The sequence below is a fragment of the Candidatus Nanosynbacter sp. HMT-352 genome, assembly GCF_021222645.1.
Lineage (GTDB): Bacteria > Patescibacteriota > Saccharimonadia > Saccharimonadales > Saccharimonadaceae > Nanosynbacter.
Genome location: NZ_CP089520.1, coordinates 346,029 through 403,699, shown reverse-complemented (window position 1 = coordinate 403,699; position 57,671 = coordinate 346,029). Strand labels below are relative to the sequence as shown.

Annotated in this window: 57 protein-coding genes and 3 tRNA genes (2 of these 60 cut by a window edge); 47 read left to right on the top strand and 13 right to left on the bottom strand. The window is 44.6% G+C overall.

Translation table 11 applies throughout. The annotated features are described in order from the left end of the window. A protein-coding gene (locus LR957_RS02140) for an inorganic diphosphatase (protein ID WP_232272719.1) crosses the window boundary here: on the top strand, positions 1-155 show its end. The gene continues 376 nt to the left of window position 1, outside the view; 155 of the gene's 531 nt are visible here — the last part of the coding sequence; its start codon lies off the left edge, out of view; it ends in the stop codon at positions 153-155. A gap of 42 nt (positions 156-197) precedes the next feature. Here LR957_RS02140 and LR957_RS02135 read toward each other — a convergent pair whose 3' ends face one another. Continuing rightward, entirely contained in the window at positions 198-1,715 is a 1,518-nt protein-coding gene (locus LR957_RS02135) for a RelA/SpoT family protein (protein WP_232272718.1), read from the bottom strand. A 70-nt stretch (positions 1,716-1,785) separates the two neighbouring features. On the opposite strand from LR957_RS02135, the gene gap reads away from it, so the two are divergent. The 8 genes from gap to LR957_RS02095 all read left to right on the top strand — a co-directional run bounded on the left by gap (position 1,786) and on the right by LR957_RS02095 (position 8,500). Continuing rightward, a complete protein-coding gene (gap, locus tag LR957_RS02130; protein WP_232272717.1) occupies positions 1,786-2,808 on the top strand; it encodes a type I glyceraldehyde-3-phosphate dehydrogenase in 1,023 nt (340 codons plus the stop codon). A 17-nt stretch (positions 2,809-2,825) separates the two neighbouring features. Then, complete coding sequence (locus tag LR957_RS02125; protein WP_232272716.1) at positions 2,826-3,278, top strand: RpiB/LacA/LacB family sugar-phosphate isomerase; 453 nt, start codon at positions 2,826-2,828, stop codon at positions 3,276-3,278. After that, positions 3,275-3,925, top strand: coding sequence for a ribulose-phosphate 3-epimerase (locus LR957_RS02120; RefSeq protein ID WP_232272715.1), 651 nt, complete (start codon positions 3,275-3,277; stop codon positions 3,923-3,925). The genes LR957_RS02125 and LR957_RS02120 overlap by 4 nt, the downstream gene beginning before the upstream one ends. Next, the gene (locus LR957_RS02115) at positions 3,925-4,761 is read left to right on the top strand and encodes a transketolase (RefSeq protein WP_232272714.1); all 837 of its coding nucleotides are present in this window, start codon (positions 3,925-3,927) and stop codon (positions 4,759-4,761) included. The genes LR957_RS02120 and LR957_RS02115 overlap by 1 nt, the downstream gene beginning before the upstream one ends. Next, entirely contained in the window at positions 4,758-5,720 is a 963-nt protein-coding gene (locus LR957_RS02110; RefSeq protein ID WP_232272713.1) for a transketolase family protein, read from the top strand. The genes LR957_RS02115 and LR957_RS02110 overlap by 4 nt, the downstream gene beginning before the upstream one ends. A gap of 427 nt (positions 5,721-6,147) precedes the next feature. Continuing rightward, positions 6,148-7,059: a class II fructose-bisphosphate aldolase gene (locus LR957_RS02105; RefSeq protein ID WP_232272712.1), complete on the top strand. Its 912-nt coding sequence runs from the start codon at positions 6,148-6,150 to the stop codon at positions 7,057-7,059. Further along, positions 7,059-8,021 (top strand): carbohydrate kinase family protein, encoded by a 963-nt coding sequence (locus LR957_RS02100; protein ID WP_232272711.1) that lies wholly within the window; start codon positions 7,059-7,061, stop codon positions 8,019-8,021. Before LR957_RS02105 ends, LR957_RS02100 begins: the two co-directional genes overlap by 1 nt. Next, positions 8,021-8,500, top strand: coding sequence for a hypothetical protein (locus LR957_RS02095; RefSeq protein ID WP_232272710.1), 480 nt, complete (start codon positions 8,021-8,023; stop codon positions 8,498-8,500). The genes LR957_RS02100 and LR957_RS02095 overlap by 1 nt, the downstream gene beginning before the upstream one ends. Here LR957_RS02095 and LR957_RS02090 read toward each other — a convergent pair whose 3' ends face one another. Next, positions 8,501-9,169 carry an LOG family protein gene (locus tag LR957_RS02090; protein ID WP_232272709.1) on the bottom strand — a complete coding sequence of 223 codons (669 nt, stop codon included), beginning with the start codon at positions 9,167-9,169 and terminating at the stop codon, positions 8,501-8,503. Positions 9,170-9,292: 123 nt separating this feature from the next. Here LR957_RS02090 and LR957_RS02085 point away from each other — a divergent pair, with 123 nt between their 5' ends. From LR957_RS02085 to dnaE, 11 genes are all read left to right on the top strand, one after another. Then, entirely contained in the window at positions 9,293-9,778 is a 486-nt protein-coding gene (locus tag LR957_RS02085) for a hypothetical protein (RefSeq protein ID WP_232272708.1), read from the top strand. 27 nt (positions 9,779-9,805) lie between these two features. After that, positions 9,806-11,776 (top strand): excinuclease ABC subunit UvrB, encoded by a 1,971-nt coding sequence (uvrB, locus tag LR957_RS02080; protein WP_232272707.1) that lies wholly within the window; start codon positions 9,806-9,808, stop codon positions 11,774-11,776. Positions 11,777-11,807: 31 nt separating this feature from the next. Continuing rightward, entirely contained in the window at positions 11,808-12,593 is a 786-nt protein-coding gene (locus LR957_RS02075) for a hypothetical protein (protein WP_232272706.1), read from the top strand. A 67-nt stretch (positions 12,594-12,660) separates the two neighbouring features. Next, positions 12,661-12,948, top strand: coding sequence for an Asp-tRNA(Asn)/Glu-tRNA(Gln) amidotransferase subunit GatC (gene gatC, locus LR957_RS02070; RefSeq protein ID WP_232272705.1), 288 nt, complete (start codon positions 12,661-12,663; stop codon positions 12,946-12,948). Next, positions 12,948-14,318: an Asp-tRNA(Asn)/Glu-tRNA(Gln) amidotransferase subunit GatA gene (gene gatA / locus LR957_RS02065; protein ID WP_232272704.1), complete on the top strand. Its 1,371-nt coding sequence runs from the start codon at positions 12,948-12,950 to the stop codon at positions 14,316-14,318. Before gatC ends, gatA begins: the two co-directional genes overlap by 1 nt. Further along, on the top strand, positions 14,318-14,737 hold the full coding sequence (locus LR957_RS02060) for a hypothetical protein (protein WP_178142983.1): 420 nt from the start codon (positions 14,318-14,320) through the stop codon (positions 14,735-14,737). The genes gatA and LR957_RS02060 overlap by 1 nt, the downstream gene beginning before the upstream one ends. After that, positions 14,737-16,185, top strand: a complete 1,449-nt coding sequence (gene gatB, locus LR957_RS02055) for an Asp-tRNA(Asn)/Glu-tRNA(Gln) amidotransferase subunit GatB (RefSeq protein ID WP_232272703.1) — start codon at positions 14,737-14,739, stop codon at positions 16,183-16,185. Before LR957_RS02060 ends, gatB begins: the two co-directional genes overlap by 1 nt. A gap of 34 nt (positions 16,186-16,219) precedes the next feature. Beyond that, positions 16,220-17,113, top strand: coding sequence for a UTP--glucose-1-phosphate uridylyltransferase (locus LR957_RS02050; RefSeq protein ID WP_232272702.1), 894 nt, complete (start codon positions 16,220-16,222; stop codon positions 17,111-17,113). Positions 17,114-17,128: 15 nt separating this feature from the next. After that, the gene (locus LR957_RS02045; protein WP_232272701.1) at positions 17,129-17,416 is read left to right on the top strand and encodes a hypothetical protein; all 288 of its coding nucleotides are present in this window, start codon (positions 17,129-17,131) and stop codon (positions 17,414-17,416) included. Next, positions 17,385-17,681 (top strand): DUF5665 domain-containing protein, encoded by a 297-nt coding sequence (locus LR957_RS02040; RefSeq protein WP_232272700.1) that lies wholly within the window; start codon positions 17,385-17,387, stop codon positions 17,679-17,681. The genes LR957_RS02045 and LR957_RS02040 overlap by 32 nt, the downstream gene beginning before the upstream one ends. Positions 17,682-17,700: 19 nt before the next feature. Then, positions 17,701-21,441, top strand: coding sequence for a DNA polymerase III subunit alpha (gene dnaE / locus LR957_RS02035; RefSeq protein ID WP_232272699.1), 3,741 nt, complete (start codon positions 17,701-17,703; stop codon positions 21,439-21,441). Positions 21,442-21,917: 476 nt separating this feature from the next. Here the strand turns inward: dnaE and LR957_RS02030 are convergent, their stop codons facing one another. Beyond that, entirely contained in the window at positions 21,918-22,478 is a 561-nt protein-coding gene (locus LR957_RS02030; RefSeq protein WP_232272698.1) for a TrmH family RNA methyltransferase, read from the bottom strand. A gap of 51 nt (positions 22,479-22,529) precedes the next feature. On the opposite strand from LR957_RS02030, the gene LR957_RS02025 reads away from it, so the two are divergent. After that, complete coding sequence (locus LR957_RS02025) at positions 22,530-24,152, top strand: GspE/PulE family protein (protein WP_232272697.1); 1,623 nt, start codon at positions 22,530-22,532, stop codon at positions 24,150-24,152. 37 nt (positions 24,153-24,189) lie between these two features. Continuing rightward, positions 24,190-25,728, top strand: a complete 1,539-nt coding sequence (locus tag LR957_RS02020; protein ID WP_232272696.1) for a hypothetical protein — start codon at positions 24,190-24,192, stop codon at positions 25,726-25,728. Positions 25,729-25,730: 2 nt separating this feature from the next. Here LR957_RS02020 and LR957_RS02015 read toward each other — a convergent pair whose 3' ends face one another. Next, a complete protein-coding gene (locus LR957_RS02015; protein ID WP_232272695.1) occupies positions 25,731-26,864 on the bottom strand; it encodes an NAD(P)-dependent malic enzyme in 1,134 nt (377 codons plus the stop codon). A 163-nt stretch (positions 26,865-27,027) separates the two neighbouring features. Here LR957_RS02015 and rplS point away from each other — a divergent pair, with 163 nt between their 5' ends. The 3 genes from rplS (at position 27,028) to rnhB (ending at position 29,087) form a co-directional block, all read left to right on the top strand. Then, the gene (gene rplS, locus LR957_RS03665) at positions 27,028-27,549 is read left to right on the top strand and encodes a 50S ribosomal protein L19 (protein WP_445082931.1); all 522 of its coding nucleotides are present in this window, start codon (positions 27,028-27,030) and stop codon (positions 27,547-27,549) included. A 67-nt stretch (positions 27,550-27,616) separates the two neighbouring features. Continuing rightward, on the top strand, positions 27,617-28,114 hold the full coding sequence (locus tag LR957_RS02005; RefSeq protein WP_232272694.1) for a hypothetical protein: 498 nt from the start codon (positions 27,617-27,619) through the stop codon (positions 28,112-28,114). Then, positions 28,098-29,087 carry a ribonuclease HII gene (gene rnhB, locus LR957_RS02000; RefSeq protein ID WP_232272693.1) on the top strand — a complete coding sequence of 330 codons (990 nt, stop codon included), beginning with the start codon at positions 28,098-28,100 and terminating at the stop codon, positions 29,085-29,087. Before LR957_RS02005 ends, rnhB begins: the two co-directional genes overlap by 17 nt. A gap of 115 nt (positions 29,088-29,202) precedes the next feature. On the opposite strand, the gene LR957_RS01995 is transcribed toward rnhB, so the two are convergent. Further along, on the bottom strand, positions 29,203-29,571 hold the full coding sequence (locus LR957_RS01995) for a hypothetical protein (RefSeq protein ID WP_232272692.1): 369 nt from the start codon (positions 29,569-29,571) through the stop codon (positions 29,203-29,205). 258 nt (positions 29,572-29,829) lie between these two features. After that, a complete protein-coding gene (locus LR957_RS01990; RefSeq protein WP_232272691.1) occupies positions 29,830-32,343 on the bottom strand; it encodes a M1 family metallopeptidase in 2,514 nt (837 codons plus the stop codon). 20 nt (positions 32,344-32,363) lie between these two features. Here LR957_RS01990 and LR957_RS01985 point away from each other — a divergent pair, with 20 nt between their 5' ends. The 7 genes from LR957_RS01985 (at position 32,364) to LR957_RS01955 (ending at position 40,405) form a co-directional block, all read left to right on the top strand. After that, on the top strand, positions 32,364-33,056 hold the full coding sequence (locus LR957_RS01985) for an HNH endonuclease family protein (protein WP_232272690.1): 693 nt from the start codon (positions 32,364-32,366) through the stop codon (positions 33,054-33,056). A 31-nt stretch (positions 33,057-33,087) separates the two neighbouring features. Continuing rightward, positions 33,088-33,540 carry a GNAT family N-acetyltransferase gene (locus tag LR957_RS01980; RefSeq protein WP_232272689.1) on the top strand — a complete coding sequence of 151 codons (453 nt, stop codon included), beginning with the start codon at positions 33,088-33,090 and terminating at the stop codon, positions 33,538-33,540. 116 nt (positions 33,541-33,656) lie between these two features. Next, positions 33,657-34,778, top strand: a complete 1,122-nt coding sequence (nusA, locus tag LR957_RS01975) for a transcription termination factor NusA (RefSeq protein WP_232272688.1) — start codon at positions 33,657-33,659, stop codon at positions 34,776-34,778. Between the two features lie 40 nt (positions 34,779-34,818). Continuing rightward, positions 34,819-37,275 (top strand): ATP-dependent Clp protease ATP-binding subunit, encoded by a 2,457-nt coding sequence (locus LR957_RS01970; RefSeq protein WP_232272687.1) that lies wholly within the window; start codon positions 34,819-34,821, stop codon positions 37,273-37,275. Then, the gene (locus LR957_RS01965; RefSeq protein ID WP_232272686.1) at positions 37,259-38,239 is read left to right on the top strand and encodes a GumC domain-containing protein; all 981 of its coding nucleotides are present in this window, start codon (positions 37,259-37,261) and stop codon (positions 38,237-38,239) included. Before LR957_RS01970 ends, LR957_RS01965 begins: the two co-directional genes overlap by 17 nt. After that, a complete protein-coding gene (gene radA / locus LR957_RS01960; RefSeq protein WP_232272685.1) occupies positions 38,239-39,588 on the top strand; it encodes a DNA repair protein RadA in 1,350 nt (449 codons plus the stop codon). Before LR957_RS01965 ends, radA begins: the two co-directional genes overlap by 1 nt. Positions 39,589-39,598: 10 nt before the next feature. Next, positions 39,599-40,405 carry a PIN/TRAM domain-containing protein gene (locus LR957_RS01955; protein WP_232272684.1) on the top strand — a complete coding sequence of 269 codons (807 nt, stop codon included), beginning with the start codon at positions 39,599-39,601 and terminating at the stop codon, positions 40,403-40,405. A 2-nt stretch (positions 40,406-40,407) separates the two neighbouring features. Here the strand turns inward: LR957_RS01955 and LR957_RS01950 are convergent, their stop codons facing one another. After that, positions 40,408-43,068 (bottom strand): transglycosylase domain-containing protein, encoded by a 2,661-nt coding sequence (locus LR957_RS01950; RefSeq protein ID WP_232272683.1) that lies wholly within the window; start codon positions 43,066-43,068, stop codon positions 40,408-40,410. A 73-nt stretch (positions 43,069-43,141) separates the two neighbouring features. Here LR957_RS01950 and tyrS point away from each other — a divergent pair, with 73 nt between their 5' ends. From tyrS to LR957_RS01915, 7 genes are all read left to right on the top strand, one after another. Next, positions 43,142-44,362 carry a tyrosine--tRNA ligase gene (gene tyrS, locus LR957_RS01945; RefSeq protein ID WP_232272682.1) on the top strand — a complete coding sequence of 407 codons (1,221 nt, stop codon included), beginning with the start codon at positions 43,142-43,144 and terminating at the stop codon, positions 44,360-44,362. Beyond that, complete coding sequence (locus LR957_RS01940; RefSeq protein ID WP_232272681.1) at positions 44,362-45,117, top strand: HAD-IIB family hydrolase; 756 nt, start codon at positions 44,362-44,364, stop codon at positions 45,115-45,117. Before tyrS ends, LR957_RS01940 begins: the two co-directional genes overlap by 1 nt. Then, positions 45,118-47,160, top strand: a complete 2,043-nt coding sequence (gene recG, locus LR957_RS01935; RefSeq protein WP_232272680.1) for an ATP-dependent DNA helicase RecG — start codon at positions 45,118-45,120, stop codon at positions 47,158-47,160. It begins immediately after the preceding gene. Between the two features lies 1 nt (position 47,161). Continuing rightward, positions 47,162-47,986, top strand: coding sequence for a phospholipase C/P1 nuclease family protein (locus LR957_RS01930; RefSeq protein WP_232272679.1), 825 nt, complete (start codon positions 47,162-47,164; stop codon positions 47,984-47,986). Beyond that, positions 47,976-48,521, top strand: a complete 546-nt coding sequence (rsmD, locus tag LR957_RS01925; protein WP_232272678.1) for a 16S rRNA (guanine(966)-N(2))-methyltransferase RsmD — start codon at positions 47,976-47,978, stop codon at positions 48,519-48,521. The genes LR957_RS01930 and rsmD overlap by 11 nt, the downstream gene beginning before the upstream one ends. 59 nt (positions 48,522-48,580) lie before the next feature. After that, the gene (locus LR957_RS01920) at positions 48,581-49,213 is read left to right on the top strand and encodes a DUF421 domain-containing protein (RefSeq protein WP_232272677.1); all 633 of its coding nucleotides are present in this window, start codon (positions 48,581-48,583) and stop codon (positions 49,211-49,213) included. 128 nt (positions 49,214-49,341) lie between these two features. Beyond that, positions 49,342-49,638, top strand: a complete 297-nt coding sequence (locus tag LR957_RS01915; protein WP_232272676.1) for a hypothetical protein — start codon at positions 49,342-49,344, stop codon at positions 49,636-49,638. Between the two features lie 13 nt (positions 49,639-49,651). Here LR957_RS01915 and LR957_RS01910 read toward each other — a convergent pair whose 3' ends face one another. Next, positions 49,652-51,238 (bottom strand): alpha-amylase family glycosyl hydrolase, encoded by a 1,587-nt coding sequence (locus tag LR957_RS01910; RefSeq protein ID WP_232272675.1) that lies wholly within the window; start codon positions 51,236-51,238, stop codon positions 49,652-49,654. A 580-nt stretch (positions 51,239-51,818) separates the two neighbouring features. On the opposite strand from LR957_RS01910, the gene LR957_RS01905 reads away from it, so the two are divergent. Genes LR957_RS01905 through LR957_RS01880 form a run of 6 tightly spaced genes read left to right on the top strand, consistent with a single transcriptional unit; the run spans position 51,819 to position 54,076 of the window. Beyond that, positions 51,819-52,112, top strand: a complete 294-nt coding sequence (locus tag LR957_RS01905) for a sigma-70 family RNA polymerase sigma factor (RefSeq protein WP_232272674.1) — start codon at positions 51,819-51,821, stop codon at positions 52,110-52,112. Continuing rightward, positions 52,112-52,333: a sigma-70 region 4 domain-containing protein gene (locus tag LR957_RS01900; RefSeq protein ID WP_232272673.1), complete on the top strand. Its 222-nt coding sequence runs from the start codon at positions 52,112-52,114 to the stop codon at positions 52,331-52,333. The genes LR957_RS01905 and LR957_RS01900 overlap by 1 nt, the downstream gene beginning before the upstream one ends. Further along, entirely contained in the window at positions 52,330-52,593 is a 264-nt protein-coding gene (locus LR957_RS01895; RefSeq protein WP_232272672.1) for a hypothetical protein, read from the top strand. Before LR957_RS01900 ends, LR957_RS01895 begins: the two co-directional genes overlap by 4 nt. Beyond that, complete coding sequence (locus LR957_RS01890; RefSeq protein ID WP_232272671.1) at positions 52,574-52,864, top strand: hypothetical protein; 291 nt, start codon at positions 52,574-52,576, stop codon at positions 52,862-52,864. Before LR957_RS01895 ends, LR957_RS01890 begins: the two co-directional genes overlap by 20 nt. Positions 52,865-52,866: 2 nt before the next feature. Continuing rightward, positions 52,867-53,259, top strand: coding sequence for a hypothetical protein (locus tag LR957_RS01885; RefSeq protein WP_232272670.1), 393 nt, complete (start codon positions 52,867-52,869; stop codon positions 53,257-53,259). Beyond that, the gene (locus LR957_RS01880; protein ID WP_232272669.1) at positions 53,246-54,076 is read left to right on the top strand and encodes a CHAT domain-containing protein; all 831 of its coding nucleotides are present in this window, start codon (positions 53,246-53,248) and stop codon (positions 54,074-54,076) included. The genes LR957_RS01885 and LR957_RS01880 overlap by 14 nt, the downstream gene beginning before the upstream one ends. 2 nt (positions 54,077-54,078) lie before the next feature. Here the strand turns inward: LR957_RS01880 and LR957_RS01875 are convergent, their stop codons facing one another. From LR957_RS01875 to LR957_RS01860, 4 genes are all read right to left on the bottom strand, one after another. After that, entirely contained in the window at positions 54,079-54,996 is a 918-nt protein-coding gene (locus tag LR957_RS01875) for an HpyAIV family type II restriction enzyme (RefSeq protein ID WP_232272668.1), read from the bottom strand. Continuing rightward, positions 54,956-56,023, bottom strand: coding sequence for a site-specific DNA-methyltransferase (locus LR957_RS01870; protein ID WP_232272667.1), 1,068 nt, complete (start codon positions 56,021-56,023; stop codon positions 54,956-54,958). Before LR957_RS01870 ends, LR957_RS01875 begins: the two co-directional genes overlap by 41 nt. A 264-nt stretch (positions 56,024-56,287) precedes the next feature. After that, positions 56,288-56,363 (bottom strand) — tRNA-Gly (locus LR957_RS01865). A 49-nt stretch (positions 56,364-56,412) separates the two neighbouring features. After that, positions 56,413-56,488 (bottom strand) — tRNA-Phe (locus tag LR957_RS01860). A gap of 67 nt (positions 56,489-56,555) precedes the next feature. Between LR957_RS01860 and LR957_RS01855 the strand changes: the two genes are divergently transcribed. After that, a tRNA-Gly gene (locus LR957_RS01855) sits at positions 56,556-56,630 on the top strand. A gap of 55 nt (positions 56,631-56,685) precedes the next feature. Here the strand turns inward: LR957_RS01855 and LR957_RS01850 are convergent. Then, positions 56,686-57,432 carry a slipin family protein gene (locus LR957_RS01850; protein ID WP_232272666.1) on the bottom strand — a complete coding sequence of 249 codons (747 nt, stop codon included), beginning with the start codon at positions 57,430-57,432 and terminating at the stop codon, positions 56,686-56,688. A 101-nt stretch (positions 57,433-57,533) separates the two neighbouring features. Here LR957_RS01850 and LR957_RS01845 point away from each other — a divergent pair, with 101 nt between their 5' ends. Further along, positions 57,534-57,671 carry the beginning of a replication-associated recombination protein A gene (locus LR957_RS01845; protein WP_232272665.1) on the top strand. The gene runs 1,035 nt beyond the window's last position, so only the first 138 of its 1,173 coding nucleotides appear in the window; its start codon is at positions 57,534-57,536; its stop codon lies beyond the right edge, outside the window.

Below are 57,671 nucleotides of genomic sequence, written 5' to 3'. Positions count from 1 at the left end.
ACCTACCTTCACAATTGTTGAAACAAATTGAACATCATTTCAACCACTACAAGGATTTGAAGAAGCCTGGTTCAACAATAGTTAAGGGCTTTGGTGATGTAGAACGAGCAAAGCAAATTATCCGCGAGTCAATTACTCGTTGGAATGAAAAATAAATCGCGTTTGATTATCGATTAAAACGGAGAGACTGGCGAGCGTTACTTGTATCGGAAGAACGAGGAGACGCCGCCAGTTAATTGTTGTAAGATGCTGTTTGAGCGGGATAATTGTAAGCGTAGTTTATCTTTGGCGTGTGGCGTAATTATGACGTCTCGCCAATCTGGTTTTGGATGAGCGGACTTACTTGTTAAAACTTCAATTGTGTCGCCGTGCTGTAATTTGTAATTGAACGGCTTCATCACGCCATTGATCTTAAATCCGCTTGCGCGCGCCGCGATATCGGAATGAATTCGGTAGGCGTAATCCAAGGGAAATGCTCCGCGAGGTAAATCGTAAATATCGCCCTTTGGTGAATATACGAAAATCCTGTCGGAAAATAGCTTCATTCGGAATTTGTTGGAGTCGAATCGCTTTCCTTCGCTAATTAAAGCGGCGGCTTCTTGAAGTTCGCGAATCCATGACAAATCGGCTGGCATAGTTCCGATTTTTCCTTTTTTATAGGCGTCGGTCAATTTTTGCTCATTGTAATGGAAACTAGCCGCTAATCCACGCTCGGCGTATTCGTGCATTTCTTTGGTTCGGATCTGGAACTCGACAATTTGTCCGCTCGGAGTTTGCACGGTTGTATGCAAGCTTTGATAGCCATTTGGTTTTGGATTGGCAACATAATCTTTAATCCTCTCGTACATCGGCTGATACATGTCATGCAGAATTCCCAGAACCAAATATCCAGTTGATAAATCATCGACAATTATTCTTAGGGCAATCAAATCATAAATCTTATCAATATCACCAACTTTGTCCAATTTCTTAAACAGACTATAAACGCTCTTAACGCGTCCGTCCATCTGGAAAACCAGCTTTTCCGCTTTTAGTCGCGCTTCAACTTCACGACGAACGTGATCCAATTTTCGTTGTGACTTTTTCAGTCGACTGTCCATCAAATTTTTGGTTTCCTGGAAAGCTTTCGGCATCAAATATCTAAAACTCAGCTCTTCCAATTGAACGCGAACTCGCCCCATATTTAAGCGGTCGGCCAGCGGCGCAAAAACTTCAATTGTTTCTCTGGCAATTTTTTTCTGCTTTTCTGGCGTCATAAATTGCAAGGTTCGCATGTTGTGCAGGCGGTCGGCTAGCTTGATAATTATCACGCGCACATCTTCGCCCACGGCAATCATTAACTTGGTTAAATTGTCCTTCGTGTGTGGTAAATAACTATCCAAATTTCGCATCCCGGCCCGGGCTTGTGAAACTTTGGTTACTCCGTCAACTAAGAAAGCTACGTCACGGCCAAATAAACTTTCTAGTTCATCCAGAGTTGCGTCGGTATCTTCAACGGTGTCGTGCAGAACTCCCGCCACAACCGTATCAATATCCATACCCCATTCAATTAGAATTCCCGCCACCGCCAATGGGTGATTAATGTATGGCTCGCCACTTTTGCGCTTTTGTCTAATGTGCTTTTCCGTGGCGTAATCGATTGCGCTTGCTAAAACCAATACTGGTACTTCGTCGTATTTTTGCTCAGCGATTGACAATAACTCTTCGCGCGTCATGTTTATATTATACAACTTTGTAGTATAATTAAGAAAAGCTAAAGCGAAAATATCTAACAGGGAGGGCGATATGGCTGTAACAAGAATAGCAATTAACGGCTTCGGGCGAATCGGACGCAATGCGTTTAAGATTGCTAACGAGCGAAGTGACTTAGAAATTGTCGCGATCAATGATTTAACTGACACGAAAACTTTGGCGTATTTGTTGAAGCATGATAGCAATTACGGTGAGTACGGACGTCAAGTTGATTTTACGGAAAACGAGCTGATTATTGAAGGTAAGTCGGTTAAGGTGCTGGCTGAGAAAGATCCAGAAAATCTGCCGTGGCGAGATTTGAATATTGATGTGGTGATTGAATCGACAGGATTTTTCACCGATAAAGATGGCGCGGGCAAGCACTTAACGGCTGGTGCAAAGCGTGTGGTTATCAGTGGTCCGACGAAGTCTGAGGGAGTCGATACAATTGTTTTAGGAACTAACGATGACAAGGTAAAAAACGCGACACCAATCGTGTCTAATGCTAGTTGTACGACCAATTCTCTGGGCGCGGTTATGGCGATTTTGGATGCGGAGTTTGGCGTTGAAAAGTCAATGTTAACGACGGTGCATAGCTATACGGCTAGCCAAAAGCTTCAAGATGCGCCATCCAAGGATCTTAGAGAAGGTCGCAACGCTGCCGAAAACATTGTCCCGACTACGACTGGCGCCGCAATTGCTGTAACTAAAACCTTACCGCAATTAACTGGAAAATTTGACGGGCTTAGCGTGCGTGTACCGACTCCAGTGGTGTCGCTTAGCGACGTGACGGCGCTTCTTAGGAAAGATGTAACTGTCGAGCAGGTAAATGACGCGTTCAAAAAAGCCGCCCAGAGTAATTTCTATCAAGGCATTTTGGGTGTTTCTGAGGAACCTTTGGTGAGCCGTGATTTTATCGGTAATTCATATTCGGGGATTGTCGATCTTCCGTTGACGAAGGTAGTTGGTGGTAATCTGATCAAGGTTATGGTTTGGTATGACAATGAGTGGGGCTATTCTAACCGCTTGGTCGAGTTGGTAGCTGACGTCGGATATTATTTGCAGAATCAAGCATAACCATTATAATAAGAAGTATGAAGATTTATCTAGGTTCCGATCACCGCGGTTTTATGCTGAAAGAAAAAGTTTTTGCCTATTTGGTTAAGAATGGCTATGACGTGCAAGACGTTGGCGGTGTAGAATTAAATCCTGATGACGATTTTCCGCAATTTGCGCAGGCGGCGGCGTTGAAGGTTATTGGCGATGATAGCGAAGATCCGCGTGCGATATTAATTTGCGGCGGTGGACAGGGAATGTGTATGGCGGCGAACCGCTTTAAGGGAATCCGAGCTAGCGTGATTTGGGATGCGTTTGAGGCAAAAATGACGCGCCAAGATAACGATTCGAATGTTTTATGTTTGCCTGCGCGAGTTTTGGAAGATAACGAATCAGCATGGAAGGGAATTGTGGAAACATGGCTGAACACCCCCTATGCGAATGCCCCGCGATTTAATAGGCGTAATGCGCAATTGGATGAATTGTCATGAGTAATTCTGTAATCGCACCGGCAATTTTGGCAGAAAATGCCGAACAATATAAAGAGCAGGTTGATAAGATAACTGGGCTTGTTGAGCGTGTGCATATTGATATTTCTGATGGCGAATTTGCTCCAACTTTGACTGTTGGAATTCCTGAATTGTGGGCGCCGGAGGGTTGGATGATTGATATTCACGCAATGGTTAATGATGTTGCTGAGTATGTTCCGAAGTTGATTGCCTTAAGGCCGCATATGATTATTATTCACGCAGAGGCGACGGGGGATGTGAAGACTGCGCTTATGCAGATTCGTCAAGCTGGAATTATGGCGGGATTAGCGCTACTAAAGCCGACGGTTCCGCGAACGGTTGAGGAATTGATAAAGTTAGCAGATCATGTGATGATTTTTAGCGGTGAGTTAGGGCGATTTGGCGGAACTGCTAGTCTTATGCAACTAGAAAAAATACGACTTATTAAAGCTATTAATCCCAATGTAGAAATCGGTTGGGATGGTGGAGTGGCTGTAGATAATGCGTACAGTTTGGTTCAGGGCGGTGTCAACGTTCTGAACGTTGGCGGCGTTATTCAGAAATCATCAGATCCTCGTGCTATTTTCTCCAGATTGCAGCAGGAGATTAATAAAACGAGTGTGCTTTAATGAATGTCGACCAAATAGTGAAATTGAAGAAAATATCACAGAAATTACGTCGATCTGTTATTCGCGAATTATCGGCGGCTAGTTCGGGTCATTCTGCTGGGTGTTTGGGTTTTGCTGACGTTATGGCGGTTTTATATTTTCACGCCATGCAACTAGATCCTGAGAATCCTAATTGGGAAGATCGGGATATTTTCGTGATGAGCAACGGTCATTATGCGCCACTTTTATATGCCACGCTGGCGGAGCGGGGATTTTTCGATAAAAAAGAGTTGGCTAATTTGCGAAAATTTGGTTCCAAGCTTCAAGGTCATCCAGAACGCGGCAGTTTACCGGGAATTGAAACGACTAGCGGTCCTTTGGGGTGCGGTCTAAGTCAGGCGGCCGGCATGGCGTATTCACTACAATATTTGGGCGGCAATTCTGAGCGATTCGTTTACTGCAGCTTGGGTGATGGCGAGCTTGACGAGGGGAATATTTGGGAAGCGGCGATGTTTGCAAAAAAATATAATTTGTCGAATTTGATTACGATTATTGATCGAAATAATATTCAGATTGGTGGCGATACGGAAAAGGTGATGCCGTTAGGTGATTTGGCGGACAAATGGCGAAGTTTTGGCTGGGATGTGCAGGAGATTGACGGGCATAATCATTCGTCGATAATTCAGGCGATTGATAAGGCTAAGATCTCTCGTCAGCCTAGTGTGATAATTGCACATACAGTTCCTGGTCGTGGTGTTGATTTTATGGAATATGACTACCATTGGCATGGAAAATCTCCTAACGCCGATCAGGCAAATCAGGCGCTTTCTCAATTAAGTGAAGGGAGTGGTGAATGAGTTTCTTAATGGAAAATTGGCAGAATTCAGAACTTGCGGCAATTCGCGTTGGTTTTGGCGAAGGCTTGGTTGATATTGCGAAGAAGAATAATTTGGTGGTGGCGCTGAGTGCGGATTTAATGGAAAGTGTTGGCTTTGGTCAATTTGATAAAGAAATTGGACATCCGCGGGCAATTGAAGTTGGCGTGGCGGAGCAAAATTTGGTAACCGTGGCGTCTGGACTGGCGGCTATGGGTAATATTCCTTTTGCAGCCAGTTATGCGGCGTTTAGCCCGGGTCGCAACTGGGAGCAGATTCGCACGACGATTTGCTTAAATAATCAGCCGGTCAAGCTGGTCGGTTCTCATGCGGGGCTTAATGTCGGTCCGGACGGTGCGACACATCAAATGCTGGAAGATATTGCGCTGATGAGAAGTTTGCCTAATATGGTGGTTTTGGCGCCCGGTGATGCTAATGAGGCCAAGCTAATGGCGGCGGCAATGGCTGGAGATAAACGCCCAAACTACGTAAGATTGCCAAGAGAAAAAACGGCGTTATTCCTAAATCAATCTACTTTTGAGATTGGAAAAAGCTATACGTTGAGGCGCGGCAAAGATGTTGCCTTGTTTGGAACTGGCGTGATGACTTATCAATTGTTGTTGGCAGCGGAAAAACTGGCGAATGAATATGACATTCAGGCGGAGGTGATTCATTTTCCGACGATTAAGCCGCTGGACGAGGGTGCTGTGCTTGATGCGGCTCAAAAATGCCAAGCTGTCATTACGGCGGAAGAGGGGCAGATTACTGGTGGATTTGGCTCAAGTGTGGCAGAAGTTCTTAGTGAGAATTTGCCGGTGAAGATGAAGCGAATTGGTGTTAATGATACATTTGGCGAGTCGGGCAAAATGTCTGAATTATGGAAAAAGCATGGCCTGGACGTTGATTCAATTACTCACAGTGTTGTTGATTTTCTCCAGTGAAAAACCCGCCAGGAGCTACTGCCAAGATCTAATAGACCTCAAAGCGGTAGTCCTGACGGGGGTGCGTCATTCGCGGTCATGATATACCATACTGCAGATGAGCGCAAAGAACGCGAGGCTCACTAACATAAACGTTAGTGCCTCCGGCAGCCCGTAGGCTACGCGAAAGTAGTCGAGTGTTGCCAACCATGCTATGCATAGTAGGACGATGGCAAACAAGAATAATTTGCCTGCGAAGGCTGTTATCTTGACTACAGGGTTCACCTTAGCTCTCCTTTTTTGAGCTCAAAGCTAAAGGGCTCTTTTGCCCCTCGACGAACTTTGAGCAAAAGCCATTTTATATTACCACCAAAACAACATGATGTCAATTCTCTTGGCATATCGGGCAGTAATTGATATAATTACCATAAGTATTTTAGGGGGCAGTATGGGATTATCGATTTCAGAGATTCGGAAAAACACGACGCGGGCGCGTCATTTAATGCAGCGAACACGGGCGCAGCGTTTTGCGGTTGGGGCATTTAATATTGACAATCAAGAGACGCTAATTGCGGTGGCGCGGGCGGCACAAAAGCTCCAATCGCCAGTGTTGGTTGAGGTTTCTGACGCCGAAGTGAAGGCTATGGGTCTAGAGAACGTTCGTGATTTGGTGGACAATTATAAAGCTGAGTACGGAATTGAAATGTACTTGAATTTGGACCACGGTCCGACAGTTGAAGGCTGTAAGCGAGCGATTGATGCTGGATACGAGTTTATACATATTGACATTTCTCAGGCGAATCACGATGCTTCGGATGAGGAGATTATTGCGAAGACTCGTGAAGTTGTTGAATATGCCAAGTTTACTGGCGCACTAGTGGAATCTGAGCCGCATTATTTTGGCGGAAGTTCAAATGTTCATACGGAAGATATAAATTACGAGGAGATAAAAAAGACTTTCTCTACACCAGAGGGTGCGCGTGCGTTTGTCGAGGCGACTGGAATTGACACTTTTGCGGCGGCGATTGGCAATTTGCATGGCAAATATCCAGTTCCGAAAGTGTTGGATTTGGATTTATTGGCTGACATTCGTGAGGCGATTTATTGCCAGATTTCGTTGCACGGTGGGTCTGGCACGCCGCTACATTATTTTGAGGACGCTGCGAAAATTGGCGTTTCTAAGATTAATATTAATTCTGATATGCGCTATGCTTTCCGAACGACTTTGGAGAAAACCTTACGAGAAAATCCAAATGAGTACGCTATTGTTAAATTAATGCCGCCAGTTTATGCCGCTGTACAGGAAGTAGTGGAATCAAAGATTAAGGCATTTAATTCCGTGCGAAAGGCGGTGGTTTGATGGCAAAAATTATCACCGTTGGTGCGGCGATTCAAGACGTATTTTTAAGTCAATCGGATGCACTGACGCCAGTTTGTGAAAGTCCAGAACACTGTTTTGCGCGACTAGATTTGGGGGCGAAAGCCGACGTAAACCAGATTCATTTCTCGACTGGTGGTGGAGCTACAAACGCCGCGGTAACGTTTTCCAGGCAAGGACATTACGCTAGCTTTATGGGAGCAATTGGTCACGACCCGGCGGGGCAAGCGGTAATTGCAGATTTGGATAAGGAAAATATCGACACGCATTTGGTGCGATATTCGCCAAAATACAGTACGGGATATTCGGTGTTATTATTGGCTTCAAATGGCGAGCGGACAATTTTAACATACCGTGGTGCTTCAACGCATTATCATGAGGCGGATTTTGATTTATCTGAAGAGGACGCGGATTGGCTATACGTTTCAACTTTGGCGGGAAATATGCCGATGCTTCACAAATTATTCCAACAAGCCAAGCGTCGCGATATGAAGATCTGTTTTAATCCTGGAAAGAAAGAGCTGGCGCAAAAAGATAAATTGCTGGGACTTTTGTCTGATGTTGACGTTTTAACTCTGAACAAAGAAGAAATGCAGCAATTGGTGTCTGGTGAGGATTTGGAAACCTTGGTTAGAAGAGGTTTGAGATTAGTTCCGGTCGTTTTGGTGACGGATGGAGTAAATGGCTCAATTGCAAGCGACGGAAAAACGATCGTACGAGCGCTGATGTACGACGACAGGCCGTCAATTGACAGAACTGGCGCTGGAGATGCGTTTGCGTCGGGATTTTTGAGTGAATGGGCGCGAAGCGGCAATTTGAAAAACTCTGTGATTATGGGCAGTGCGAATGCTAGTTCGGTGGTTATGAAAATTGGAGCAAAGGCTGGAATTTTATATGCTGGCACAGTGCTTCATGCTATGCCAATTCAAGAAAGGGAATTATAATGGCGCAAAATTTGGGAAAATTGTTGGGCGGTGACGTGAAAAAGCGTCGAGCATTAACCGAGCTCAGGCAGATGACTAGGGACGATAGCGATGTGCGATTGATTGCGGAGATATTGGCTAGAGCACATTCGATTATTCGCTCTTTAGGCCTCGATCCGTCAAATGCCACGGCAGAGGAGATTTATCAATCTTTGATGGTTATCGCACCAAAGGTAAATGAGTGGGCGCCGTTCAAAGCTTCAGAATGGGTGCTTTTGGATGTTGATGGTCAGGTGATTTCGTTTAATCCAATTGACATTATAAATAATTATCATTGCCAGTTGCCTCTTGGAAAGCAGCAAACAACGTATGGCAAGCGAGGTCTGGGATTTGAGATTACGCGCCGATATAAAAACCACCCGCGCACATATAATCCAGCTGTAGAGCGAGTGGTTTGTCAGGGTGGAATTTGTTGGATTGAGCCGAAACCTAAGAAATAATTATCGGTCGCAACAAGTTCGCTGATTCTTAATTAGCCCAACTACTTCCGTAATATCTTCGGTGATTGTGTAGGTTTTTTCATCGCCGTCAGATATTAGCTTGTTTGGTAGCATGTTGTCGCGAACAAAATCATCCCATTTACCCCAGAATTTTTTATCAAACAGGATAATTGGTACTGGCGCCATCTTCTTAGTTTGTGTCAATGTGATAATCTCGCAAATTTCGTCCATTGTGCCGAATCCGCCAGGGAAACAAACATACGCATCAGCCAGAAGTGTCATAACTATTTTTCGTGGTGCGAAGTGGGTGAAGGCGAATGAGTCTGTCGTATAGCTGTTTAGAGATTGTTCGTGTGGCAAGCGAATGTTGAATCCGACTGATTTTCCGCCAGCTTCCATAGCGCCGCGGTTTGCTGCTTCCATAATTCCGCCACCGCCGCCAGTGATGATTGTGTAGCCTTCTTTAGCTAATTGAAATGCTAAGTCTTTGGCTTTTTGGTAATATTCGTTATCTTCAGTTATCCTGGCTGATCCAAAAAAAGTCACGGTTTTATGATATTTTTGGAGAATTTCATAGCCAGCATGAATTTCATCATCGACTTTTCCTAATCTGAACATAGCAGCCTGAAGCTGTAATTCGCGCGGAATACAAACATTTTTCGGTGTCATTATTGTCCTTTTTATTTTATGATTTTAACTTTATTACTATATCATAAAATGCCTATGGTTACAATACGTTGATGGCAGATAATTGGTTATATAAAATCAAAGCACAATCTAAATGGAGGTTTTATGGAAAATAAATCAACGGCTAATAAGTGGCTGATCGTGGCGGTGATTGTTATGAGTATAATCATTGTCGTTATGGCTACTTGGATAATTGCTGGCGCTATGTACAAAGATAAAGATTTCCAAACCAAAGGCGACGGCACGGGCGTTCGCTTAACTTCAGTAAGTGATGTTGATAAATTGGATATTGACAGTTCTTTGAAGAAGCTCTTGAAGTCTAAGGTCGGTCAGTCAATCCCAGAACGTGAAGGTTCTGTGTATGAGCCAATCATCGATCGTGCATACGGAAAATATGCGGCAGTATATGGCTTGACGAACGCTTATACTATTATCGGACCAAAGAACGGCACTAGTGAAATTGCAATTGTTGCGAGCATGCAGCAAGGTGACATGCCGTGCTCAGACTTGAAGTTGGCATTGGTTCCGAGTCGCTTGGTTGACGGCAAATGTGAAGTTTCTGGCTCGTCTCAAACTTATAATCAAGACTAGTTTTCATAAATATAGTAAAATAGAGAGGTGAATAAATTTCGCCTCTCTTCTTCATATCAGCCCACGGGTGATCAGCCGCGAGCAATTGCTCAATTAGTCGATGGTTTGGAAAAAGGTCAGCGCGAGCAAACTTTGCTGGGCGTAACTGGTTCAGGCAAGACGTTTACGATGGCGAATATTATTGCCAAGCGCAATGTGCCGACGCTGGTTTTGGCTCACAATAAGACTTTGGCGGCACAACTTTTTTCTGAGTTTAAGGAATTTTTTCCGGACAATGAAGTCCATTATTTTGTTAGCTATTTTGACTACTACCAGCCAGAAGCGTACATCGCTTCAAGCGACACTTATATAGAGAAAGATTCGAAAATCAACGACGAGATTGATCGGCTTAGGCACGCGGCAACTTCCGCGCTGCTTACGCGCCGCGATGTAATTATTGTGGCGAGTGTGAGCTGTATTTACGGCATTGGTTCGCCAGAAACTTACGCCGATATGGCTATTAAATTAACCGTTGGCGAGCGCCGAGTTCAGGACAAGTTTATCCGCTTATTGACCGACATTCAGTATAAGCGCAACGACATCGATTTTGCGCGAGGAACTTTTCGGGTGCGCGGCGATGTTGTGGATATTTTTCCGGCGGGTCAAGATATTGCGGTTCGCGTGGAATTCTTTGGTGATGAAATTGAGCGGCTGACGAAGATCGACCCTTTGACTGGCGAGATTTTGGATCGTCCAGATCAATTGACAATTTTCCCATCCAGCCACTATTCGACGCCGCGTGAGCGAATTGAAAAAGCGATTGTTGGAATTGAGAATGAGTTTAATCAACGGCTGAAATGGTTTGAGGACAATGACAAGTTTTTAGAAGCGCAAAGGCTAAGTCAGCGTACCAAATATGACTTGGAGATGTTGAAGGAAACTGGTTTTGTGAAGGGAATCGAGAACTATTCGCGCTATTTGACCGACCGAGAGCCGGGTGAACAGCCTGCGACTTTGATTGATTATTTTCCGGACGATTGGCTACTTTTGGTTGACGAATCGCATATGACATTGCCGCAAGTTCGAGGAATGTATAACGGTGATCGAGCTCGTAAGGAAGTTTTGGTTGAGCATGGTTTTCGTCTTCCGAGCGCGCTGGACAATCGCCCACTTCGATTTGATGAGTTCAATCAGCATATTCATCAGGCAATTTATGTTTCTGCTACGCCAGGAGATTATGAACTTTCTCACTCGCCAAAGCCAGCTGAGCAGCTTATTCGACCGACTGGGTTGCTTGATCCGCCGATTGAAGTTCGACCGACCGACGGACAGGTTGATGATTTGATGGAGGAAATTCGCCAGACGATTGCAAAAGGTCATCGCGTGTTGGTGACGACATTAACCAAGCGAATGGCGGAGGACTTGAGCGCTTATTTGACGGAAAACGGCGTGAAGACAGCGTATTTGCATAGCGAAATTGATACGCTGGAACGTGGTGATATTCTGAAAGATTTGCGACTTGGAACGTATGATGTGCTGGTTGGAATTAATCTATTGCGTGAAGGTCTGGACCTTCCGGAGGTCAGTTTGGTAGCAATTATGGACGCTGATAAAGAAGGTTTTTTGCGTAGTGAGCAGGCACTGATTCAGACGATTGGGCGGGCGGCGCGGCACGTTGATGGGCGAGTTATTATGTATGGAGACAATGTTACGGATAGTATGCGTCGAGCAATTGACGAAACGAATCGACGTCGAGCGATCCAGCAGAAATATAACGAAGAGCATAATATTACGCCGCAAACTATTCAGAAGAAAATTGACGACGGTTTGCGTTCGATTATTCCGCAAAAAGAATCTGATAAAAAGCCAAAGCTCAACTTGAAGAAAATTCCAAAAGATGAATATCCGGCTTTGATTAAAGATTTGACAGCGCAAATGGAGTTGCATAGTGCCAATTTGGAATTTGAAAAAGCGGCAGAACTGCGTGATTTAATTGCAGAAATCCGTCATACAATGTAGAATAAAAAATATTATTAGATTAGGAGGAATTATGGCAACAAAAGAACAACCACAGCCAGCAAACATCGCGCAACCAGAAATGCCGATGCAACCAAATGCCTACCAGGCATATCCACAATACGCATATGAAGATCCGAACAAGGGCAAAGCAAAGATGCTAACTTTGGAATACGCTTTAGCAATGGGTTCAGCAGTTATTTCAATATTATTGCTGATTGACATCATAACTAAGGTGTTTGGTTTGTGGACAAATTCAACTTCAATATTATTAAGAAGTGTTGGCGGATTTTTCGCCCCATCAATGGTGACTCAAGGAACGGGAATTGTTGCGGCGTCAGTATTTGCCGTGCTTTTGGCCGTATTGTCGCTAGTTTTATTCTCACGCGTATCAAAGGCTGTCCCAGAGCGTGAAGGCTACACAAAGCGAACAGCTTACAAGTTGGTAACTTATGGTGGTTTGGCTGTTTTGATTATCCCAGCTGTCGACTTAGCTGCTCGATTGGTGAGCATTTTGATCAACTCGTTGCTATTTATCGGCGTTAGTGGCGGTGGTGAATTCTACAAGAGTCTGTACTTGGGTGAGTTCTTGCCGTACGCGTTAGCGCTTGCAATTGTTGCTACTGGTGCTTACTTTATTTGCCAAATTGTCAAAGGACGTAACATGTCAAAGGCTTTGTCTTTGATGCTGATTGTGGCTTCTTCTGTCGTATTGTTGACTGGCGCTATTACAATTGCCGTTAAGGCACACAACACGGGTAGTGCAGTAAAGCCTTCTCAATTAGACTACACTAGCCGATATAAAGATTACTCAATGTAATAAAACCTAGAGAAGAATAAAGTCGCTCACTTTGATGAGCGACTTTTTTTAGTGGTATAATATTGATATGATAACTATTTCTACCAGCGACATTCAGCACTTGGCGAGTTTGAGTAGTCTGGCATTGACTGATGACGAAACTGACGGACTGCGCCAAGATTTGGAAAATATAATTGGTTATATTGAGCAGTTAGGCGAGCTTGACGTGTCGGGCATTGAGCCGACTTATCAAGTTACGGGACTGAGCAATGTCTGGCGCGAAGATGAAGTTCAAGCGGGGATTCCTGTTGAGAAGTTGCTCGATTTGGCGCCAGAAAAACAGAATAATCAAGTGAAAGTTCCGCAGGTATTGTAATGAGTAAGATTAGTGATTTTATCGGCAAGAGCGCGGTCGAGAACGTAAAAGAAGCATTGCGACGAGCGCGTGAAATTGAGGAGTATAATGCACTGCTTAGCTTGACGGAAGAGCGTGCGCTGGAGCGTGCAGCCAAGGTTGATGCTGGCGAGATTTCTGGGCGATTGGCGGGCGTGCCATTTGTTGTGAAGGACAATTTTTTGGCGTTTGGTGCGCCAACGACTGCCGCTTCAAAAATGTTAGAAAACTTTAATACACCATTACAGGCGACGGCTGTTGAGAAATTGGAAGCGGAAGGCGCGATTTGCATTGGCAAGGCAAATTTGGATGCTTTTGCGCACGGCGGTTCGACGGAAAACTCGGCATTCGGCCCAACTAAGAATGCTGCGGATGAAACGCGAGTTGCTGGTGGATCATCTGGCGGATCAGCGGTAGTTACGGCGCTTGACGTGGTTCCATTTGCGCTTGGCACGGATACTGGTGGTTCGATTCGTCAGCCAGCCAGCTTTAACGGAGTAGTTGGAATTAAGCCGACTTATGGGGCGGTTAGTCGTTATGGCGTAGTGGCGATGGCATCAAGCACGGACACGATCGGTTGTTTCGCTACGAGCGCAAAAGATGCTGACTTGGTGATGGAAATTATGGCTGGTCGCGATGATAAAGATATGACGACTTTGCCTGATTTCTGGAATAATCAGCCAGAATTTGCAAAGAAAAAGATAGGTCTAGTCAAACAGTGTATGACTGATGACGTGGACGCGGAAGTCCGCCAAAAAACGCTTGATTATGCGGAGAAATTGAAGCAGCTTGGCTACGAAATTGAAGAAGTGGATTTGAGTATGATGCAACATTCTCTGGCGATGTACTACATAATTGTGCCGGCGGAATTGTCCTCAAATTTGGCGCGATATGACGGCGTGCGATACGGACATCGAGCGGCGGAAGTAAAAACTTTAGCGGAACTTTACGGTCGCAGTCGAAATGAAGGATTTATGACCGAGAATAAGCGACGAATCATGATAGGAAGTTTTGTATTGTCAAGTGGATTCTTTGATGCTTACTACATGCAGGCCCAAAAAGCCAGGACGTTGTTGATTGACGAGTTCAAAAAGCTGTTTACCGAATATGACGCGCTATTGATGCCGGTCGCGCCGACTCCTGCGTTTAAGATTGGGGAGAATGCTAGCGATCCGATAAAAATGTATTTGGCGGATATTATGACCGTGCCGGCAAGTTTGGCTGGACTTCCTGCAGTTGCTGCGCCGGCTGGAAATAGTGATGAAGGTTTGCCAATTGGCGTGCAGCTTATTGGCGATTACAAGTCGGACAAGAACCTGCTGAAGCTAGTTTCGGAAGTGGAGAAGATTTGATGGACGGATTGATGGTTGCGATAGTTGTTGCGGCGTTGACTATCGGCGCCTTGCTGATGATTTTCATTCAATTGACTTCTCGTGGTCGCGGTCAAATTGACAAAGAAATGTACCAGAGGGTTTGGCGGCAAATTTTGCGCAATGTCGAAACCAGAAAATCGGAAAGTATGCAGATGGCGATAATGAAGGCGGACAAATTGCTAGACAAAGCTATGCGCGACTGTGGCGTGGCTGGCGAAACGATGGGCGAACGCATGAAATCTCGCAAGGGATATTGGAGCGATGAAAATGGGCTTTGGGCGGCGCATAAATTGCGTAATCAAATTGCCCACGAAACCAACGTAACGGTAACGGCGCAGAGTTTTCGTCGAGCTATGGCGAGTTTTGAACAGGCATTAAAAGATTTGGGAGCATTATAATGAGTGTATATGACGATTATGAAATGACAATTGGTATTGAATGCCACGTTCAGTTAGCGACAAAAACCAAGCTATTTAGCCCGGCCGATAATGACGCTCGCGACGCTGAGCCGAATAGTAAGACGCATCAGATTGACTTTGGTTTGCCGGGGATGTTGCCAGTTTTGAATAAGCACGCTGTTGAGTTGGCGGTTCGCGCTGGAAAAGCTTTGAATTCGCCGATTGCGCACGTTAGCCGATTTGATCGAAAGCATTATTTTTATCCAGATTTGCCAAAGGGCTATCAGACTTCACAGATGTATAATCCGATTATTTTGGCTGGATATGTTGATGCGCCACTGGAAGATGGTTCTTTGAAACGTGTGCGAATTGACCACGCTCACATGGAGGAAGATGCTGGTAAATTGACACATCACGACGGCTATTCGTTGGTTGATCTTAATCGCGCTGGCACGCCGCTGATTGAGATTGTTTCTGAGCCAGATATACATTCGGCTGAGGAGGCTAAAGCTTACGTTTCGGAACTTCATAAATTGATGGTTTATGCGGGTGTGACTTATGGTAATTTGTATCACGGAAATATGAGATTTGACGTTAATATTTCAGTAGCAAAAAAGGGCGCGACGGAGCTTGGAAAGCGCGCTGAAATTAAGAATCTCAATTCTTTCCGCAGTGTCGAGCGAGCCGCTGAGTATGAGTTCAAGCGCCAAGTCGATATCTTGGAACGTGGCGAAGAAGTTGTTCAGGAGACCAGAGGCTGGAATGATGACAAGCAGATAACTATTTCTCAGAGGTCAAAGGAGGACGCTCAGGATTATCGTTATATGCCAGACCCAGATATTCCGCCAGTTGTGTTGACTGACGAGGTGATTGCTGAAATTCAGTCCAAGGTGCCGATGCTTCCGGGTGAATATAGGGAAAAATGGAGCGCGCTAAACTTGGATAAATCTGTTATCAATTCGCTTTTGTCTAATCAGGATTATGCCCAGATTACATTGGAAGTTCAGGAAAAGTCTGGCGAGGCTTCTGCCAAGCGAGTCGCACATTGGTTTGCGAGCGCATTGACGGCTTCTGACGAAGATGACGCGCAAACAGACGGTGAATCTATACGTGTGGCGGTTGAAGATTTGATAGAATTGGCTGAAATGACAGAAAAGTCTGAAGTTTCCAGCACGAATGCGAAGGAGTTGTTTAACGAACTGTTGGCTGGTGCAACAGACCCGCGCAAGCTTGCTGAGGAGAAGAACTTATTGCAGGTTTCTGATGAATCGGCGATTGCTGCAATCGTTGACGAAGTTCTGAGTGATCCAGCTTCGGCGGCGTCAATTGCCGACATCAAGGCTGGAAAAGATAAGGCTATTGGATATTTGGTTGGGCAAGTTATGAAGAAGTCTAGGGGTCAAGCCAACCCAAGTCTTGCTCAGAAACTGATTCGCGAAAGACTTTAGAATTGCTGAAATAATAGGGAATAGGAGCTGAAATATGAGAAAACCAACTAAAGCTATCATCGCCGCTGCCGGTTTTGGTACACGATTTTTGCCACAAACTAAAGCCATGCCAAAGGAGATGCTGCCGCTGATTGATAAGCCGATTATTCAATACGTCGTCGAGGAATTAGTTGAGGCTGGCATTAAAGATATCATTATTATCGGTAGCGCGAATAAGCGAGCAATCGAGGACCATTTTGATGAGCCGAATGAAGAACTTTTGGCTAATTTGCGCGCTGGCGGTCCTAAAAAACAGCCGTTCATTGACGCGGTGCAGAATTTAGCTGATATGGCGAACTTTATTTATATCCGCCAGAAGGGCCCGTACGGCAACGCAACGCCTTTGGCTTGTGCTTCGCATTTGATTCATCATGACGAGCCTGTGATTTACACGTTTGCGGATGACTTTATTGCGGCTAGCCCAAGTCGTTTCAAGCAGATGATCGAGGCATCAGAAAGCTTAGATGGAGCGGTTCTGTCATGTAAGAAAATCACCGATGATGCGGAATTTGATCGTTATGGAGTCATTAATGGTCAAGGGGTGAAAGACGGCGTTATAAAAATGACGAATATCGTTGAAAAGCCGGGCAAGGAGAACGCGCCTTCTGATTTGGCGAGCGTTAGTAGTTATTTACTTCCGGGTGAGATTTTTAGCTATCTAGACAAAGCCAAGGAAGATTTTGACGGCAACGGCGAGTTCACGATTCAGCCAATTATGCAGCAAATGATTGACGATGGATTTGATTTTTATGGCGTAGAGATTACGAACGGTACTTATTATGATACTGGCGACAAATTGGAATATTTGAAGACGGTGATTGACTTCGGTCTTCGCGATCCTAACTTTGGTGATAAATTGCGTGCCCATCTGACGGATCGTCTAAAATAATGTATAATCAATAACATGAATGGATTGCTTATTATATTAGTGATTTTAATGGTGATTTTTATCATCATGATGATTGCTATGACAATTTCTATCATTAAATTAACGCGTCAAATTCGCCAAACTCAGCAGAACGTGGAGGCTATAAGCCAGAGAATTGCTAGTCTGAATGGAATTGTAAGTACGGTTTCAATTGGCGTAGAACTAGCCAAAGGCTTCGCTTCAAAGAGCGGATTTTTCTCAAAATTTTTCTCAAAGAAGAAGGTAAAAAAGAATGAAAAAGTCAGTCAAAGAACAGCCGAGTAGGCTAGTGAAAAAAGTCGTTCGCGATAATGAAAATGATGCGCGTCGGGCGATTTTGGAAGATTTATTCTTTGATTTTCATAAATCCCGGCGCCAAGTTTATTTGATGAACTTTGTTCGAGGAATTTTCTTTGGATTGGGGAGTGCTTTGGGCGCAACACTGTTGATCGCACTGTTGATTTGGATTTTGGGGCAATTCGCCGACATTTTCCCGCCGTTGGCTGATTTTATTAATCACTTAATTGAGACAATGCAACGTCGTCAATAGCGTGCTATAATTGTTATTAATGACTGAGGGGACAAGCGAACAATCATCGTCGGCGGCTTTGAAACCGTCGGATTTCGTGCATCTTCATAATCACACTTTTCATTCGGTGCTGGACGGATTGACTAAGATTAATGACTTGGTCGATAAGGTTAAGGAACTCGGAATGGAGGCTGCGGCCGTAACTGATCACGGCACGATGAGTGGTATTTTGGACTATTACAAGACCGCCAAAAAAGCGGGAATTAAGCCGATTATCGGAATTGAAACTTATGTGGCAACTCGTTCACGATTTGATCGCGATCCAGGCAAAGATAAGCAGCGTTTTCACTTGACTGTGCTGGCGATGAATAACACGGGTTTTCACAACCTGATGAAGTTGTCGACGCGTGCCAATCTGGAGGGAATGTATTATAAGCCACGAATTGATCATGAACTTTTGGAGGAGTTGAATGAAGGCCTTATCGTTCTGAGTGGTTGCGCGAGCGGTGAAATTGGCGTGGCACTGAAAGAAGATGATTATGATCGCGCTCGTGATATTGCCAAATGGTATAAGTCGATTTTGGGGGATCGTTATTATTTGGAGCTACAGGACCATGGTCACCCGAAGTCGAACACGCACTGGGATGTGCAGGCGAAGATCAACGAGGGTTTGATTAAGCTTTCAAAAGAGCTTGATATTGAAATGGTGGTGACTTGTGATGGTCACTATTTGACGCACGAATATCAAGACGCGCACGAGATTCTGCTTTGTGTTGGGACGGGATCGTATCTCAGTGATGAAAAGCGAATGAGCTTGAAGGATTTTGAGCTTCACTTGACGGATCCGCGCGATATTATTGATCACTGGGGCGAGGAATTTCCTGAAGTTATTCGCAACACGAAAAAAATAGCTGATCGCTGTGACGTTGAGATTGAGCTTGGGCGAATTCTTATTCCAAAATATCCATTGCCAGACGGCGAGAATGAACATTCATACCTGCTTAAATTGACATATCAAGGTTTATTGCAGCGTTACAATGGAGCTTCGAAGGAGGAGGCTGAAAAGTTGGATCCTGACGAAATTATCCCTCAGTTATCCGAGGAGGTTCGTGAGCGCGCTAAGATGGAGCTTGGTGTGATGGGTAATATGGGCTATGAGGGATACTTCTTGATTGTCCAGGACTTTATCAACTGGGGAAAATCGCAGGGAATTGTTTTTGGGCCTGGGCGCGGTAGTGCGGCTGGCTCGATTATTGCGTATGCACTGAATATTACAGATCTTGACCCTCTAAAATATGGTTTGCTGTTTGAGCGATTTCTTAATCCTGATCGTATTTCTATGCCCGACATTGACGTCGATATTCAGGATACACGTCGCGACGAGGTGATTGAATATTGTGCAAAAAAATATGGCGAAGATCATGTCAGTAATATCGCAACGTTTGGTAAGATGTTTGGTCGTATGGCGGTGCGTGACGTGGCTAGGGTTTTGGAGGTTCCGTACGCCGAGAGCGACCGCTTGGCGAAGTTGGTTCCGCCGCCAAACCAAGGGCGACATATTCCGTTATCTGTGAGTATTAAAGAAGATGCAGATCTTCGGAATGAGTATGAGAATAATCCGACCGCGAAGGAAGTTTTGGATTATGCAATTCAGTTGGAGGGGACGATTCGTAGCCACGGCGTTCATGCTTGTGGTGTGGTGATCGCGCCAGATACGCTGGTCAATTATATTCCGCTTGAAATGGCGCAAAAGGGTGTGGTGGCAACTCAGTTCCCGATGGGCGAGGTTGAAGAGTTGGGCCTATTGAAGATGGACTTTTTGGGACTTTCGAACCTTACGATTATTAATAACGCCATGAGGATTATCCGAAAAGCTTACAAGAAAGAAATTAACCTTTCGGAGTTGCCGCTTGATGATAAAAAGACCTATGAGCTGTTTCAGCGTGGCGACACGACTGGCGTATTCCAGTTGGAATCGGCGGGAATGAAGCGATATTTGCGCGGACTAAAGCCGACTACGTTTGAAGATATTATTGCTATGGTGGCTCTTTATCGTCCGGGTCCGATGCAGTTTATTGACAGTTTTATTAGACGTAAACACGGCGAAGAAGAGATAACTTACTTGCATCCCGGAATGAAAAACTCGCTGAAAAATACCTACGGAATTTTGGTCTATCAGGAGCAGTTTATGCAGATTTCTAAGGAATGGTGCGGATTTACTGGTGGTCAGGCTGACACATTGCGTAAGGCCGTTGGTAAGAAAAAAATTGACTTGATGAAAAAGGTCAAGCCTGAATTCGTCGAAGGTGCGGTTAAAGTTGGTGGTGCAACTAAGGAAATTGCGGAAACGTTCTGGACTCAGCTGGAAGAATTCGCTAACTATTGTTTCAATAAGTCGCATGCCGCTTGTTATGGTTTGATTGCCTATTGGACGGCTTATTTGAAGGCACATTATCCTGACGCGTTTATGGCGGCGCTTATGACCAGCGACCATGATGACACTGATCGTCTGGCAATTGAAATCACTGAGTGTAAGCACATGGGAATTAGTGTGCTGAGTCCTGATATAAATGAATCATTCGTTGAATTTGCTGTGGTGCCGAATGAGAATAAAATTCGTTTCGGAATGTCGGCGGTGAAGGGTGTTGGTGTTGGTGCGGTCGAGGAAGTTCTGCGGGCGCGTGAAGATGGTCCGTTTACGTCGGTTGAGGATTTTGCTAGGCGCGTTTCAACCAGCAAGTTCAACAGAAAAGCCTGGGAGTCGCTTATTAAGTCTGGTGCGTTTGATGATATGGGCGATCGATCTGATTTGCTATTCAATCTGGATTCTATTACGTCATTTGCGTCCAAGCTCCAAAAAGAAGCCGCCAGTGGGCAGACAAACTTATTCGGAATGTTGGGTGGCGATGACGCAGCGAGCGTACAATCGACTCTTCATCTCCAGAAGGCTCCTGTGAAACACGACGATAAAGAGCGCTTAATGTGGGAGCGGGAACTGCTGGGGCTGTATATTTCGGCGCATCCGCTTGATAGATATGAAACATATTTGAGCGAGCAAACTCAACCATTGACGCAATTAGTTCCTGAGTACGATAGTCGAATGATGACGGTCGGAGGAATTATTAGCACCGTTCGTACAATTGTCACAAAAAGCGGTTCGAAGATGGCGTTCGTAGGAATTGAGGATAAATTCGGCGAGGGCGAAATAATTGTCTTTCCGAATCTGTATGAAAAAGTTGGCGCTAAGCTGGTTCAGGACGCAGTAATTCGAGTTTCTGGTAAGAATTCAGCTCGAGATCGTGACGGAAATCTGGGTAATGAAAGTAAACTAATTGCCGATGACATTATTGTGATTACGGATAACGATATCAATGGCTATGAGTCGACTGGCCGTAAAATGGATGCGCCAAAAATTAGCTCTGCCGTTAAAAAAGAGCGCCGTGAAGCTTATCGTAATCAGAAAAATGGAATTTCTCCGAAGTCTGCCGTAAAGAATGATGCCGCCAAACCACAGCCAAAAACTCATTCGGCGCCTGTTAATGTTGCGCCAGAAATTCCCGCTTCAAAGTTATTTGTGTATATTAAAGACCCGAATGATCATTCGCGTTTGGTGAAAATGAAGTCTGTTTGCGGCGAGAATGCTGGCACGACTGATGTGGTTTTGGTGCTGGGCGAGAAAGAAAAATCAGCCATGCGCCTGCCGTTTAAGGTGGATGCCAATGACAATTTATTAAGCCAATTAAAAAACACTCTGGGTGAAGAGTGTGTAGTTCTAAAGTGATAGTTAGCCCGCTGACAGAGCCTCAGCCGGAGCTGGTTGCTCTGGCGGGCTAACTAATCATCTGTCAGCGGGACTTGCCCCGCAGTAACTTACTGCGTCCGTTTACACGCGCTAACGCGCATGCAATGAACAGTGTGGTAGCAGCTGTAAAAACTGCGGCTGACACTTCCCAAGGCAATACTGGAAGGAAAATCACTGCGTAAGCTGTGATTTCTACCACCAATATTATTGCCGCCATCGCAGCCAGGATCGATGATACGACTCCCGACATCTTGTCGTGGGAGTACAGTGACCATGTGGCCAGGTATATGATCGCTGCGGTCGTGATAACCATGGCGAGATCCATCATTTGTACTACCTTCCATGCAGGGACTACCTTCTCTGGGGGATTCCAGAGAAAGCTCATATAAATATAACACATATGTTTAATAAAGTCAATAAGCAGACTTGAGGGATTTATTCATTCGTTGTTGAGATTATTTCATTCTCGGAAAAATCAGTCCGAACAGCGCAATTCCTGTTGCGACCGATACGTTGAATGATTCTTTTTGGCCAAACATCGGGATTTCTACAGTGAAATCGCAGTTATCCAAAAGTTCTGGCGTGATTCCGTGGACTTCTTCTCCAAGTAACAGCGCAAATTTTTCAGGCGGCTGAAATTCTGATAGCATCACGCTGTCTTTTGATTGTTCTAGCGCAACAATTGGCAAGTTTTCTGTTTGTTTATTTTTCTCAATCCAGTCATTGATATCTTCGTAAAACTCAAATGGCACCAAACTTTCCGCACCCAAAGCAGTTTTATGAATTTGGCTAGTAATTTTTTCGCGAATATGCGGCAGGCGAGGATCTTTAGATCGAATTTCTCCATCAATAAGCGCACAAACAGGTGCCTTGCTGCATAAACTCAATTCTGGATACGGCGTGTAACCACTAAGAATAATCTTTTTTATACCAAATCCTTCGGCTGTGCGAAAAATTGCCCCAACATTATGCGTCGAGCGAATATTATGAACTAACAGAGTAATTTCTGGATTCATATTACTATTATATCACTCGTCAAACCGTAAGCTTTTTGGTATAATTTTCATATGGACGAAGATAAAATTCAGGCGCGACGCCGTGAGCAAGATGAGGAAGCTACTCGTCGTCGAGCGTCAATTTTAGGACTTCAATATCTTGATGGGCGGGAATTTGAAGAGACTTTACCTTTGCTTAAGGGTGTTTTAACGATAGAAGAGATGTATAAGGGTCGGCTGGTTCCGCTGGCTTTTAATGAGGAAGACCAGTCTTATAGATTTGGTGTTACGTCGCAAACTTCTGAATCGTTGATGAAGCAAATGCAAAGCCAGTACACTGAGAATGGCAAGCGAATCTTCTTCTTCTTAATTTCTGGTTCGGCGTTTCGGTCAATTATGCTTAGGTTTGATCCGCCAAAAAAAGTGATTTATGATAACATCGAAATTGCTAAGGAGGGTGATAGCGATACTCTGGCGCAGGTTACGCAGACTTTAGCTTCCGTAGGCACGAATGACGTGTTTAATTATTTGATTGACCAAGCGGATTTGTTGGGCGCGTCAGACATTCACATTGAAAATCAGCGTGAATCGATTCGAATTCGTATGCGTGTTGACGGAGCTTTGCATACGGTGGCGGAGCTTAGCAGAGACAGATATCGAGTTATTATGGCGACTTTGGCGTCGCGTGCGAATATTTCTACTGCTTCAAGAGAGCCTCAATCTGGGCATATGCAGCAGGAAATTCATAGAGATGGCGCATCGCACGTGCTGAATTTGCGTGTGGAAGCCGTGATGACGGTGTATGGCTTGGATCTGGTACTTCGATTGTTTAACTTTGATGAGTCAATGTTGAACTTGGATCTCTTGAGCATTTCAAAGAAAGAGCGCGAGCAAATCGATGAAGTTATTTCTCATCCGCGCGGGATGTTGTTGATGGTTGGTCCTACTGGTTCAGGAAAATCCACGACGTTATATAGTATTTTGAACGCTCTTAATACTCAGGATCGAAAGATTATTACATTGGAAGATCCTGTAGAAAATACGATTCCTGGGATTGCTCAGATTCCAATTGATACGACAAATGGACAGAGGTTTGCAGATGGGCTACGTAGTGTTTTGCGTCTTGATCCAGATGTAGTGATGGTTGGTGAGATTCGCGACAATGAAACTGCGAAGACTGCGATTCAGGCGTCAATTACGGGACATCTAGTGTTGTCCAGTTTCCACGCCAATTCGACTGCGGCGGCGTTTAGTCGTATGATCGATATGATTGGGCAAAACCCGATTTTTAGCTCGGCGGTTCGGCTGGTTATTGCACAGCGACTAGTGAGAAGATTGTGGGATGATAGCAAGGAAGAATATGAGCCAGATGAGGCGACCCGTAAGTGGGTGAAGGAGGTCTTGAAGGATTTGCCAGAGAATGTTGATTGCCCAGATTTGGATACGTTTAAGCTTTGGCGTGCAGTGCCGACAGATGACGTGCCGTTCGGCTATAAGGGGCGAATTCCGGTAATGGAGCAGTTGGTTGTAAGCGAGAATATTCAGAAGTTCCTGCGCGGCGATGTTGAGGATGTTCATACGGAAGCGATTGAAAAGGTCGCAAAAGAAGACGGCATGGTGACGTTACTTCAGGCTGGCGTACTGGCGGCTCTTCGTGGCGAAACGACGTTAGAGGAAGTTAACAGAGTAATATAATTGACTTTATGGCCATAAACTGATAAAATATTAGTTTATGAGCGAAAGACAACGGGATGGTTATGTTGTTAAAGGTGAACTATCTCATACAGAAGATCTTAATAAAAACTACATAAGTCAAATTATAGATTATGTAGAGTTTATTATTAAGCATGTACCGTTTCTTGTTGAAGGTGAGGAGTTGCGCGGTGAATGTCAAGAAGCTTACGAGAAGGTTCTTGAGTTATTTCAACAAATTGAGGAGGAGTATAACAATCTTCCAGACTGTATAGAGATAGATTTTGATATAGAGGAAGTCAAAGAATCGTTAAGAAGTATATTTAATGGAACATACGAGAAATTTATAAGGGAAAATCTTAGTGTAGTTTTTCCCGAAAATCTGGCGGAAGTGAATATTCCAGAATTTTGCCAAGCTGAAGAGTATGCGATTCCCGATGTAAGACGATGGCAGCATGCTAATAAAATAATTAGTCCTGAACTTGCAGATAGTGAATATATGGACTTTATCGCAGAGGCAAGGGAGGCTGTGACTAAGAGCCTTACTAAGGATGGGGCTTTTGGTTTACCTGATGATTTTACAATTACTAGACCTGAATACATTCCAGGTAATGATGGCAAGATGAAGTTGAGTAGTTTCTTGGAAGACTTTAAACGTCGGAAACTTAAGGAGGTTGAAGATGAGGAATGTAATGGTATTAATCCTGAGGGTGATTTAAAATTTGCCAACAGTGTTCTTGAGTTTATAAAATCCATAAAATTGCCAAGCGAAGAGGAACTAGCCAAGCAGTATAAAGAAGCGGCAATTAAGGAAAACAGTCCAGTGGTTCGTAGCCTTGCTGAATCTATGGCTAAAGAGCATCTGAGTGGGGTTTTAGACAACGCCCTGAGGGTGCTTTCGGAGAAATTGAATAGCTATGAAGTGGCGCCTGCAATTGTGGGTGAATCTTTGAGGAAAGCCACCAAGAAGAAAAGGTCAAACAAACCGAAGTCGAGAGCTGAAGAAGACTCTCGGCCAGTAGAGATTGGATTGAAGGCGGGAGATGCTGTGATACTTGATAGCGAGACGTTTCCGTGGCTTAAAGAAGATTCTATTGTAGATGTACTGCATGTTGAGCGTGGTGGTGGCGGTACTGTAGCCGCAGTAATTGACGCGCGCACTGAAGAGGCTAAAAAGGTTGAACATAAAATGACTGGATATGAAAATGACAGGAAGAAACGAAGTATTCTGCCCGTTATTAAGGATAAATTAATTATGGCTGCTAAATATGTAGCAACTTCAGAAGATAAGTCTGTCGGTTTGCCAGTTGGCTTAAATAACAGATTAAAAGAGCTTTATCCGTTTATAATTTACGCCTGGAAAGACCAAACGCATAACGCCAAGAGGGTTTATGTGTCAAAAATCAGCGTTGAAGATATGCCCGATGAAAGTGATACTAAAAAATCTCTTCAGGAAGCTGGAGTGACTGAAGTAGTTTTATTCTTAGGAGCTTGCGACAAACAAAATCAGGAATCGTTAGTATCTCTGTTTATAAATGGAAACTCTCGTGATGCGGCTAAGTACGGTGCTGGTGCTTAGGCTTATCTAATGACATTCGCAATAGCTTCAACAACACCCTCATCAAATGCGGTTGGGACGACTTTATCGACGGTTGGATTTTCGACCAAGTTAGCTAGTGCTTCGGCAGCCGCTAATTTGTGCTGATCGGTGATTTTCTTAACTCCGTGATCTAATGCGCCGCGGAAAATTCCAGGGAAGGCCAGAGAGTTGTTGACCTGGTTTGGAAAGTCGCTGCGACCCGTGCTAATGATTGCGACGCCGGCTTCTTTGGCGACGTCTGGCATAATTTCTGGAACAGGATTTGCTAGTGCAAATACGATTGGATCTTTCGCCATTTTTTGGACTAATTCTGGAGTGAGAAGTCCTGCGCGCGATACGCCGATGAATACGTCTGCGTCGGTGATGGCGTCTTCAATTGAGCCAGATTGCGATGCATCAACATATTCCAATAGTGCGGTTTTTTCAGCGTTCAAGTCTGTGCGTGATTTTCCGACAATTCCTCGACTATCCACCGCTACGATGTTTTTTGCTCCGTAAAGATTTAACAATTTGATGATTGCCGTACCAGCTGCGCCTGCGCCAATGACCACGAATTTGCAATCTGCCAGGTTTCGTCCTGTCAATTTAGCGGCGTTAATTAAGCCCGCTAATACAACGACAGCCGTGCCGTGTTGATCGTCATGGAAGACTGGAATATCTAATTCCGCCTTCAATCGCTCTTCAATCTCAAAGCATTTTGGTGCGGCAATATCCTCAAGGTTGATGGCGCCGAAACTTGGCGCAATGGCTTTAACGGTGGCAATAATTTCTTCTGGTTCGTGAACGTCTAACACAATTGGCATGGCGTCGACATCGGCAAAATGCTTAAATAGCAAAGCTTTTCCTTCCATGACTGGCATGGCGGCTTTTGGTCCCAAATTACCTAAGCCTAAAATTGCTGAGCCGTCTGAGATTACGGCGACTAGATTGTTTGTCCAAGTGTATTTTGGCAAATCTGCTGGATTTTCGGAAATTGCTTGGCTAACTGCGCCGACGCCAGGGCTGTAATAAGCGCTAAGTTTGTCGCGATTAAGCTCTTCTTTATCTCTGAGGCTAGTCGTAATTTTACCTTTGTATTTTTCGTGTAGTTCGAGTGCTAATTTATTGTAATCCATAGCTATATTATACCCCAATTTTATTTAATTGATATTTCTTCAGATTTGTGTTATTATCTTATGTAATTGTACGAGAGTTAAATATTCGAGCCTTGTTTGATGTGGAGCCGCAGAGGTACAACTGCGTGGCCAGTCGGAGCGAGTTCGGAAGATAGGAAAAATTATGAGTTTTGAGTTAATCAACAAAATCAACCAAGCACAAAAAAAGCAAGCAGTTGTCGATGCTCGCAGCGGTGACACAGTTCGCGTTTACCAGAAAATTAAGGAAGGCAACAAAGAGCGTATTCAGATGTTCGAGGGTGTTGTCATCCGCACCGATAATAAAAAATCACACACATCACGCATTACTGTTCGAAAAATTGCTTCAGGCGTTGGCGTTGAAAAGTCATTTTTGATGCACAGTCCACTGATTGAGAAGATTGAGATTGCTCGTCGTGCTAAGGTTCGCCGCAAGTTCTTAAGCTTCCTTCGCCAGCGTAGCGGTAAGTCAGCTCGCTTGACGGCTAAGAATTTCGATCGTGCTGCTGTTAATGATATTCATGACGCTAAGGCAGAAGCGGAAGCTGAACGCTTGAAGGAAGAAGCTGCTCAGGCTGCTGCTGCAAAACAAGCTGAAAAAGATGCCGCTCAGGCAGAGCTTGACGCTAAGGCTGCTGAAGTTGCAGCTCGCCATAAAGACGCGTAATTGTCAATTGGTTAATCATAAAACCGTCTCTTAATCTGGGGCGGTTTTCTCATGTTATAATCTCAATATGGCAATATTTCATTATATATCCGTCCTTGTTCCGACGACTTTGGTTGTGGCGGCTCCTTATGTTTTGAAGAAAAACGGCTTTGATAATGAGAAAAAATATCGCTGGCTACTTTACGTAGCGTGTTTGTTGTTTTTCATATCTTGGTATTTGCCATCGCCGTTAATTGACGGACAGGACACTAGTTTTACGACTCACTTTGTGGGTGGCGGTCTATTTACGGGGCTGTTCTGGGTGTATTTGGTTTCGTCGATGAAATGGCGGGCGCACTGGTTGGTGATGGCGTTTTCAGTATTTGCTTTAGTTTCAGCGTTGGGCTGCATTAACGAACTGGCGGAATTATTTATGGTCAAAGTGGGCTTGGCGAGCATAAAATTGGACGACACGAATTGGGATATTTTGGCGAATACATTAGGCGCGACAACAATTTGGATTGGCTGGATTATTGCGGATTTTATGACGAAAAAGGGAAGATTGTCTGGTGATTCTGGGAATTGATGAAGTCGGGCGCGGCGCGTGGGCTGGACCGTTGGTGATTGGCGCGGTGGTTTTGGGCGGCGCTGAAATTGAAGGGCTTGATGATAGTAAAAAATTGACCAAAAAACGACGTGAATTGCTCGATGAGGAAATTCGCGAGCAAGCGTCGGCTTGGGCATTGGGCTGGGTTTCTGCTGAGGAACTGGATGAAATAGGGATGAGCGAGGCGCTTAAGCTGGCAACGCGGCGTGCAGTCAAAGAAATCCAAGCGAAATGTCAGAAAAATGGCTCGACGTTTGATGAAATTATTATCGATGGGACGGTCAATTTTTTGGCGGGTACACCGCTAGAAAAGTATGTAACAATTATAGCGAAAGCCGACGGTCTGATTCCGAGCGTTTCGGCGGCGTCGATTATTGCTAAAGTGGCTCGCGATAAATTCATGGCGAAGCAGGATAATGTTTATCCAGGATATGATTTTTCTTCGCACGTTGGCTATGGCGTGGCGAAGCATCGAGCGGCTATTGATAATCTGGGCGTAACTCCGCTACATCGGCTGAGTTTTGCGCCGTTGGCTAAATACGCTAATACTGGGGCGAATTCGCAAAATGCGTCTGACGATAGAAAATCTAAAAACCAGCAAAAAGACACGACGCGTCAAATTGGTGATAAAGGTGAGCAAGCGGCGGCGGATTGGTTGGTAGGCGATGGTCATGAAATTATAGAACGGAATTGGCGGACGCGGTATTGCGAAATTGATATTGTTAGCAAAAAAGATAATGTTTTATATTTTACAGAGGTCAAATATCGTAAAAATGACGATTTCGGCGATGGCTTGGCGGCGATTACAAATAAAAAACAGCAGCAAATGCGTTTTTCTGCAGAGATGTTCACTGCCAAAAATACGCAGTATGAAGGCTGTGATATGCAAATGCTGGCAATTTCTGTTGATGGAAATCCGCCCGTAGCTAAAGAGTGTGTGGTGTTGGAATAAATTGTTCGCTTTCGTCGTTTCCGACTCATCAGCATAGACACACATCTATGGAGCGAACTGACAAGTGAGAGAGCTGCGAATCTCTACGGACTCGCCATGTTCGCTTGATCGTAGTCTACTTCCAGGAGAAGTAAACGGCAATATGTCCGTCCATGGAGGCTCTCCAAGGTGCGGGTTCGCGTCCTCCTCTGAGGACTACATTTTCGGTGCTATCCTCGAGGGACTTGAGGGCGGCGAGGAGTGTGTTGTGACACTCCTCGCTCATTGCGACAGCTTGCGTTGACAAGGGGTCGTCAACTTGCACATAAGTAATCTTGTCGCCCGTACGAAGGTACTGGTCGACGACTGCTTCCTTGACACGCTCGCACACCTCCTTGATATGATTATCGTCGAGGAATGCGGCGATCTCGTGAGCGTCTGTCTCCCCCTTGCCGTGTTGTTCCCTGAAGAGGGCTTTAACTTCATCCGTAATAAAAGTCGGCATGTCAGTACTCTCTCCTCATCCGAGCGGACGCTCGTGTTAAAAAACACTGATCGACGCCCGGATGGCGAACGACCGAAGATGAGGTTTCGGGATACTTCTTAAAATATCGCAAAATCTCACCTCCGGTTTATAAACTCTCTCAACTTGTCAAGGTGCGCTTTCGGACAAAACATTTGTTCCATCAACAAAAGCTAATATATTTATATCACTAATAGGATAAAATGTCAATAGATTTTGTCAAAAATGTGGCATAATATATCACAGTGTTGTTTGCAAAGCAGAGAGCACATCCGCCTTATCTTGCTCAATCAACTCAGTGCGTGCTTTAATTTCTGTAATCCCCAACTTAATCGTTCTGGTTAGGGCTGGAATATTTTCCATCGGCTCAAAGAATTGTCGAAAGTCGTCAAGTTCGTCGGTTGTCAATAGGGCTGTGGCAGCATAGCGAATAAAATCGTCATAGCTTTTGTCATCACCAAATTTCTCTTCGACCCATGCCCAGTTTTCTTTTAGCCAATTCCAAGCAATCTGGCGGCTTTCTCTGGTCCGAATCAAATACACGAACCAACGGCTGGCGTCTTGCGGGCGGATAATATTGGAATCTTTAATATTGGCAAGAATTTTTTCTGCTGTTTCAGGGTTTTTGGTGGAAGTTAGTCCAATTGCAATATCATTCTGCAGGTCATTTGACGGCGTGTTCTTATATGCAGCAAAGAGATTATCAATCATCTCTGTCGTCTCGAAATGTCTCACGTTTGCGCTGATAATTAAAGCTCGAATTTCTGTCGGTAAGTCTTCCAATTTATTACTATCAAAACGCGTTTTTGCCTCGTTCAAAACTTCTTTATCTTCGCTATAAATCATCAAACTCAGAGCCGTGGTGCGTCGTTCGCGGTCGTCGTCCGATTCTCCAGCTTTTTCATCCCAATCTAATTCCTTAAATGTGGCATGCGCAAATTCTCCAGAAATTTTCTTTAATGAATCTCTGGCGGCGTCATTATCGTCTACGAACTTTCGCAGTTCCGTCAAGGCGCCAGCCGCCATACCGAAGACTTTTTCGTTGGTTTCGGTTTTTAGCGACAATGCCAATGGAAGTAGTGACGCCGAGTTTTCAAATCCAGCGCGGGCGAGTATTGTCACGTCCTGTAAGATACAAATCTTATCCAGGGTTGGCAACTCTGTAATGTTCTTCAATAAATATTCGCGAGAGGATTCGTCATATTTGGTGACGAAGTGGGCGCTTAAGCCACAGTTTAATTGTAATGGCTTTTCAATGGAAACGGTGGTTTCTTTTTGATTCAAGATTTTTACATCAAGTGGCTGGTTTGCGAATAATGGAATCGGCCATAATGCGTCAGATGGTTGGTGCTCGCCGATGAAGAATCGTTCCTGACTTAAAATCGCGGTGTCGTGACTATTTGAAACTGATACGACAGGAAGGCCAGGTTGGGAAATCCAAGTGTTCATTAGATTGACAATTGGCTGACCGCTCGCCAACTCTAATTCTTGCCACAGGTCATTTCCGACAGTGTTTTTATACGCGAATTTTTCAAAATATGATTTAAGTCCAGCGCGAAATGCCTCTTCGCCAATAAGCTTCCTGACCATAACAAGCAGTCGTCCGCCCTTAGCATAAACAATCGCCGGGTCAAATAATGTGCTGATTTCGTCTGGATGATTGACGTCGGCTTGAACGGATTGAACGCCATCTAAGCTGTCTCTTCTAAGTGCGGCTGTTACTTCATTCGTGGCAAAATCTTCCCACATGCGCCATTCGGGGTGTAATGCATCAATCGCCACGTACTCCATCATATTGGCAAAGCTTTCATTGAGCCATAAATCATTCCACCAGTTCATGGTAACGAGATTGCCAAACCATTGATGGCTAAGCTCGTGCGCAATTACGGTCGCGATAAATCGCCTGGATGATTCTGGGGTCAATTCTGGGTCCGCAAGTAAACAACTTTCGCGGTAAGTAATCAATCCCCAGTTTTCCATTGCGCCAGACGAAAAGTCGGGAAGGGCGACGTGATCGGATTTTGGCAATGGATATTTGACGCCGAAATATTCGTCATAAAAATCAATTGAGCGAGTGGCGATGTCTAACGCAAAATCTAAGGTATTTTCATTCTGAGCTGGTGTCGCCCAGACGTTGACCTCGACACTAGATTTGGTGCGAGCGGATTTTTTGTGCAATTCACCGATGACAAAAGCCAGAAGATAACTGCTCATTCGCGGTGTTTTCTCAAATGTTGTCGTGAGAGAATCATCATTTTCTTCTTCGCTTTTTACGGGCATATTTCCCAAAACTGTTATCCCTGGGCGAGTTATTAACGTCAAATCGTATTCAGCTTTGGCGGCTGGTTCGTCAACGCAAGGGAAAACTTCGCGGGCGTGATGCGATTCAAATTGAGTAGCGAAAAGTTGTTTTTTAATGCCGTCGTGAGTGAAATAACAAGGATACAAGCCGTGCATTGCGTCGGTAATATTTCCGGAAAAAATGATGTGAATTGTGTGATTTCCGTTTTTAAGGTTCGGCTGAGATAATCTCAATTCGTCAAACTCACCAAATGAGACGCCGGCGGGCTGATCGTCGATTGTGGCTGATTGAATTGTTAAGCCTTTGGAATGTAGCAAAATTGATTCGCTGGTGGAATTGCCAGAAATGATAACTGTGCCAGAAAATTCTTTTTCCTCGGCGCGTGTTAAATCGAGAGTTAGGTTGTAATAATTTGGTGTGAATGTGTCAAGTAGGCGTGGAACTTTAGTCATAGTTTAATTATAATACAGTCATGAGGGTGAATAAAATACGACGTCGGCAAGTGGTGATTGCACTGGTAATTTTGGTGGCTGGTGTGGCGGTTTGGGCTTCGCGAATTTCACAACCCGAACCTCAGACAATTCAAACTTCAACACAACGAGAATTATTTGGCAATTCGAATGCCAAAGCGGAATTGGAAAAGATAGAAGTTAAAGGGCGTGCGCCAAAGACTGGCTATTCCAGAAAGCAATTCGGCAACGGCTGGGGCAAAATTAACGGCTGCTCTGTGCGGGAAGTGATTCTGGCGCGAGATTTGATAGATGAGAAAATTGATGAAAAATGTCGAGTTTTGTCGGGTGTATTGAATGATCCGTACACTGGTCAAACAATCCAATTTCAGCGCGGCGAAAAAACCAGTTCTAAGGTTCAGATTGATCACGTCGTGGCTTTGAGCGATGCTTGGCAAAAGGGCGCACAACAAATATCTCCAGAAGAACGAGAGAAGTTGGCGAATGATCCGTTAAATCTGTTGGCGGTTGATGGTCCAGCGAACCAAGCCAAAGGTGACGGCGACGCGGCGACTTGGCTGCCGAGCAATAAGCCGTTTCGTTGTCAGTATGTAGCGCGCCAGATAGCAATAAAGCGACGATATCGCTTGTGGGTAACGGAAGCTGAAAAAAGCGCGATGTCAGGCATTCTGGAAAAGTGTACTGAAGTAAATTGACAAAATACATTTCACATGTTAAAGTTTCAGTATGAGTCCTGAGGTGAGGCTTACTAAATTATCGGTAGATGACGACGAGGTTTTGAATCGGGCAGTTCCTGCTTATGTAGAATATACCTCAGGCTGCGACTCTATGACCGATGCGAAGGGGGCTTTAATAGGTTACATAGAGGGTATGAATAATTATTACTGTAGTGATGTTTTTGTTGTCGATACTTCTGATGAGTTGTCATTTGGACTTGTGACTGCCTGTCTCGATGGATATAAGATTACGATAGAAGATCTTTTTGTTAGTAAAGTTGCACGTAATCGAGGAATTGGGCGAGCGGCTATTGCGGCTTTAGCTGGAGAATATCCGGATGCGCGTGTTATCGAATTGTATTCCTTGAAATCTGCTGAAGGATTTTACCAGAGAATTGGATTTGACCAAATATCGCCATCCACTAAGAAATGTTTATCTCTTTGGCGAAAAGAATTGGATTGACAGAATAGAATCTTTCCGATACAATAGGAAAGTACTAATCCGGCCGGCAGGTCGGAGTTTTTCGTTTATGGAAGTTTGAGACGGAAAAAGATATAATTAATAAGAAGGAGAATGTAATGGAAGACTTGAATATTAAGCAGTTGACGTTGGCAGTGCGTACGATTGCTGAGGAAAAAAACTTGCCAGAAGAAACAGTTTTGAGCGTGATTGAACAGGCGATTGCGGCGGCTTGGCGCCGTGATAATGGTACGCGAGATCAGTTGGTTCGTGCAAGCTTGAATGTCAATAACGGTACGGCCGTCGTGTCGGTTGTTAAAACTGTTGTTGAAGAAGTTGAGAATGACGCCAATCAAATCGACCTAGAGGAAGCTAAGGAGATAGATCCTGCGGCTGAACTTGGCGGTGAAGTTGTGATGGAAACTCATAACGTGACGACTTTTGGTCGAGTTGCGGCTCAGACTGCTAAGCAAGTGATTTTGCAGCGTTTGCGCGAGGCCGAGCGTGAAGTTGTTCTGGCGGAATTTGAGGATAAAATCGGTACGGTTGTTATTGGTACGGTTCAGCGAGTTGAGTCACGTGTTGTGCGAATTGAGCTGGGCAAGGCTGTCGGAATTATGCCTCAGAGCGAGCAAATTCCTGGCGAATATTACGGCGTTGGTCGTCGAATTAAGGTTTATATTAAGGACATTGAGCGCGAAGGTCGCGGTCCGCAATTGATTCTTAGCCGCGGCAATGAAGAATTTGTGCGATTCCTGTTCAATCAAGAAGTTCCAGAGATGGAAACTGGTGCGGTTGAGATTAAGGCAATCGCTCGCGAAGCTGGTCGCCGAACTAAATTGGCGGTTTCTTCGGCGCTTCCTGGCGTTGATCCAGTTGGTACGTTTGTTGGTGGCCACGGTGCCCGCGTTCAGGCTGTGATGAATGAAATTGGCGAGCAGGAAAAAATTGACATTATTCCATATGAGGAAGATGCGGCTGGATTTATTGCTAATGCGATGAGCCCGGCAGAGGTTTTGAGTGTGACTGTCGATGAAGATGAAAAGCGTGCGACGGTTTATGTTAGCGAAGATCAGCAATCAATAGCAATTGGTCGCGCTGGACAGAATGTTCGCTTGGCAAGTCGATTGACTGGCTACGAGTTAGACATCGAAGCAAAAACTCCCGTTAAGGCGGAGCCAAAACTTCGAAAGAATATTGAGGATAGCTTGATGAGCGTAGTTGAGGAGGTGGCGGAATAAGCCGCCTTCTGCAAATCGCCGAAAACGAAAGGAGGGCGATATGCCAGAAGATTTTTCTGAATTAGAACCTCGGCTGACGGAAACGGCTCGAGCCAGTTTGGAGCGAGCTGGTTTTCTGGCGCATAATGAGGGAAGTGAATATGTTGGCACGGAGCATATTTTGCTTGGTGTGCTGGCTCAAAATTCGTCATTGGGCGCAAAGATTTTGGCGGAAAATGGCGTAACTTTGGATCGTGCGGAAATGGCGTTGAACCTGACCGCGAAGCCGCTGGTGATTACGATTGTAAGTAAGGGTTTGAGCACTGAAGTTGTTGAATTGATAAGAATTGCCTGGCAATTAGCGGTTGAATTTGGGCAGGAAAAAATTGGCACGGAACATATCGTTTATGGAATGCTGCAGCAGCACGAGGCGCGAGCGACTAAATTGCTGCGGGATATGAACGTTGACATTGACAATCTGCGTGGAAGTTTGGAAGATGTGTTTGATAAACAGCAGTTTGAATCTCTGCAGAGTGAACGCAGTAAGGCAAGTAAAAATTCTGGCGATTTGCGAGTTTTGGAGAAATTCGGTGTCGATTTGACGCGGCGTGCTAGCGAAGGATTTTTGGATCCGGTGATTGGTCGAGCGTTGGAAATTCAGCGAATGATCACGATTTTGGGTCGGCGTAGCAAGAATAATCCAGCGCTAATTGGCGAACCTGGCGTCGGTAAAACTGCGGTCGTTGAGGGTTTGGCACAGAGGATTGCTGATAATAAAGTTCCCGAATTTTTGAAGGGTAAGCGACTTTTTCAACTGGATTTGACGGCGATGATTGCTGGGACGAAATATCGCGGGCAATTTGAGGAGCGATTGCAAAAAGTTTTGGCGGTCGCCAAAAAACATCAAGAAGTTATTTTGTTTATTGACGAGTTGCATCTGTTGGTTGGCGCTGGTTCGGCTGAAGGCTCGATGGACGCAGCGAATGTATTGAAGCCAGCGTTGTCGCGAGGCGAGGTGCGATTAATTGGCGCGACGACGTTTGATGAATATCGAAAACATATCGAAAAAGATGCTGCGTTGTCACGGCGCTTCCAGTCGGTGACAGTCAATGAACCATCATCGGAAGAGGCGGTGGAAATGATGCGAGGTTTGAGAGGAAAATTAGCTAAGCATCATCAAGTTCAAATTCCTGACGAGATGCTGACTGAGGCAGTGGATTTGAGTCAGCGTTACGTGACGGAGCGATTTTTACCAGATAAAGCGATCGACGTGATTGACGAGGCGGCGAGTTTATTGAAGTCTAGCTCGCCAATAAAATTATCGCGTAAGGATAAGTTAGCTCGCCAAATTAAGCGATTGGCTGGGAAAATTGACGCCGCGGTCGAGGCTGAAAATTACGAAAAGGCCGCAGAGTTTAAGATGCAAATGAGGCAATTGGAGTTGCAAGCCGAAGCGCTGAGAGATGAAGCCAGTGATGAGCCGGTGTTGACTGATGAATATTTGCGTCGGGCAGTTTCGGCGATGACGAATATTCCGATTGACAGATTATCGTTAAATCAGATGAAGGATTTGATCCGCCTGGAGAAGCGACTGAGTCAAAGCGTTCTTGGTCAGAATGAAGCGATTGAACAGCTGGCACGCGCGATTCGTCGCAATAAAGCTGGGCTAAATCGTCAGAGTGGGCCGCTTGGGTCATTTATCTTTCTGGGTCCGACTGGAGTTGGTAAGACGGAATTGGCGCGAGTTCTGGCGCGAGAAGTTTTTGGCGGTGATGATAGCTTGATTAAAATTGACATGAGTGAGTTTTCCGAGCGTCACACGGCTAGTCGTCTTGTCGGTGCGCCGGCTGGTTATGTTGGCTATGAGGATGGCGGGAAATTAACGGATAGAGTTCGTCGTCGACCGTATAGTGTGGTATTGTTCGATGAAATTGAAAAGGCACATCCCGACGTTCTGAATCTGCTTTTGCAGATTTTGGAGGACGGCAAGTTAAGTGATTCTCACGGGCGAACGGTGAGTTTTCGGCAGACGATTATTATCTTGACGAGCAACGTCGGCGCCGAGCAAATGATTCAGGATTCGGAGCTGGGATTTGGCGTGTCTGGGCAGAAAAAGTCGGCTAGCGAAAATCGTCACGAGAAAAATTCGCGTGCCGCTCTGCGTGAGCTTGAGGAGTTTTTGCGTCCAGAATTGATTGGTAGATTTGATAACGTGATTACATTTAAGCCGTTGTCTCGCTCGATCGTGCGAAAGATTTTTGACAATCTCACGTCTGATTTGGTCAAGGCCGTCGCTCAACATGGAATGACGCTTGATATTACTTCTTCGGCGAAGCGTTGGTTGATTGATCGGGGATTTGATGAGCAGCGCGGCGTGCGAGTTTTAAGACGAATAATTCAGTCGGAGTTGGCGGATCCGTTGAGTGATGTTTTATTGTCCAATAAGGCAAAACCTGGCGACACGCTGGAGGCTAAAATTGATAATAATAAGGTGGTGATTAATGTCAATCATGCGTAAAATATTCAGCGTCCTCACGCCGATAATTGTACTTTCTGCTGCGGTTTTTGTGATGATGAATCGTCAGCAAATTATTGATGAGATTACGCTGTGGCAATATAAGCCGAGTGCGGAAATTGTCGCTATTGCTGATCGCGTAAAGATGTCAGACACTGGCAGGAAAATGTTCTATGTTTCTAATCCGCAAATTAAATCAGCAAACGAGTTCAATGAAGATTGTCGGCGTGTGGAAAAGGGAAACGCAATTTTGGGTTGTTACAATCCGTCGTCTAGAGATATTTATATTTATAACGTAACTAATTCTGAGCTTGATGGCGTGAAAGAAGTGACGGCAGCGCATGAGATGTTGCACGCTGCCTGGGAAAGGCTGAGTGAGTCGGAAAAATCTCATTTGAGTGAGCTTTTGGAGCGGGCCTATAATAATGTGAAAAATAAGAAATTGTCCGAGCGAATGGAATATTATAATCGCGCACAACCTGGAACGAGAGCTAACGAGCTACACTCGATTTTAGGGACGGAATTTGCCGATTTGGGCAACGAGCTGGAAGGGTATTATCGACGATATTTTACTGATAGATCCGAAGTGGTGAAATTGCACATGCAATATCAAGAAAAATTTGAATCCAGAGAAAATGAAGCGCAGAAGTTGAGTGAATCATTGAAGGTTCGAAAGGAAAAATTAAATAGAGAATTATCACAATATTCAACTGATTTGACGAATTTTAATAATCGCGTGGCGGACTTTAATCGGCGAGCGGGCATGAGTGGTGGATTTTTGTCGCAGAGTGATTTTTATAGTCAACGTCAAGCTCTGAAGGTGGAGCTTTCGAAATTGAACGAAAGGCGTGTCAATTTGAATTCTGAGATCAATTCTTACAATTCTGATGTTTTGCGACTCAGGGAGTTGGGAGTGCAGATTGATGAATTGAATAAAAGTTTGGATAGTTTGGAGGGGGCGAAATAATGGCGAAAGCTAGAAGTCAATTTGTTTGTCAGCAGTGCGGGGCTAGTTTTTCAAAGTGGGCTGGCAGGTGTGAAAATTGTGGGGAATGGAATTCGCTAGTCGAGCAGGTCGTTTCTTCTGGCGGGTCATCTGTTGTTGATAAATCTGCCGGGCGCGGCAAAGCCTTGAAAACGTCTAGCATTCGTGAAGCTGCCTCTGAGTCTGGATTAGAAAGATTAAGTACGGGAATTGACGATTTGGACACTGTTTTGGGTGGTGGATTTTTGGTTGGCGGCGTGGTATTAGTGGCGGGTCAGCCAGGAATTGGGAAAAGTACGCTTTTGGCGCAAGTTGCGGCATATATTGCCAAGGCAAAATCGGTGCTATATGTAAGCGGCGAGGAGTCAGTTTCTCAGGTGAAGCTTCGTGCGGAGCGTTTGGGTGCGGCTGATTCGGAAAAAATGCAGCTAGCGTCCAGTAATAGCGCGGAAGATATTGCAGCGTCAATTCAGCAAGGTGGATATGATCTGGCAATTGTCGATTCGGTTCAGACAATTTCTCTCAGTGAGATTTCCTCGGCTCCTGGGTCTGTCAGTCAAATCACCAACTCGTCAAATGTAATCATTCGTGCCGCCAAAGCTTCGGGTACGGCGGTGATTTTGGTTGGTCACGTCACTAAAGAGGGCTCAATTGCTGGTCCGAAAATATTAGAGCATTTGGTGGACGTTGTGCTGAATTTTGAGGGCGATCGATATGGCGGTTTTCGAGTCGTTCGTACGCAGAAGAATCGATATGGTTCGACTAACGAAGCGGCAATTTTTGAAATGGACGAGCAGGGGCTAAGAATCGTGAAGAATCCGTCGGCGGAACTTCTGTCAGAGCGGCAGAATCTGGATGGATCAATTGTACTGGCGACCATGGAAGGTGCGCGTCCGCTTTTAGTGGAAATTCAGGCGCTAGTTAATCCAACGAATTTTGGCTATCCTAAGCGCACGGCGAGTGGTTTTGATCTGAATCGATTGAATCTATTGGTGGCGGTTTTAGAGAAGAGAACCAAGTTGAAGTTGGCGGACAAAGATATTTATGTCAATGTGGTTGGCGGGCTGAAATTAAATGATCCAGCCGCTGATTTGGCTGTAGCGATGGCGATTGCTAGCGCTAGCGCTGGGCGAAGTCTGGACGAAGGCGCCGTAGTGTTTGGCGAGATTGGTTTGGGTGGTGAGGTTCGCTCGGCAACGAATTGGCAAGCTCGAATTAAAGAGGCGAAGAAACTAGGCTTCACTTATGCGATTGCGCCAAAAGTTCATAAAGATAAATTTATAAAAGGCGTCAGCGATATGCGACAGGCGCTGATTGACTATTTACAATAGAAAGGGAAAAATGAAAGATTTTTACGGATTGATAATAATTACGATGTTGCTTGGCTTGGCGGCCGAAGTTTATTTCTTGGCAAAACCGCGACGAAATTCGTCGATGGGCGTGGCGCCGATCTTGGTTGACACGTCAGTACTCATGGATGGGCGAGTGACTGAACTGGCGAAGACCGGATTTTTATTGGGAAAAATTATTGTGCCAAGGAGTGTATTGACAGAATTGCAATTATTAGCCGACGGCGCAGACCACGATAAGCGTGAAAGGGCGCGATTCGGTATGGATGTTGTGAAGGAGCTTAAGGATATTTTGAAGTCTTCATTCGAGCTTTACGATGACAATATTCGCGTGCCTGAAGGTGTGGATTCTCGCTTGTTGAAATTGGCGAAGGAGATGAGTGCAGCAGTGCTGACTCTTGATTACAATTTGAATAAGGTAGCACAAGTTGACGGCGTTAAGGTTTTGAATATCAATGAGCTGGCGAAAAGTTTGAGGATGAGTTATCTACCTGGCGATGAGCTGGATTTGGAGCTGTCGCAGAAGGGGCAAGACTCTCATCAAGCGGTTGGCTATTTGAAAGATGGAACAATGGTGGTTGTTGAGAATGCCAAGCGTTACATTGGGCAAACGAAGAAGATTGAGATTATCCGAAGCTTGCAGACCGACGCTGGAAAAATGATGTTTGCGAAGCTTGTGGCTGAGCAGAAAAAACCTGTAAAGCAGAAAGCTAGCGTTCCCAAAAAGCGCACAAATAGTCGCTCAAAAACATCAGCTCAACACGAGGCTGAGCTGATTAATTTAGTAAATAAGCAGTAAGGCTATTTAGATTGGAAACTGCCGCTTGAAGTTGCGGTATAGTACGCTGAATCTCTGACGGTTACGGAAACTGTATGAGTTCCGGCTTCTTCAAACTCTACAGTAGCAGTCTGCTTGCCACCTGACGTGATCTCTGAACTCTTAATGCTCTTCCCGTCAACGGTAATTTCTATTGCAGCTAACTCCCAAGTTCCTGCTGAAACGTCTACACTTATAGTATATTTATTGCCGCTGCGAGATACTGACGTTGATCCAATTTGAGGCTTAGTGTCGTCACATTTGTGAACATCATCTTCAGAATTGGCGTCGTATCCGGCGGGAACGCTAATAGATTCTTTCTTGGTCAAAGGATCAATAACCTTCGTTACTTCAATTTCTTCCTTGGCGCCATCTGGTGTACAGTTTGTCGCCTTTTTCTTAGAAACTTTGTCGAAGGTGATTTTCTCTGTAGATTGGCTTTGTCTCTTATTCCACCATGACGGGTAGAGTTCACCGTTGACAGTCTGGATTCCGTTTGGTCGTTGATACCATTGACCCGATTTCCATTTACCTTCTTTGGCATAGACTTGGGTGTGAGCGAACTCCATAACACTTCTGATGACCGGCATACCGAAGTTAGAAGACGAGGTGCCTATTACGCTGGTGTCAGAGTTTCCGAGCCACATTCCCATAACTAGGGCTGGGCTGTAATTAACAATCCAGAGGTCTTTTGGCTGCGAGCCTTTGTCGGATGTACCGGTCTTCGCAGAAGTTCGAACGCCATTGACGCCCATCCAGCCGTGAAGTCCAGGAGTTCGATCGGACAAAATATCATTCACTATGTATGCCGATTGCGAATCAAGAACCTGCTTTCCATCGTCTTTCCATTTCTTTAAGGTCTCGCCTTGGCTATTTTTCACCTCAATAACACTTGAGCTATCTTTCTGGATACCCATTCGAGCTAATGTAGCGTAGGCGTTGACTAGTTCAGTTTGCTTGGTTCCGCATGCTCCAATTGCTGCACCAAGTCCGTATCCGCCAGTGTTTTCTTCTTGGCGGCAATAATTAGTGTTGCCCATTCTGCGAATTCCTTCGACGACTGGTTTTGCAGATCCGTCACCTATAATATAAGCTGCTTTAACTGCAGGAACGTTTCGTGACAAGGCTAGTGCTCTTCGAATATTGATGGCACCCATAAACTTATTGTCCCAGTTTCTTAGGGTCGCGCCGTACAGTTTATCAATGTTCTCATCAGCTAAGACCGTGCCACTACCGTATGCTTGCTTGCTGTCGTGTTTGTCAAATAATTGAGCAAAGACAAGCGACTTAATCGTGGAACCTGGCTGGATATAGGAAACTGCGGCATTATCCTGTCCGAAACCGGCATAATTAAAGTCACGGCTACCAACAAGCGCTACGATTTGTCCAGTCTGAACATCCTCGACCGTTGCGGCGCCGTTACTAATTCGCACAGCGTCTGGTCGACCAGTTGCAAAGAACGATTTCATTTCATTTTCAAGTTTTTCCTGAATTCGCCAGTCAAGAGTGGTCTTAATCGTCAATCCACCGCGTCCAACGACCGATTCGCCAAGTTCTTTACTCAACTGGTTGCGGACCATTAGTAGAAAATGGGGAGCTTTAATATTTTCTAGTTGCTCAGTTTGAGGTTTAAGCGTGCTTAAAATGTCAATCTTTTTAGCTTTTTCAGCCTCATCCTTGGTAATAACGCCTTGCTCGGCCATATAGTCCAGAACTGTATGTTGTCGGGCAATTAAAGCCTTATTTCCAGCGGTGTTATATGGATTATAGTAAGTTGGATTCTGTGGAATACCGGCAATTAGCGCTGCTTCTGCTAACGTCAGATCCTTTGCGTGCTTGCCGAAATATGTCTGGGCGGCAGATTCTGCGCCGTTACGACGACCGCCGTATGGAGACTCGTTCAGATACAATGACAGAATTTGGTCTTTGCTATACATGCGCTCAACTTCGATTGCAAGGATGATTTCCTTGATCTTTCGAGGAATACCGCTAATTGATCGGTCGCCGGCCTCATCTGCGAAGAAGACTTGCTTGACGAGCTGCTGAGTTAGAGTCGATCCGCCTTGAACTTGGCGTCGTGAAGCAGTTGAGAGCATTGCGCGCATTATACCGCTAATACTGACACCGTGATGCTTATAGAAATCGCGGTCTTCAATTGCAACGGTGGCTTTTTTTAGATAGTCGCTAATTTGGTTAGATTCGACAACCAATTGATAATTGCCCGTACCTTTATCTTCCCAAAGCAAATTATCGTTGCGGTCGTAATATTTAGTGACGGTCGTCTGAACGCGCTTAGCAAGCTCGCCAGGGCGAATTTTATCGAGGTCTTTACGGAAGTAAGCGAACATTCCGCCGATAAGTAGCAGCATCAACAAAATACTGACGCCAAGAATTTTCAGCGCCATTAGTCCGCCGCGCTTGGAGAACCAATATTTCGCTAGTCGCTTCGGATGTAATCGATAAAAGAATCGCTTTACGGGATGCTTTGGTAAAGTTGCCAAATATTCCGCACGTGCGCGTGAGTCCTTGTCTTTTTTTGTCTTATGTTTCTGCGCCAAATTGGCATATAAGTTCATCCGTTTTGACGGAGATTTCTTATCGCTTGAGCCGTGTCCGGCAGTGCTTATCGTAGTCCTTTTCTTCACAATTCTATTATATCACGCATATGTTTCGCTTCAATTGTAAAATTGATATACTAATATATAGAAAAGGAGTGATATGAAATTATCAGAAGAATTACAATGGCGTGGATTCTGGAATCAGACCACATTTACTGACGACAAGATTATCGATTCGGAGAATTTCACGCTCTATTTGGGGACGGATCCTTCGGCAGACAGTTTGCACGTGGGGCATTTGGCAGTTTATATGATGGTTCGGCATTTTTTGGAGCGCGGACATAAAGTGTTTTTGCTCGTTGGCGGCGGCACAGGAATGATTGGCGATATGCGCGATACGGAAGAGCGAAATCTGCTTCCGTACGAGGAAATTGAGCATAATAAGCAAGCCTTAAAATCACAAGTTTCACGAATCTTTGCTGGACGAAATTTTACTTTGGTTGATAACGCTGACTGGCTGGCTGATCTGGAATTGCTGCCGTTTCTTCGCGATATCGGTAAGAATTTCAATATGGCAGATTTGGTGAGCCGCGAATTTTTCAAGGCGCGCATTAATAATGGTAAGGGCCTGAGTTTTGCGGAATTCACTTACACTTTACTTCAGGGCTATGATTTTTGGCATCTATTTAATCAATACGGCGTGAATTTGCAAATTGGTGGGTCGGATCAATGGGGTAATTTATTGTCCGGCGTGGATCTGATTCGCAAAAAAGAAAATACTGAAGTTTACGCAATGACTGCGCCTCTGCTCATCAATAAGTCAACTGGTCGTAAATTTGGCAAATCTGAAGGTGGCGCAGTTTGGCTTGATGAAAATAAAACCAGCGTCTATAAATTCTACCAATTCTGGCTGAATGTTGATGATGAGAGCGCGATTGAATATATGAAGATATTTACGATGTTGGACCGCGATACGATTGAAGCTATTGCTGAAAATCACGCCGTTAATCCAGGTGCGCGTTCGGCGCAGAAGGTTTTGGCTCGCGAAGTTACTGATATTGTCCATGGCGTTAATCGGCGCGAATCAGTGGAGCGGGTGACTGAAGTGTTGTTTGGCGGCGGCGATTTTAAGAAATTGTCGGACGATGATTTAGGCGCTTTGGCTGAGGAAATTCCTTGCGTTGATGCTGGAATTGATGTGATTGGAGCGTTGGTAGAATCTGGCGCAGTTGGCTCTAACGGCGAAGCAAAGCGATTGTTAAAATCTGGAGCTATTAGCCTAAACGGCGAAAAACTTGCCGAAAATAAAGTCGTCAATGACACGTCGCTACTGAAGAAGGGTAAAAACACATTCGTATTAATTATGGAAGGGGGTGAATAATGAAGAAAATTATCGGTTTTGATTTGGATGATACACTAGCAATTACAAAGTCGCCAATTAGCGATCGTATGGCTGGAATTCTTAGTCGATTACTTGAGAATTATGATGTTTGTGTGATTACGGGCGGCACGTTTCAGCAGATAAAGAAGCAGGTGATTGATAGGTTGAACGTTACTCCAGAGTTGCTTCAGAAGTTCCACGCGATGCCGACTTGCGGTACTCGATATTATCGATTTGACGCCGCCGATGATGAATGGAAAATTCAGTATGCGAACGATTTGTCTGACGAGCAAAAAACTCAGATAACTACGGCGTTGGAAGAAGTTGCGAAGGAAATGGGCATTTGGTGTGAGAATCCTGCGGGTGAAATAATTGAAGATCGACATAGTCAGATTACTATGTCGGCTTTGGGTCAGCAAGCTACGCCTGAAGATAAATATGAGTGGGCTGAAAAATATAAGGACGTTCGTCCGATATATCGCGACAAGGTTGCGGAGAGGCTGCCTGGACTTGAGGTGCGAATTGGTGGTACGACTAGCACTGACATCACGCTTCCGGGAATTGATAAGGCTTATGGAATTGGCAGGCTGCTTGAACTGAATGGCTGGTCGAAAGAAGAAACACTGTTCTTTGGCGACAAAATTGAAGAAGGCGGTAATGATTTTCCAGTGAAGCAAATGGGCGTAGATTCAATTGGCGTGAGAGGCTGGGAGGATACGGCTTACGCTCTGGAAGGCATCAACGCCGTTTCGTAGATGAAATTAACAACTCCTCTCGAGCAAATTAAAGGCGTAGGGCCGAAAACTGCTCAGGCTCTGGCGGCGGCTGGTCTTAAAACGATTTCTGACGCTTTGGATTTTTTGCCGCGAGCATATGACGACTATTCAACCGCGGTTAATATCACAGATCTTCAGCCGGGAAAAGTTACGGTTAAGGCGCGCTGCGAGTCGGTTTCGACGCGTATTGTTCGGCGTGGACTTAGAATCACGACCGCGGTTTTGGCGGATAAATCAGGCAAAGTTAAGGCGGTTTGGTTCAATCAGCCGTACCGCGAAACGCAATTAAAATCTGATGCGGAATTTATTTTTTCTGGTCAATTTGGAATGAATTATAATAGCTATCAAATCAATAATCCGTCCGTCGAGCTGGCAAAAGAAATTGCCAAAACTGCTGCGGAAAATAATTCAGGAATTCAGCCAGTTTATAAGTCGATCAAAAATCTCCGCCCAAAAACCGTGCAAGATTTGATGAAAAATATTCGTCCAATTATGGATTTTTTGCCTGAAACTTTACCGGAAAACATTATTCGGCGCCAAAAATTAGTTAGTCGTTCTGAGGCGGTTAAATTTCTTCACGCGCCAAAAACTCACGAGGAAATTTCTCGCGGTCGTGAGCGCCTGGCGTTTGAGGAGTTGTTCGAGATGATATTGGCGGCACAATTTAATAAGCAAGAACAGACCAGATTAACAGGCTGGAAAATTCCGTTTAATAAGTCGGTCGTAAAGAGTTTTGTTGATCAATTGCCGTTTCCTTTGACCAATGCTCAGCGCCGAGCTGCGTGGCAAATTCTGCAAGATCTGGAGTCTGATCATCCGATGAATCGGTTATTACAAGGGGATGTTGGCTCGGGAAAAACTGTCGTTGCGGGTCTGGTGGCCGCAGAAGTGGCGAAGGCTGGTTTCCAGACGGCAATTATGGCGCCAACGGAGATTTTGGCGCAGCAACATGCGAAAACGCTTGACGAGTTATTGTCGCCATTCGGTGTGTCTGTTGCGCTTCTGACGGGCCACGTGAAAGGCGCGGCGCGCAGTCAATTATTGGACAATCTGGCTAGCGGTAACATTGACGTTGTGGTCGGCACGCATGCGCTAATTCAGGAAAAAGTTGCGTATCATAAATTGGGATTTGCGGTGATTGACGAGCAGCATCGATTTGGCGTGAAACAAAGACAAGCTTTATTGGAAAAGTCTGATTTTATGCCGCATCTTTTAAGTATGACCGCCACGCCGATTCCGCGCAGTCTGGCGCTGACATTGTATGGAGAATTGGATATTTCTATTTTGGACGAGTTGCCCTCTGGCCGTCAGCCGATTCAGACTAAGATTTGGTCGCCAGCATCAGCTCCGAAGCTTTACGAATCGATTGAAAATGAGCTAGCCAAAGGTCGCCAAGCTTACGCTATTTGTCCGTTGATTGATGATAATCCAGATAATGATAAAAAATCGGTGGAGGCGGAATATAATAAATTGTCTAAGACTATTTTCAACCATCGTCGAGTTGGGCTGTTGCACGGAAAGCTTCCTGTCGAAGAAAAAGCTGAAGTGATGCAGAAATTTGCGGACGGCGAGCTGGATATGCTAGTCGGCACGACTGTGGTTGAGGTTGGTGTGAATGTGCCGAATGCGACGGTGATGTTGATTGAGAATGCGGATAATTTTGGATTGAGTCAGTTGCATCAATTGCGCGGGCGAGTTGGGCGTGGGAAGCATCAGAGTTTTTGTCATTTGATGATGAGCGGCCACGATAAGCCGAGTCAGCGACTTCAGGAGATTGAGAAGTCGCAAGACGGATTTTATTTGGCGGAGGTTGATTTGAAATTGCGTGGACCTGGCGAGATTTACGGCAAAATGCAACACGGGGATTTGAACTTGAAAATTGCCTCGCTGGCGGATACGGCACTAATTGCTCGCGCTCAAGTCGAAGCTGAACGCTTTGTCAAAGAGGGGCAAGATTTGCTACAATATAATCATCTGGCGCACGCCGTCAGTCGCTATCAGCGATTAACTGTTTTAAATTAATATGTACGCAGGAACAACAATTAGGGATGGCTCTGGTCGATTTATTGGTGTCCACCAAAAAATAGATCGAGTCGCAAGGAAAAATATAGAACCAATTCTTCCGGATTGGTGTGATTTTCCTGACATTAAAAATATTCTTCATTTTGAGGGCAAGAATGGTCCTGATGGTGTTAAGCGAAAAAGTCCAGCGGTGGATGAGCCTTGGCACTTTATAAATCCGGACGATCCGGATGACACTGCACTTTTGGGGATGATTGACGGACATATTGGCAATTTAGCCCGAGCACTACGAACAAATAATTCCGAGCGAGCAGCGTTTGAGGCGGCTTGGATGGCACATGCGATTACCGATGGTTTGACTCCGGCTCATCATTTTCCTCTGGAACAAGCTATGGCGGAACTTCGCGGCGGTGAAGGGTTGGAGACGCGAACCTCAATTTTGAAGAAAAATCTCATGAAGGGCGATAACGGAATTGAACTGATTAAGAACAACTGGAAATTCTGGGGCGCTAAGGGCATGATGACGACGCACGTGGCGTTTGAGGCTGGCGTAGCTAGCGTGGTAGCATATCCGCGTTTTAAGGATGCAATTCCGAGTGACAATGAGATATTGCAAGTGAAAAATCACGGCTATCGTGAGTATTATTTGGACCAAGTTCACGCCGTGGCATCGATGAAAATGTATGACAATTTTAGCAAGAGCGGCTGGACGACGGACCTTGCTTGGCAGACAAATCACGAGCTAATGCCGATTATTATAAAGTCGGTGATGCTGGGCTGGCTGGCGTCTATTTGGAAACTTGAGGCAGAAAAAAGTGAGAGTTAGGATTGTCTCTGGCGAATTTGGCGGACGATTCATAAAAACCCCGCCAGGCTCAACGACTCATCCTATGGGTGAGCGAGTGCGTTCAGCTATGTTCAATTCTTTGGGTGAATCGATACGCGGCGCGCGGGTTTTGGATGCTTTTGCGGGGTCTGGTGCTGTTGGATTAGAGGCATTAAGTCGCGGCGCAGAGTCGGCGGTTTTCGTGGAGCGAGATCGAGTTGCTCAGCGAGTAATTGCTGAAAACATAAGCATTTTGGGCGTCGAAGAAAAATCTATTGTAATAAAAACAACGATAGTAAATTGGCTAGAAAGCACGAGTTCAACAGGGGAGTTCGATATTATTTTTGCTGATCCGCCATACCATAATCCACAGTTTTCCACAGTTTCTAAGTTAATGAGACTACTCAAACCGGGTGGATTTATGATATTATCACATCCAGGAATAGGTGAGGTGCCAGTTCAAGACAAAACTGTTGTGGTGGACAGTCGTAGTTATGGGGAGGCGCACCTCACCAAGTTCCTACGATTGGAATAAGTTTTATGATCGTTCTGATAAATATCAGAGCGTTTTTAATAGAAAAAAGTAGGTAAATTATGAATGAATTTATTTTAGTAGCAATAAAATTATTAATCGGATTTTTTGCGCTGACGATAATAATTAACGTTACAGGAAAAGGTAATTTGGCACCATCTTCCGCTAGTGATCAAGTTCAGAATTACGTACTTGGTGGTATTATCGGCGGCGTTATTTATAACAATGATATTAAGATTTTGGACTATGTTGGGATTTTGTGTATATGGTGCGTGCTGGTGTTAACACTGAAGTGGATAAAGAAACATAGCGTTAAGGCTAAACAGCTGATTGACGGGAAGGCTTTGATAATTATAGATAATGGAAAGATAAATATCGAAAATTGCGAGAAGGTCGGCTTAAGTGCTCATGATGTTTCTTTCAAGCTTCGAACCCATAATATTTACTCGACGAAAGACGTGAAAAGGGCTGTTGTTGAACAGGATGGCGAGCTTATTATTTCGCACAAAGGCGAGGAAAATCCGAAATTCCCGTTAATAACGGACGGTCAATTGCAAGCTGATATCTTGGATGTAATCGGAAAAGACGAAAAGTGGTTGCTCGGCGAGCTTAAAAAACGAGGCTTAAAATCTTATGGAGATGTATTTTTGGGTGAGTATGTCGACGGTGATTTGATTCTGACTGCTTATAATTAAAGATGAATTAACTGGACGGGATGAAAAACGTCGTTGTTTGATAGTGTTGTGAAGTTAACTCTACCACTACATCTGGTGGTGTCGTATAATGGTTTATAGACAAAGTAAAAAGAGGAGGAATATAGAAAATGCTGTACGATGGTCATATTAATTGTGGGGCAGATATTCTGAGTGAAGATACTTCTGATAAACCGGATAAATATTATGAGGAAATTGCAAATGATGAAGATTTGCAAGGTGATACGACAGAATCTAGTCAAAATAGCGATCCAGATGTTCTTGATGATTACTATCTAGAATTTAAAGCCCTCACCGAGGCTGCTAATGACAAGAAAATTAACGATAATATGGCTAGGTTGGCGACTGAATGCGCGGGTCTCTGTTCCATAGAGGAGTGCGATACTGAAGATGGAACCTTATTCTAGTTGAGTGTTTTTATTACTGGACAATAAGTAAAACTCCGCAATATCCTGGAATTGTCATTTGGAGATTTTCTGCGGTAATTAAATCGACAGAGTGAGTCGAGGCAATGATCTTGGCGTTTTCTGGAATGGAGAAGCTTTGTTTCTCGTCTGCGAAATTGATGAAAATGTAAGCACGTTGACCAACCAGTTCTCTTTTTAATCCGAGAATGAATCCGTTGCCGGTGTTTTCTACAATACTCAAATCGCCATTTTTAAGAATTGGGAGAGTTTGGCGCAATTTTAGCAGCTTTCGGTGCATATTAAGCAGGGAATTGTTTGCGATTTTTTCGTTATCAACGTTAATCTTCGTGTGATCTTCATTAACAGGAAGCCAAGGTTTTGCACTTGAAAAGCCCGCAAATTGCGAATCATTCCATTGCATTGGCGTGCGTTCCAAATCTCGGCTATCAACAACAGAATTGGCGGGGCTAAAATTATCTTGAATGTCATCAGCGGTCAATTCTCCATTCATCATGCCAATTTCGTCGCCGTAATACACTACGCTAATTCCTGGAGTGAGGAGATTTAATAAGCTGAGGGCGCGGGAACGTTCTTCGCCCAATCTGGAGGCAATTCGCGGCTGATCGTGATTTCCGATGCAGAAAAATGGCGTGGTTGAGCTTGCTGATTGCAAGTAATTATCGATTTTTTTCTCAATATTTTTAGCGTGCCATTCATTGTCGCGATATTCCATGAAAAATGCCGAGGCTTTTGGGTGGACTGTCAGGATTTGGCTGTATTGATGATAAATATCACCCAGCTTATCGTCGGGATAAAATTCAAACACCATTTGCTTGTCGTTATATTCGTCGCAGACTGACGCCAATTCTTGCAAATATTCCTGAAAATGCGGTCCCATTTTACAGTGGTCGTGGATAAATGCTCCGTAATCGTCTGGATTGCCATAAAAATCAGGATTTGGAGAATCGTCTTTAAAGTCGGGATCTTTGGAAATTCCCCAAATTGCATCGACGCGCATTCCATCAACTCCCAGATCAAACCAAAATCGCACTATGTTTTTCATTTCAGCACGCACTTCAGGATTATCCCAATTCAGATCTGGCTGTGTTTTCAGGAACGAATGCAGGTAAAATTGCCCGGTGAGCTCGTCAAATTCCCACGAACTGCCGCCAGACAAACTTCGCCAATTGTTAGGCTCTCTATTATCTTTTCCGTCGCGCCAAATATAGTAATCTCGCTTGGGGTTATCACGCGAAGATCTGGATTCTTGAAACCACGGATGTTGATCTGAAGTGTGGCAGGGAACGAGGTCGATCATAACTTTAATGTCGAGATCGTGAGCCTTTTTAAGTAGCGCTTGGAAATCTTCCATTTGGCCGAAAGTAGGATCAATAGATCGATAATCTGCGATATCATAGCCAAAGTCGGTCAGTGGTGATGTGAAAAATGGCGAAATCCAAATCGAATCGATGTTCAGCCATGATAAATAATCCAGCTTCTCAGTAATTCCGTTCAAATCGCCAATTCCATCGCCATCCGTGTCCAGAAAACTGCGCGGATAAATTTGATAAAGGGAGACGACATCTTGCCAGGTTTTCATAGTTTAAGTATAAGCGAGATATAAATAAAATGCTAATATTCTAAAACCAGACAATAAAAATAGCCCAGATAAGCTGAGCATGTTTAATTTCAAATTGGTGGCAATGTACGCCAAAGCTCGAACCTATTTCGAGCGTAAAAGCTGAGCTGTGCAGGCTCAGCCTCAACGCCTGCGGGCGCACGCGCCCGCTCTCCCCACCAGAAAAATCCTTTGAATTATCTTTTTGAAATTTCTCCCGCCGATCTTTTTATTTTTTAGTTGAAAAGGGTGTTTTCTAGACGGTATAATTTAACTCAACAGATGGGGGGCGGAACGACTACTGCTTGGTCAGTAGAGGTCTGGGGCTTCGTCAAGACGGCAGAGCTGCCATATATCGCTTAAGCGCTACATGTCTTATGAGTAAAGCATAAACATTTATGTAAAATTAAATACTTATGGTGATAAGTATGACAGTGTTCCATATAGGATAAAAACACTCTTATTATCAATGAACATTACTGTGATAAGTTATCATTTTGGTGTTGAAATATAGAAAATAATGCAGTATAATTTAACTCAACAGATGAGAGGGTATTAAATTATGAACGAAGATATACTAAATGAGTTAAATAAGCTGAATCGTAATGTATCAGCGGTGCTGGCTATAACGGTAGACAGACATTTGCGTGATACCGACCTTGCTAAGCCTCGCCCACGCAGTATTGACCGCATGCTTGCAGATCTTGGTCTGACCGGAGCTGAAATTGCCAAGCTTCTTGGTAAAACACCGCAGGCTGTAAGTATAGCTCTGAGCAAAGACAAGCAGACGGTTAAGAGCAAAAAGGCGAATGCAAAAAACGCAGAGCAGCCAGTGAACGATGAGGAGAGAAAATAATGGCGAACACAGAAGAGCTACTTGATCAAATGGTGCGCTTGCAGGCTTTGCAAATTAAGCTGGCGATGCCAAGTCAGGCCGAAGCCATAGTGGAAATGAACAAGGTCGGGATAGGGCCGTCAAGAATAGCGGAAATAATGGGCACCACGCCTGGTACGGTCAACGTAGCCATTCAGCGCGCTAAGCCAAAAACTAAAAAGACAAAGAAGGATGAGAAATGATAAAAAATACTGAAACACTGCCTCTTGAGCAAGCAATGAGTGGAATCTTGGCACTTTTGGCTGCCGAACGTGAAGAGCGAATTAATCCCAATAAAGACCCCGCTAAAGAACCCCGCAAGACCGAGGTTATATTAGCAGATTCTGGCATGTCCCCTGCTCAGATTGCAACGGTACTTGGGAAAAAGGGTAAATTGGTTTCACAGACGATCATTCGTGCGCGCAAGAAAGAGCAGAAAGGCAATGCAGATGGCCAAAAGTAATACCAAGGCTAATACGTCCGAATCAGTGGGTATTTTGGACACCAACTCTGTCCTGCTGGCGATTCTTACGCTAATGGTTGATGAGCGTGAGCGTGCAGCAAAGCTAGACCCTAGCATGAACAAAACGGAGGTTCTACTTGACTCAGTCGGCCTATCGCATTCTCAGATTGCAAAGATTCTAAGTAAGAACACGGCAGCTGTTAGAATGATGGTTGCACGCTCCAGAGCCAAGGCTAAAAAGTCTGTCAGCTCGTCGGACAGAGGTAATTAGCGATGTCTGAAACTAGCGATGCCCTCTCCGAGATAAAGAAGATGAGAAGTGAGCTTGACCAGCACGGCGAGATGCTGGACGCGCTCATCAGGTATAGCCCTATTATACGCGATAGTATCTTGGATGAGTTCAAAAAAGATAAAGTACTCAGTGCTGTATACCTCTTAATTGATGGGGTTAGGACCCAACAACAAATCACTGATATCATGAAAATAACACAAGGCGCAAGTCAGCCAACGGTAACACGCAAAATCAAGGAGCTAAAAGACCAGATGCGAGTTATCACGCCCATTGCAAAAGACAGCAACAGTTGGATATATGTCCATAATCGCTTAGGTAGGGCTTTAAGTCTAACCAAAAAAATACGAAAGATACATAACCTTGATATACAATAAAATAAAGATTTTAGGTCGTGTAAACGAAGCCTTTGCGAGTCGCGGCTGGAGAGATAGCGGTAATGAAATCCTGCGTATCTCGGAACAGCTATCGCAGGGCGTGTCCACACAAAAGGTTGTGAAGGCTATATCTGGAAAATTTCTTTTGGCAAACAGCATAAAAAGGCAAGACATAGTGCCCGTATTAGACAGAGTGTTGCATGAGAAAGATATTCTGCAATTAGACACCTCTTCCCCTATCAAGCTTCTTTTCACCTATTCTACCCCCTCAGACGTACCGCCCCTGAGACTTGGCACCGAAGAAAAGCAGATCAAGGAGGCATTGAGGGCTATCACCGACCGTGACAAAATACACATAGACACCATTCCAGCCGTAGAGTTGAAAGATTTTAGTAATGCTTTTAATAGGTATAAGCCAAATATACTGCATATATCATCACACGGAAATCAAGAGTGTATTGCTCTTGAAAATGAAAAAGGCGATGCAATTGCCGTGGACGATGATACGCTAATGAATATAGTAAAACTAGCCGGGAAGCAATTGAAAATTGTAGTGCTTAATGCCTGTGAATCATCTAAGATGGCCGCATCTTTGACCGACGTGGTTGATATTGCGATTGGTATGAATGTGTCAATCGGTGATGATGCGGCGCGTGCTTTTGCAGTACAGTTATACTCCAGTATTGGCGAAAATATCCCGATTGGCCTTGCATTTGAGCAAGCAAAATTCGCCATCAGCGCAAACGGAATCAGTGAAGCTGACGCTCCTGTATTACACTATAGAAAAGGCATACACCCAGAAAAATATCAACTGTAGCTTCACCTATGTGGCGGACTGTCCTGCTTGTAGTATAAGTACTTTTTAACACCAGTAGATATATTCTGTGCGATTGGTAATCCTTGTTTCTCGAAGTGTGGCAGCAAGAGTCGAAGTGTTTCACCAGTTGGAAACAACACAGGCAGTATCTGGCTCACAATTCGCTCATCATCAAAGAGTTTGCGGAATATGCGAAGCGGTAGGTCTTTTATTTCTTCAGCGGATTCTTCGGGGTTGCTGTCAAAATTGACGTTTGGCAGGTCTGGTATATCCTGGCGCCATTTTTGTAGATTATTCATGATATCAGGCCAGACATGAGACAAGCCAAGCTGATTGAACATGTCTTGTCCATATGATACCGACAGCTGCACACCCCACGATTCTTGCAGTTTTTGTAGCTCTGGCTGATAAAAGTTTCGGTTTTTGACAAGGCTTGGGTCAATGAAATAGAAAAATCCCCACGTTACCTTGTCTCCATAGATATCTACAAGTGCCTCAAGTTTTTTCTCAAAATTACTAACCTGCCCGCGTTTTTTCGTCGAATCATGGTCGTCGCGCACTTTTTGCTCAATAAACAGCACCTTGTTATCTTTAGTGAGCAGTTGGTCGATATTAAGTGCGTCGCCCTCTTTGGACGTAATCTTTTGCGGCAACGGCTGCCAGTCTTCGTTAATAAAATACTGCTTAATTACCACTTCAAATGCATCGCCAAAACGGATTTCATTTGATTGCAACAAGTTTTGTAGTAGTTTTGCCTCTGGCTTAGTCGGGCGGAATAATCCAACATATCTATCGGGATATTCGGCAACTTTTTTGAGCAAATCAGGTTTTGACTTTGCAAAGATTTTTTCATCAAAAATTTTCTTGAATTTTTCGTAATCAAGCATGGTTTTTCTCCAAATACTGCTGTCGAATTTCATCAATCAACACATCATTGACATACCAAAATGTCCAGCCGTTGCATGAGGGTTGGTCTTGTAAAACTGCGCCAACTTTGTGGATAGAGCCCTCAATATGGCCGCTTTTCAATGAACCGTTGGCCGTAACGATTGCCGAATACTTACCGTCTTTGCTAGTCAGTGTTGCGCCAGCTTTAATAAGTCCGATATCAACCAGTAAGCCGAAAGCGACGCGCGGCGCCTTGGCTTCGAGTTTGCCTGATACGAGTGTTTCATCTAGTGACACTGTTTCGTCGAGGCGTTTCTTTGCTACTTTCACATAGGTATCGTCACGCTCAATACCGATATATTGCCGTCCTAGTTCTTTTGCGGCAACTGCGGTTGTGCCGCTGCCGAGGAATGGATCAAGCACAATATCGCCAGGCTTTGATGTTGCATTAATAATTCGACGAAGCAAAGCAAGCGGCTTTTGCGTCGAGTGTGCTTTTTCGCCATTGATTTTTACTCGCTCTTGTCCGCTACATATAGGAATAAGCCAATCACTACGCATCTGCTTGTCTTCATTGTGCGCTTTCATGGTTTTATAGTTAAAAGTTGGCTTTGATTTTTCAGATTTACCAGCCCAGATAAGTGTTTCGTGCGAGTTGTTAAAGCGCGTGCCTTTGAAATTCGGCATGGGGTTTGTTTTGACCCAAAGAATATCGTTGAGGATCCAGTAATTGAGATCTTGGACGATTTTTCCAACACGGAAAATATTGTGGTAGCTACCGATAACCCAAATCGTGCCATTGTCTTTGAGTACACGCCGACACTCCGTCAGCCACTTGGTTGTAAAATCGTCGTAAGTTGCAAAACTGTCGTATTTGTCCCAGTCGTCGTTGACTGCAGATACTTTTGTGTTATTTGGTCGCCACAGGTCGCCCCTGAGCTGCAAGTTATAGGGCGGGTCAGCAAAAATTAAATCGACAGATTTATCTGGCAAAGTTTTTAGTATTTTGATACAGTCGCCTTGAAGAACGACATTTGTTTCTAGTAATTTCTTACTCATGGACGCCTTTGAGTTAGTTATTATTTTTGAGTATTGTCCGCAATAAAAAAACGGACACCTACTCTAGGCGTCCAACCAACAATTGGGATTCAAACCAAATGCTTTTTCGAGCAAGTGCCCGTTTTTCTGGTTTGAATACCAAAAGTATTAGGTAATCCCTAAATGTTATATTGTTGGTTGGACTCTTTTATTATAGCACTTTTGTTGTATATTGGCGGGTACAAATACAAAAAAACCACCCGTTCGGATGGCTAAATATCAAATTGGTGCGGGTAAGGAGACTCTAACTCCTGGCCTCTTCCATGGCAAGGAAGCGCTCTAACAACTGAGCTATACCCGCATGCTGTTCACGATTTATTGTAACAAAGTCGTGAATGAAATGCAATATTTGGTGGCTCCTCCCAGACTTGAACTGGGGACACAAGGCTCTTCAGGCCTCTGCTCTACCAACTGAGCTAAAGAGCCACAAACTTGCTATTTAATTGTACTAAAGTTGTCGCCATCTGACAAGGGTGTTATAATTTTATCGAGCGCGGGTGTCGTATAGCGGCTATTATGTGACCTTCCCAAGGTTGAGATGGGAGTTCGACTCTCCCCATCCGCACCAGAAATTATAAAGCACCCTGTAAAATTACAGAGTGCTTATTTTATTGATAGGTGGTTTATTTTTTACCGCCACGAATTGCGTCGATGAGTTCGATAGGGAATAGCATCATCGTCTTTTGGCTTGGCTCTGTAGAGATTCGCTCTAAGGTGTTCAATGTTCGCAGATTGATAGCGCCTTGAGTTTTTGCTAGGATTTCTGCGGCTTGGGCTAATGTCTCAGCTGCAGCTTTTTCGCCGTCAGCGTTGATGATGTTGGCGCGGCGCTCGCGTTCTGCCTCGGCCTGTTTGGCCATGGCACGCTTCATGTCGCTAGGAAGTTCGATATTCTGAATCTTAACGTTCTCGACATCGATACCCCATTTGTCAGTTTCGGCATCAACAATTTCCTTGATCTGCTGGGAAATCTCTTCACGCTTGGCAAGCAAATCGTCCATATCAACGTTACCGGTAACGTCGCGCAGTGCCGCTTGGGCAAATTGGCTAGTCGCGTAAATATAGTTCGTGGTTTCCAGTACGGCTTTTGGTGCGTTGATGACTCGGAAATAAACCACCGCATCAACGCCGACCGTGACGTTGTCTTTGGTGATGACTTCTTGTTTTGGAACGTCAATTGGAGTTGAACGAATATCGACCAACATCATTGTTTGTAGACCCGGAATAACGACTCTTAATCCTGGTTCGCGAACGCCAGTAAATCGGCCAAGCGTTAAAACCACGCCACGCTGATATTGATTGACAATTTTAATGCCACTAAGTACGTAAAGTCCCGTGAATACTAAAATTATTATTACGAATGCTTCCATTTTTCCTCCTATTTATATAGATCTATTGTAGCATTTTGTGCGAGGAAAGTGTAAATTGCGGAGGCTTTTTGGCTTTATGAATTTCGCGATATAATGGAAGTATGAGTGATAATAGGCAGCCACTGGCTGAACGGATGAGACCGCAGACGCTGGACGAGGTGATAGGGCAGAGTCATTTGCTTGGCGAGGGCGAGTTATTGAGGCGAATAGTTAAGAATGGCGAGCCGGTCAGTTTGATA

Bases quoted from the DNA above. Each gene is read 5' to 3' on its own strand.
- LR957_RS01955 (WP_232272684.1), top strand. From the start codon at position 39,599: ATGAAAGATTTTTACGGATTGATAATAATTACGATGTTGCTTGGCTTG.
- LR957_RS01915 (WP_232272676.1), top strand. From the start codon at position 49,342: ATGCTGTACGATGGTCATATTAATTGTGGGGCAGATATTCTGAGTGAA.
- LR957_RS01895 (WP_232272672.1), top strand. From the start codon at position 52,330: ATGATAAAAAATACTGAAACACTGCCTCTTGAGCAAGCAATGAGTGGA.
- LR957_RS02135 (WP_232272718.1), bottom strand. From the start codon at position 1,715: ATGACGCGCGAAGAGTTATTGTCAATCGCTGAGCAAAAATACGACGAA.
- gatB (WP_232272703.1), top strand. From the start codon at position 14,737: ATGAGTGTATATGACGATTATGAAATGACAATTGGTATTGAATGCCAC.
- radA (WP_232272685.1), top strand. From the start codon at position 38,239: ATGGCGAAAGCTAGAAGTCAATTTGTTTGTCAGCAGTGCGGGGCTAGT.
- LR957_RS01970 (WP_232272687.1), top strand. From the start codon at position 34,819: ATGCCAGAAGATTTTTCTGAATTAGAACCTCGGCTGACGGAAACGGCT.
- gatC (WP_232272705.1), top strand. From the start codon at position 12,661: ATGATAACTATTTCTACCAGCGACATTCAGCACTTGGCGAGTTTGAGT.
- LR957_RS01985 (WP_232272690.1), top strand. From the start codon at position 32,364: ATGAGGGTGAATAAAATACGACGTCGGCAAGTGGTGATTGCACTGGTA.
- LR957_RS02075 (WP_232272706.1), top strand. From the start codon at position 11,808: ATGGCAACAAAAGAACAACCACAGCCAGCAAACATCGCGCAACCAGAA.
- dnaE (WP_232272699.1), top strand. From the start codon at position 17,701: ATGACTGAGGGGACAAGCGAACAATCATCGTCGGCGGCTTTGAAACCG.
- LR957_RS01995 (WP_232272692.1), bottom strand. From the start codon at position 29,571: ATGCCGACTTTTATTACGGATGAAGTTAAAGCCCTCTTCAGGGAACAA.
- LR957_RS01965 (WP_232272686.1), top strand. From the start codon at position 37,259: ATGTCAATCATGCGTAAAATATTCAGCGTCCTCACGCCGATAATTGTA.
- LR957_RS02090 (WP_232272709.1), bottom strand. From the start codon at position 9,169: ATGACACCGAAAAATGTTTGTATTCCGCGCGAATTACAGCTTCAGGCT.
- LR957_RS01930 (WP_232272679.1), top strand. From the start codon at position 47,162: ATGTACGCAGGAACAACAATTAGGGATGGCTCTGGTCGATTTATTGGT.
- LR957_RS02050 (WP_232272702.1), top strand. From the start codon at position 16,220: ATGAGAAAACCAACTAAAGCTATCATCGCCGCTGCCGGTTTTGGTACA.
- LR957_RS01910 (WP_232272675.1), bottom strand. From the start codon at position 51,238: ATGAAAACCTGGCAAGATGTCGTCTCCCTTTATCAAATTTATCCGCGC.
- rplS (WP_445082931.1), top strand. From the start codon at position 27,028: ATGAGTTTTGAGTTAATCAACAAAATCAACCAAGCACAAAAAAAGCAA.
- LR957_RS02095 (WP_232272710.1), top strand. From the start codon at position 8,021: ATGGCGCAAAATTTGGGAAAATTGTTGGGCGGTGACGTGAAAAAGCGT.
- LR957_RS01890 (WP_232272671.1), top strand. From the start codon at position 52,574: ATGCAGATGGCCAAAAGTAATACCAAGGCTAATACGTCCGAATCAGTG.
- LR957_RS01940 (WP_232272681.1), top strand. From the start codon at position 44,362: ATGAAGAAAATTATCGGTTTTGATTTGGATGATACACTAGCAATTACA.
- LR957_RS02020 (WP_232272696.1), top strand. From the start codon at position 24,190: ATGAGCGAAAGACAACGGGATGGTTATGTTGTTAAAGGTGAACTATCT.
- LR957_RS01980 (WP_232272689.1), top strand. From the start codon at position 33,088: ATGAGTCCTGAGGTGAGGCTTACTAAATTATCGGTAGATGACGACGAG.
- nusA (WP_232272688.1), top strand. From the start codon at position 33,657: ATGGAAGACTTGAATATTAAGCAGTTGACGTTGGCAGTGCGTACGATT.
- LR957_RS01885 (WP_232272670.1), top strand. From the start codon at position 52,867: ATGTCTGAAACTAGCGATGCCCTCTCCGAGATAAAGAAGATGAGAAGT.
- gap (WP_232272717.1), top strand. From the start codon at position 1,786: ATGGCTGTAACAAGAATAGCAATTAACGGCTTCGGGCGAATCGGACGC.
- LR957_RS01875 (WP_232272668.1), bottom strand. From the start codon at position 54,996: ATGAAATTCGACAGCAGTATTTGGAGAAAAACCATGCTTGATTACGAA.
- LR957_RS01870 (WP_232272667.1), bottom strand. From the start codon at position 56,023: ATGAGTAAGAAATTACTAGAAACAAATGTCGTTCTTCAAGGCGACTGT.
- LR957_RS02060 (WP_178142983.1), top strand. From the start codon at position 14,318: ATGGACGGATTGATGGTTGCGATAGTTGTTGCGGCGTTGACTATCGGC.
- LR957_RS02045 (WP_232272701.1), top strand. From the start codon at position 17,129: ATGAATGGATTGCTTATTATATTAGTGATTTTAATGGTGATTTTTATC.
- LR957_RS02030 (WP_232272698.1), bottom strand. From the start codon at position 22,478: ATGAATCCAGAAATTACTCTGTTAGTTCATAATATTCGCTCGACGCAT.
- LR957_RS02025 (WP_232272697.1), top strand. From the start codon at position 22,530: ATGGACGAAGATAAAATTCAGGCGCGACGCCGTGAGCAAGATGAGGAA.
- LR957_RS02110 (WP_232272713.1), top strand. From the start codon at position 4,758: ATGAGTTTCTTAATGGAAAATTGGCAGAATTCAGAACTTGCGGCAATT.
- LR957_RS02120 (WP_232272715.1), top strand. From the start codon at position 3,275: ATGAGTAATTCTGTAATCGCACCGGCAATTTTGGCAGAAAATGCCGAA.
- LR957_RS01990 (WP_232272691.1), bottom strand. From the start codon at position 32,343: ATGACTAAAGTTCCACGCCTACTTGACACATTCACACCAAATTATTAC.
- recG (WP_232272680.1), top strand. From the start codon at position 45,118: ATGAAATTAACAACTCCTCTCGAGCAAATTAAAGGCGTAGGGCCGAAA.
- LR957_RS01900 (WP_232272673.1), top strand. From the start codon at position 52,112: ATGGCGAACACAGAAGAGCTACTTGATCAAATGGTGCGCTTGCAGGCT.
- LR957_RS02125 (WP_232272716.1), top strand. From the start codon at position 2,826: ATGAAGATTTATCTAGGTTCCGATCACCGCGGTTTTATGCTGAAAGAA.
- LR957_RS02105 (WP_232272712.1), top strand. From the start codon at position 6,148: ATGGGATTATCGATTTCAGAGATTCGGAAAAACACGACGCGGGCGCGT.
- LR957_RS02015 (WP_232272695.1), bottom strand. From the start codon at position 26,864: ATGGATTACAATAAATTAGCACTCGAACTACACGAAAAATACAAAGGT.
- gatA (WP_232272704.1), top strand. From the start codon at position 12,948: ATGAGTAAGATTAGTGATTTTATCGGCAAGAGCGCGGTCGAGAACGTA.
- tyrS (WP_232272682.1), top strand. From the start codon at position 43,142: ATGAAATTATCAGAAGAATTACAATGGCGTGGATTCTGGAATCAGACC.
- LR957_RS01920 (WP_232272677.1), top strand. From the start codon at position 48,581: ATGAATGAATTTATTTTAGTAGCAATAAAATTATTAATCGGATTTTTT.
- LR957_RS02085 (WP_232272708.1), top strand. From the start codon at position 9,293: ATGGAAAATAAATCAACGGCTAATAAGTGGCTGATCGTGGCGGTGATT.
- LR957_RS01905 (WP_232272674.1), top strand. From the start codon at position 51,819: ATGAACGAAGATATACTAAATGAGTTAAATAAGCTGAATCGTAATGTA.
- LR957_RS02100 (WP_232272711.1), top strand. From the start codon at position 7,059: ATGGCAAAAATTATCACCGTTGGTGCGGCGATTCAAGACGTATTTTTA.
- LR957_RS02040 (WP_232272700.1), top strand. From the start codon at position 17,385: ATGAAAAAGTCAGTCAAAGAACAGCCGAGTAGGCTAGTGAAAAAAGTC.
- LR957_RS02115 (WP_232272714.1), top strand. From the start codon at position 3,925: ATGAATGTCGACCAAATAGTGAAATTGAAGAAAATATCACAGAAATTA.
- LR957_RS02005 (WP_232272694.1), top strand. From the start codon at position 27,617: ATGGCAATATTTCATTATATATCCGTCCTTGTTCCGACGACTTTGGTT.
- LR957_RS01850 (WP_232272666.1), bottom strand. From the start codon at position 57,432: ATGGAAGCATTCGTAATAATAATTTTAGTATTCACGGGACTTTACGTA.